The organism is Streptomyces violascens (genome assembly GCF_014649955.1).
Classification (GTDB): domain Bacteria; phylum Actinomycetota; class Actinomycetes; order Streptomycetales; family Streptomycetaceae; genus Streptomyces; species Streptomyces violascens.
Map to the genome: position 1 here is coordinate 511,954 of NZ_BMUA01000001.1, position 54,355 is coordinate 566,308.

The 54,355-nt window shown below is 70.5% G+C and carries 57 protein-coding genes, 2 pseudogenes and 1 riboswitch (1 of these 60 cut by a window edge); of the genes and pseudogenes, 31 read left to right on the forward strand and 28 right to left on the reverse strand.

Annotated elements, in window-relative coordinates:
- Positions 1 to 463, reverse strand: the 5' portion of a protein-coding gene (gene scpA, locus IE206_RS02335) for a methylmalonyl-CoA mutase (RefSeq protein ID WP_189960094.1). 1,709 nt of this gene lie to the left of the window's left edge; the window shows 463 of its 2,172 coding nt (coding positions 1–463); the start codon lies at positions 461 to 463; its stop codon lies off the left edge, out of view.
- Positions 463 to 2,277, reverse strand: a complete 1,815-nt coding sequence (locus IE206_RS02340) for a methylmalonyl-CoA mutase subunit beta (RefSeq protein ID WP_189960096.1) — start codon at positions 2,275 to 2,277, stop codon at positions 463 to 465. The genes scpA and IE206_RS02340 overlap by 1 nt, the downstream gene beginning before the upstream one ends.
- A gap of 317 nt (positions 2,278 to 2,594) precedes the next feature.
- Between IE206_RS02340 and IE206_RS02345 the strand changes: the two genes are divergently transcribed.
- The 3 genes from IE206_RS02345 to IE206_RS02355 all read left to right on the forward strand — a co-directional run bounded on the left by IE206_RS02345 (position 2,595) and on the right by IE206_RS02355 (position 4,640).
- On the forward strand, positions 2,595 to 2,771 hold the full coding sequence (locus IE206_RS02345) for a hypothetical protein (RefSeq protein ID WP_189960098.1): 177 nt from the start codon (positions 2,595 to 2,597) through the stop codon (positions 2,769 to 2,771).
- A 211-nt stretch (positions 2,772 to 2,982) separates the two neighbouring features.
- A complete protein-coding gene (locus IE206_RS02350) occupies positions 2,983 to 3,192 on the forward strand; it encodes a hypothetical protein (protein WP_189960100.1) in 210 nt (69 codons plus the stop codon).
- A gap of 281 nt (positions 3,193 to 3,473) precedes the next feature.
- On the forward strand, positions 3,474 to 4,640 hold the full coding sequence (locus IE206_RS02355; RefSeq protein WP_189960102.1) for a glycerophosphodiester phosphodiesterase: 1,167 nt from the start codon (positions 3,474 to 3,476) through the stop codon (positions 4,638 to 4,640).
- A 144-nt stretch (positions 4,641 to 4,784) separates the two neighbouring features.
- Here IE206_RS02355 and IE206_RS02360 read toward each other — a convergent pair whose 3' ends face one another.
- Positions 4,785 to 5,138, reverse strand: coding sequence for a VOC family protein (locus tag IE206_RS02360; RefSeq protein ID WP_189960104.1), 354 nt, complete (start codon positions 5,136 to 5,138; stop codon positions 4,785 to 4,787).
- A gap of 107 nt (positions 5,139 to 5,245) precedes the next feature.
- A complete protein-coding gene (locus tag IE206_RS02365; RefSeq protein WP_189960106.1) occupies positions 5,246 to 5,926 on the reverse strand; it encodes a hypothetical protein in 681 nt (226 codons plus the stop codon).
- Between the two features lie 218 nt (positions 5,927 to 6,144).
- On the opposite strand from IE206_RS02365, the gene IE206_RS02370 reads away from it, so the two are divergent.
- A complete protein-coding gene (locus tag IE206_RS02370; protein ID WP_189960750.1) occupies positions 6,145 to 7,320 on the forward strand; it encodes an MFS transporter in 1,176 nt (391 codons plus the stop codon).
- A 61-nt stretch (positions 7,321 to 7,381) separates the two neighbouring features.
- On the opposite strand, the gene IE206_RS02375 is transcribed toward IE206_RS02370, so the two are convergent.
- Entirely contained in the window at positions 7,382 to 8,959 is a 1,578-nt protein-coding gene (locus tag IE206_RS02375; protein WP_226598657.1) for a nitrilase-related carbon-nitrogen hydrolase, read from the reverse strand.
- Positions 8,960 to 9,107: 148 nt separating this feature from the next.
- Between IE206_RS02375 and IE206_RS02380 the strand changes: the two genes are divergently transcribed.
- Positions 9,108 to 10,319, forward strand: coding sequence for a sensor histidine kinase (locus tag IE206_RS02380; protein ID WP_226598659.1), 1,212 nt, complete (start codon positions 9,108 to 9,110; stop codon positions 10,317 to 10,319).
- Positions 10,316 to 11,005 (forward strand): response regulator, encoded by a 690-nt coding sequence (locus tag IE206_RS02385; RefSeq protein ID WP_189960109.1) that lies wholly within the window; start codon positions 10,316 to 10,318, stop codon positions 11,003 to 11,005. The genes IE206_RS02380 and IE206_RS02385 overlap by 4 nt, the downstream gene beginning before the upstream one ends.
- Positions 11,006 to 11,211: 206 nt before the next feature.
- Here IE206_RS02385 and IE206_RS02390 read toward each other — a convergent pair whose 3' ends face one another.
- From IE206_RS02390 to IE206_RS02420, 7 genes are all read right to left on the reverse strand, one after another.
- Complete coding sequence (locus tag IE206_RS02390; RefSeq protein WP_189960111.1) at positions 11,212 to 13,260, reverse strand: HelD family protein; 2,049 nt, start codon at positions 13,258 to 13,260, stop codon at positions 11,212 to 11,214.
- A gap of 140 nt (positions 13,261 to 13,400) precedes the next feature.
- A complete protein-coding gene (locus tag IE206_RS02395) occupies positions 13,401 to 14,030 on the reverse strand; it encodes a TetR/AcrR family transcriptional regulator (protein ID WP_226598660.1) in 630 nt (209 codons plus the stop codon).
- A 580-nt stretch (positions 14,031 to 14,610) separates the two neighbouring features.
- Positions 14,611 to 14,964, reverse strand: a complete 354-nt coding sequence (locus IE206_RS02400; protein WP_189960114.1) for a hypothetical protein — start codon at positions 14,962 to 14,964, stop codon at positions 14,611 to 14,613.
- 136 nt (positions 14,965 to 15,100) lie between these two features.
- Positions 15,101 to 16,669 (reverse strand): oleate hydratase, encoded by a 1,569-nt coding sequence (locus IE206_RS02405; RefSeq protein WP_189960116.1) that lies wholly within the window; start codon positions 16,667 to 16,669, stop codon positions 15,101 to 15,103.
- A gap of 337 nt (positions 16,670 to 17,006) precedes the next feature.
- Positions 17,007 to 17,867, reverse strand: coding sequence for a bifunctional 5,10-methylenetetrahydrofolate dehydrogenase/5,10-methenyltetrahydrofolate cyclohydrolase (locus IE206_RS02410; RefSeq protein WP_189960118.1), 861 nt, complete (start codon positions 17,865 to 17,867; stop codon positions 17,007 to 17,009).
- A 25-nt stretch (positions 17,868 to 17,892) separates the two neighbouring features.
- Positions 17,893 to 17,979, reverse strand: a riboswitch (ZMP/ZTP riboswitch).
- Positions 17,980 to 18,011: 32 nt separating this feature from the next.
- Positions 18,012 to 18,386, reverse strand: a complete 375-nt coding sequence (locus IE206_RS02415; protein ID WP_189960120.1) for a toxin Doc — start codon at positions 18,384 to 18,386, stop codon at positions 18,012 to 18,014.
- Positions 18,386 to 18,625: a type II TA system antitoxin, ParD family gene (locus tag IE206_RS02420; RefSeq protein ID WP_189960122.1), complete on the reverse strand. Its 240-nt coding sequence runs from the start codon at positions 18,623 to 18,625 to the stop codon at positions 18,386 to 18,388. The genes IE206_RS02415 and IE206_RS02420 overlap by 1 nt, the downstream gene beginning before the upstream one ends.
- Before the next feature lie 231 nt (positions 18,626 to 18,856).
- Here IE206_RS02420 and IE206_RS02425 point away from each other — a divergent pair, with 231 nt between their 5' ends.
- Positions 18,857 to 19,363, forward strand: coding sequence for a carboxymuconolactone decarboxylase family protein (locus IE206_RS02425; protein ID WP_189960124.1), 507 nt, complete (start codon positions 18,857 to 18,859; stop codon positions 19,361 to 19,363).
- Between the two features lie 7 nt (positions 19,364 to 19,370).
- On the opposite strand, the gene IE206_RS02430 is transcribed toward IE206_RS02425, so the two are convergent.
- The gene (locus IE206_RS02430; protein ID WP_189960753.1) at positions 19,371 to 20,024 is read right to left on the reverse strand and encodes a M15 family metallopeptidase; all 654 of its coding nucleotides are present in this window, start codon (positions 20,022 to 20,024) and stop codon (positions 19,371 to 19,373) included.
- Between the two features lie 109 nt (positions 20,025 to 20,133).
- On the opposite strand from IE206_RS02430, the gene IE206_RS02435 reads away from it, so the two are divergent.
- A complete protein-coding gene (locus IE206_RS02435) occupies positions 20,134 to 20,676 on the forward strand; it encodes a GNAT family N-acetyltransferase (RefSeq protein WP_189960126.1) in 543 nt (180 codons plus the stop codon).
- Between the two features lie 10 nt (positions 20,677 to 20,686).
- On the opposite strand, the gene IE206_RS02440 is transcribed toward IE206_RS02435, so the two are convergent.
- Positions 20,687 to 20,953: a TetR-like C-terminal domain-containing protein gene (locus IE206_RS02440; protein WP_226598824.1), complete on the reverse strand. Its 267-nt coding sequence runs from the start codon at positions 20,951 to 20,953 to the stop codon at positions 20,687 to 20,689.
- Between the two features lie 23 nt (positions 20,954 to 20,976).
- Between IE206_RS02440 and IE206_RS02445 the strand changes: the two are divergent.
- A pseudogene (locus IE206_RS02445) lies at positions 20,977 to 21,468 on the forward strand (SDR family oxidoreductase); the annotation flags it as partial.
- Between the two features lie 31 nt (positions 21,469 to 21,499).
- Here IE206_RS02445 and IE206_RS02450 read toward each other — a convergent pair.
- Entirely contained in the window at positions 21,500 to 21,847 is a 348-nt protein-coding gene (locus tag IE206_RS02450) for a VOC family protein (RefSeq protein WP_189960128.1), read from the reverse strand.
- Between the two features lie 210 nt (positions 21,848 to 22,057).
- Between IE206_RS02450 and IE206_RS02455 the strand changes: the two genes are divergently transcribed.
- The 6 genes from IE206_RS02455 (at position 22,058) to IE206_RS02480 (ending at position 27,905) form a co-directional block, all read left to right on the forward strand.
- Positions 22,058 to 22,714, forward strand: a complete 657-nt coding sequence (locus tag IE206_RS02455) for a maleylpyruvate isomerase N-terminal domain-containing protein (protein ID WP_189960130.1) — start codon at positions 22,058 to 22,060, stop codon at positions 22,712 to 22,714.
- A 429-nt stretch (positions 22,715 to 23,143) separates the two neighbouring features.
- Positions 23,144 to 24,037 (forward strand): HalD/BesD family halogenase, encoded by an 894-nt coding sequence (locus IE206_RS02460; protein WP_189960132.1) that lies wholly within the window; start codon positions 23,144 to 23,146, stop codon positions 24,035 to 24,037.
- Positions 23,977 to 25,350: an APC family permease gene (locus IE206_RS02465; protein WP_189960134.1), complete on the forward strand. Its 1,374-nt coding sequence runs from the start codon at positions 23,977 to 23,979 to the stop codon at positions 25,348 to 25,350. The genes IE206_RS02460 and IE206_RS02465 overlap by 61 nt, the downstream gene beginning before the upstream one ends.
- Before the next feature lie 4 nt (positions 25,351 to 25,354).
- Entirely contained in the window at positions 25,355 to 26,362 is a 1,008-nt protein-coding gene (locus tag IE206_RS02470) for an ornithine carbamoyltransferase (RefSeq protein WP_264197738.1), read from the forward strand.
- A complete protein-coding gene (locus IE206_RS02475) occupies positions 26,359 to 27,123 on the forward strand; it encodes an SDR family NAD(P)-dependent oxidoreductase (RefSeq protein ID WP_189960138.1) in 765 nt (254 codons plus the stop codon). The genes IE206_RS02470 and IE206_RS02475 overlap by 4 nt, the downstream gene beginning before the upstream one ends.
- 134 nt (positions 27,124 to 27,257) lie before the next feature.
- On the forward strand, positions 27,258 to 27,905 hold the full coding sequence (locus IE206_RS02480) for a DUF1707 SHOCT-like domain-containing protein (RefSeq protein ID WP_189960140.1): 648 nt from the start codon (positions 27,258 to 27,260) through the stop codon (positions 27,903 to 27,905).
- A gap of 61 nt (positions 27,906 to 27,966) precedes the next feature.
- On the opposite strand, the gene IE206_RS02485 is transcribed toward IE206_RS02480, so the two are convergent.
- Positions 27,967 to 28,818, reverse strand: a complete 852-nt coding sequence (locus IE206_RS02485; protein ID WP_189960142.1) for an arylamine N-acetyltransferase family protein — start codon at positions 28,816 to 28,818, stop codon at positions 27,967 to 27,969.
- A 212-nt stretch (positions 28,819 to 29,030) separates the two neighbouring features.
- Here IE206_RS02485 and IE206_RS02490 point away from each other — a divergent pair, with 212 nt between their 5' ends.
- From IE206_RS02490 to IE206_RS02500, 3 genes are all read left to right on the forward strand, one after another.
- Complete coding sequence (locus IE206_RS02490; protein WP_189960144.1) at positions 29,031 to 29,687, forward strand: hypothetical protein; 657 nt, start codon at positions 29,031 to 29,033, stop codon at positions 29,685 to 29,687.
- Between the two features lie 298 nt (positions 29,688 to 29,985).
- Positions 29,986 to 31,317, forward strand: a complete 1,332-nt coding sequence (locus tag IE206_RS02495) for an efflux RND transporter periplasmic adaptor subunit (RefSeq protein WP_189960146.1) — start codon at positions 29,986 to 29,988, stop codon at positions 31,315 to 31,317.
- A 95-nt stretch (positions 31,318 to 31,412) separates the two neighbouring features.
- Entirely contained in the window at positions 31,413 to 31,703 is a 291-nt protein-coding gene (locus IE206_RS02500; RefSeq protein WP_189960148.1) for a hypothetical protein, read from the forward strand.
- A gap of 8 nt (positions 31,704 to 31,711) precedes the next feature.
- Here the strand turns inward: IE206_RS02500 and nadE are convergent, their stop codons facing one another.
- Together nadE and IE206_RS02510 are read right to left on the reverse strand one after the other, a co-directional pair.
- Entirely contained in the window at positions 31,712 to 32,542 is an 831-nt protein-coding gene (gene nadE, locus IE206_RS02505; RefSeq protein ID WP_308433903.1) for an NAD(+) synthase, read from the reverse strand.
- Between the two features lie 105 nt (positions 32,543 to 32,647).
- Positions 32,648 to 33,217, reverse strand: a complete 570-nt coding sequence (locus tag IE206_RS02510; protein ID WP_189960150.1) for a PadR family transcriptional regulator — start codon at positions 33,215 to 33,217, stop codon at positions 32,648 to 32,650.
- Between the two features lie 106 nt (positions 33,218 to 33,323).
- Between IE206_RS02510 and IE206_RS02515 the strand changes: the two genes are divergently transcribed.
- On the forward strand, positions 33,324 to 33,755 hold the full coding sequence (locus tag IE206_RS02515; protein WP_189960756.1) for a nuclear transport factor 2 family protein: 432 nt from the start codon (positions 33,324 to 33,326) through the stop codon (positions 33,753 to 33,755).
- Positions 33,756 to 33,782: 27 nt separating this feature from the next.
- On the opposite strand, the gene IE206_RS02520 is transcribed toward IE206_RS02515, so the two are convergent.
- A complete protein-coding gene (locus tag IE206_RS02520) occupies positions 33,783 to 35,006 on the reverse strand; it encodes a cutinase family protein (RefSeq protein WP_189960152.1) in 1,224 nt (407 codons plus the stop codon).
- 288 nt (positions 35,007 to 35,294) lie between these two features.
- Positions 35,295 to 36,125, reverse strand: coding sequence for a helix-turn-helix transcriptional regulator (locus IE206_RS02525; protein ID WP_189960154.1), 831 nt, complete (start codon positions 36,123 to 36,125; stop codon positions 35,295 to 35,297).
- A gap of 102 nt (positions 36,126 to 36,227) precedes the next feature.
- Between IE206_RS02525 and IE206_RS02530 the strand changes: the two genes are divergently transcribed.
- From IE206_RS02530 to IE206_RS02540, 3 genes are all read left to right on the forward strand, one after another.
- The gene (locus IE206_RS02530; protein WP_189960156.1) at positions 36,228 to 36,935 is read left to right on the forward strand and encodes an SDR family NAD(P)-dependent oxidoreductase; all 708 of its coding nucleotides are present in this window, start codon (positions 36,228 to 36,230) and stop codon (positions 36,933 to 36,935) included.
- 104 nt (positions 36,936 to 37,039) lie between these two features.
- On the forward strand, positions 37,040 to 37,630 hold the full coding sequence (locus IE206_RS02535) for a (2Fe-2S)-binding protein (RefSeq protein WP_189960158.1): 591 nt from the start codon (positions 37,040 to 37,042) through the stop codon (positions 37,628 to 37,630).
- Positions 37,627 to 38,622, forward strand: coding sequence for an FAD binding domain-containing protein (locus IE206_RS02540; protein ID WP_189960161.1), 996 nt, complete (start codon positions 37,627 to 37,629; stop codon positions 38,620 to 38,622). Before IE206_RS02535 ends, IE206_RS02540 begins: the two co-directional genes overlap by 4 nt.
- A 5-nt stretch (positions 38,623 to 38,627) precedes the next feature.
- On the opposite strand, the gene IE206_RS02545 is transcribed toward IE206_RS02540, so the two are convergent.
- From IE206_RS02545 to IE206_RS02560, 4 genes are all read right to left on the reverse strand, one after another.
- A complete protein-coding gene (locus IE206_RS02545; RefSeq protein WP_189960163.1) occupies positions 38,628 to 39,179 on the reverse strand; it encodes a hypothetical protein in 552 nt (183 codons plus the stop codon).
- 29 nt (positions 39,180 to 39,208) lie between these two features.
- Complete coding sequence (locus IE206_RS02550) at positions 39,209 to 39,772, reverse strand: cysteine hydrolase family protein (protein ID WP_189960165.1); 564 nt, start codon at positions 39,770 to 39,772, stop codon at positions 39,209 to 39,211.
- A gap of 69 nt (positions 39,773 to 39,841) precedes the next feature.
- Positions 39,842 to 40,216 carry a hypothetical protein gene (locus IE206_RS02555; protein ID WP_226598661.1) on the reverse strand — a complete coding sequence of 125 codons (375 nt, stop codon included), beginning with the start codon at positions 40,214 to 40,216 and terminating at the stop codon, positions 39,842 to 39,844.
- Between the two features lie 99 nt (positions 40,217 to 40,315).
- The gene (locus IE206_RS02560) at positions 40,316 to 40,834 is read right to left on the reverse strand and encodes a DUF6817 domain-containing protein (RefSeq protein WP_189960757.1); all 519 of its coding nucleotides are present in this window, start codon (positions 40,832 to 40,834) and stop codon (positions 40,316 to 40,318) included.
- 164 nt (positions 40,835 to 40,998) lie between these two features.
- Here IE206_RS02560 and IE206_RS02565 point away from each other — a divergent pair, with 164 nt between their 5' ends.
- Complete coding sequence (locus IE206_RS02565) at positions 40,999 to 41,724, forward strand: dienelactone hydrolase family protein (protein WP_189960167.1); 726 nt, start codon at positions 40,999 to 41,001, stop codon at positions 41,722 to 41,724.
- Between the two features lie 177 nt (positions 41,725 to 41,901).
- Positions 41,902 to 42,714 carry a class I SAM-dependent methyltransferase gene (locus IE206_RS02570; protein WP_189960170.1) on the forward strand — a complete coding sequence of 271 codons (813 nt, stop codon included), beginning with the start codon at positions 41,902 to 41,904 and terminating at the stop codon, positions 42,712 to 42,714.
- Here IE206_RS02570 and IE206_RS42320 read toward each other — a convergent pair.
- Positions 42,707 to 43,033 (reverse strand): annotated as a pseudogene (locus tag IE206_RS42320) (DUF2201 family putative metallopeptidase); the annotation flags it as partial. The gene IE206_RS02570 and the pseudogene IE206_RS42320 sit on opposite strands and share 8 nt — an antisense overlap.
- Before the next feature lie 546 nt (positions 43,034 to 43,579).
- On the opposite strand from IE206_RS42320, the gene IE206_RS02575 reads away from it, so the two are divergent.
- From IE206_RS02575 to IE206_RS02600, 6 genes are all read left to right on the forward strand, one after another.
- Entirely contained in the window at positions 43,580 to 45,127 is a 1,548-nt protein-coding gene (locus tag IE206_RS02575) for an MFS transporter (protein WP_189960172.1), read from the forward strand.
- A 219-nt stretch (positions 45,128 to 45,346) separates the two neighbouring features.
- Complete coding sequence (locus IE206_RS02580; RefSeq protein ID WP_189960181.1) at positions 45,347 to 46,705, forward strand: cytochrome P450; 1,359 nt, start codon at positions 45,347 to 45,349, stop codon at positions 46,703 to 46,705.
- Positions 46,706 to 46,918: 213 nt separating this feature from the next.
- Positions 46,919 to 48,337 carry an FtsW/RodA/SpoVE family cell cycle protein gene (locus IE206_RS02585; RefSeq protein WP_189960758.1) on the forward strand — a complete coding sequence of 473 codons (1,419 nt, stop codon included), beginning with the start codon at positions 46,919 to 46,921 and terminating at the stop codon, positions 48,335 to 48,337.
- Between the two features lie 91 nt (positions 48,338 to 48,428).
- Positions 48,429 to 49,088 carry a hypothetical protein gene (locus IE206_RS02590; protein WP_189960183.1) on the forward strand — a complete coding sequence of 220 codons (660 nt, stop codon included), beginning with the start codon at positions 48,429 to 48,431 and terminating at the stop codon, positions 49,086 to 49,088.
- A gap of 262 nt (positions 49,089 to 49,350) precedes the next feature.
- Complete coding sequence (locus IE206_RS02595; protein WP_189960185.1) at positions 49,351 to 49,740, forward strand: nuclear transport factor 2 family protein; 390 nt, start codon at positions 49,351 to 49,353, stop codon at positions 49,738 to 49,740.
- A 90-nt stretch (positions 49,741 to 49,830) separates the two neighbouring features.
- The gene (locus IE206_RS02600; protein ID WP_189960187.1) at positions 49,831 to 50,232 is read left to right on the forward strand and encodes a hypothetical protein; all 402 of its coding nucleotides are present in this window, start codon (positions 49,831 to 49,833) and stop codon (positions 50,230 to 50,232) included.
- A gap of 55 nt (positions 50,233 to 50,287) precedes the next feature.
- Here the strand turns inward: IE206_RS02600 and IE206_RS02605 are convergent, their stop codons facing one another.
- From IE206_RS02605 to IE206_RS02615, 3 genes are all read right to left on the reverse strand, one after another.
- Entirely contained in the window at positions 50,288 to 51,277 is a 990-nt protein-coding gene (locus tag IE206_RS02605; RefSeq protein ID WP_189960188.1) for an alpha/beta hydrolase, read from the reverse strand.
- A gap of 197 nt (positions 51,278 to 51,474) precedes the next feature.
- The gene (locus IE206_RS02610) at positions 51,475 to 52,950 is read right to left on the reverse strand and encodes a condensation domain-containing protein (RefSeq protein ID WP_189960191.1); all 1,476 of its coding nucleotides are present in this window, start codon (positions 52,948 to 52,950) and stop codon (positions 51,475 to 51,477) included.
- A gap of 345 nt (positions 52,951 to 53,295) precedes the next feature.
- Entirely contained in the window at positions 53,296 to 53,667 is a 372-nt protein-coding gene (locus tag IE206_RS02615) for a hypothetical protein (protein ID WP_189960193.1), read from the reverse strand.
- 171 nt (positions 53,668 to 53,838) lie between these two features.
- On the opposite strand from IE206_RS02615, the gene IE206_RS02620 reads away from it, so the two are divergent.
- The gene (locus IE206_RS02620; protein ID WP_189960759.1) at positions 53,839 to 54,336 is read left to right on the forward strand and encodes an NUDIX hydrolase; all 498 of its coding nucleotides are present in this window, start codon (positions 53,839 to 53,841) and stop codon (positions 54,334 to 54,336) included.
- Positions 54,337 to 54,355: the final 19 nt, after the last annotated feature.

The window sequence follows — 54,355 nt, forward strand, 5'->3', positions numbered from 1 at the left end:
TGCCGTCGAAGAGCTGCCGCATGTCATAGATCGAGTCGATGGCCACGCCGGCCATGCCGACGTCACCGGTCACCCTCGGGTGGTCGCTGTCGTAGCCGCGGTGGGTGGGCAGGTCGAAGGCGACGGACAGGCCCTTCTGCCCGGCCGCGAGGTTGCGCCGGTAGAAGGCGTTGGACTCCTCGGCCGTGGAGAACCCGGCGTACTGCCGGATCGTCCAGGGCTGGTTGACGTACATCGTCGGGTAGGGCCCGCGCAGGTAGGGCGCGATGCCCGGGTACGTGCCGAGGAAGTCGAGGCCTTCCAGGTCGTGCCCGGTGTAGAGCGGCTTGACCGCGATGCCCTCGGGGGTCTCCCAGAGCGGCTCGCTGCCGGCCGCCTGGGTGAGGGCCGCACGCCATGCGTCGGCGGAGCCTTCGGCGCGGGGCGCCCCGAGGTCGACCCCGGAGAAGTCGGGGATTCCCATCAGGACACTCCCATGCGGTCGAGGGTGGTGGAGAGCAGGGCGACGGCGTCGCAGCCCGCGAAGACGTACGCGTCCACATCGCTGTACTGCCCGGGACGACCGGCGAGGAACACCTGTGTGGCGCCTGCCGACTTGAGGGTGCCGGCGGCGGCCGCCGCCTGTTCCTCGTACAGCGCGTCACTGGAGCAGAGACAGGACTCGGTGGCGCCGGACGCGCGGAACGCCTCGGCGGTGGCGTCCCCGGTGACCGGTTCGATGCCGCCCGCCTGGAACAGGTTGGCGGCGAAGGTCGCCCGCGCGGTGTGGGCGGCGGCCGGTCCCAGGGTGGCCAGGAAGATGCGCGGCCGCGAGCCGGTGGCCGCGAGGTGCGCGTCGGAGCGGGCGCGCAGGGCCTCGAACGCCTCGTCGCGCCGCACCCGGGGCAGCCCTCCGGACGGCGCCGGGGCCGCGGGCGCCCGCTCGACCGGGGGCTCGGCGAGGTTGGGGAACTCGCTGACGCCGGTGATGGGTTCGCGGCGCTTGGCGAGCTGGGCGGAGCGTACGGCCCAGGTGTTCGCCAGGTCCTCGCCGATGAAGCCGGAGCGCAGGGCGGACGCCTGGCCCCCCGCGCGCTCGATCCGTCGGAAGAACTCCCAGCCCGCGTGGGCGAGTTCATCGGTGAGCCGCTCGACGTACCAGGAGCCACCCGCAGGGTCGATCACCCGGGCCAGATGCGACTCCTCGACCAGGATCGACGAAGTGTTGCGGGCGATGCGGCGCGCGAACGCGTCGGGCAGCCCCAGCGCGTGGTCGAAGGGCAGCACGGTGACGGCGTCCGCGCCGCCGACCCCGGCGGCCAGCGTGGCGACCGTGGTGCGCAGCATGTTCACCCACGGGTCGCGGCGCGACATCATCACGGGCGAGGTGACGGCGTGCTGGATCTGCGCCGCCGGGGCGCCGCAGACCTCGGTGACGCGCGCCCAGAGCCTGCGGGCGGCCCGCAGCTTGGCGATCGTCAGGAACTGGTCGGCGGTGGCCGCGTACCGGAACTCCAGCTGGGCGGCGGCCTGTTCGGCCGTGAGCCCCGCCTCGGTCAGCTCCCGCAGGTAGGCGACACCGGTCGCGAGCGAGCAGCCCAGCTCCTGCGCGGCAGAGCCGCCGGCTTCGTGGTACGGCAGGGCGTCCACGGTCAGGGCGCGCAGCCCCGGGTACGCGTCGGCACACTGCCGCGCGAGCCCGGCCACGGGTGCGAAGCCGAACGCCTCTCCGGTACGCGCCTCGTGGCCCAGCGGATCGGCCCCGAGGTTGCCCCGTGCCGCCTCCCTGGCGACCCCGCGCTCCTCGTACAGGCGGAGCAACTCCCGTGCGGCGGGCTCGACTTGAGACCCCGCGTCCAGGGCGACGGCCGCGAGATCGAGGTACACACCTTCCAGGACCTGGGGCAGGCGCTCCACCGGGAACCCGCCGTCGCCGGCGACGAGCCACAGCGAGGTGACCCCGTTCTCCAGGTCGGCGAGCACCGCACCGTCCGCGACCGCGGTGTGCCGCTGCCGCACGTCCCAGCCGCCGGTGGTGCTCCCCTCGACGCGGCCACCGCGTACGAAAGGTGCAAAACCGGGGAAACCGGGATCGGGCACGGAGTCGTCCGCCGTGTAGAGGGGACGCGTACCGAGCCCGTCCTCCAACGCGGTGGACAGGGCGTCTTCGGCTGCCGCACCCGAGAGTTCCTTGCCCGACTTGCGCAGTACGCCTTCCACAAGGCGCTGCCACTGCTCATGTGTCGCATCAGGAAACTCGGCTGCCAGCGAAAGCCCGTCGTCAGGCAGGACCGTCATGCTCGAATGCTAGGCCAGTCCCACAAAGGAGCAGCAGTGCACAGGGCTGTGACCTTGCACTCTCCCGATCACCCTTGATCCCTGGACTGTTTCCCCGCTAGGGGAGTACGCAGGTGTCGGCCGGTGCCGGGTGGCGCGGTGGCGTCCGTGGTGGGAGCCGGCCCGCGCTGTGCCGCGCCGGAATGCCGCGGGAGGCGTTCCCCCGAGGCTGGGCCATACCGGGGAACCTGATGGCGACCGCGCGTGGGGTGGGCGGGAGCGGGCACTGTCCGGGCAGCGCCACATCCGTGCGCCCCTCACACTGGAGACATCACATCGTGCGATCCATCAGACGAACCGTCACCGTCGCTGTTCTGACAGCCGTAGTACTGTGCACCACCTCGCTGACGTCGGCCTTCGCCGAGGACGCGGGCCCCGCCGGCGGACTCGGCCCCCTGGCCACCGGTGCCGACTTCCTGACGAAGACCCTCGTGTCGGTCGCCGGCCTACGTTAGCCACGAGCGCCTCCTCACGGCCTCGCAGCATGAAGTCCGGTCGCGTGCCGGGGCGTTGACCCCCAGCAGTGCGACTTCATGCGTGATGTACCCACCGCCCGGGCCCGGGCGCCGCTTCGTTGCGGTGCCCGGGCCCGGGCGCACGATTGCGGTTGGGTTGCGGTCCGCGTTCACGTCGTTGCCCGGACGGGGCAGGGGGCGTTGACGGATCGTGGACCACCTGTCTGAGTCGAAGCCCGTCCATGCCGGGCTGCCGGACGTGTACTGGCTGAAGAGTTCGCGGCGCGAGCAGGGGAACCACTGCCCGAACGGGCCCGAGCGGCCGACGGACCTCCGGCTGGAGATACTGCACTCCGTCATGACCGGGTTCGCCGCCGGCACGGTCGTGGTCGCGACGGTGGTGTCGGTCTGCGGCAAATGAGCCCGGCTGCCGACCCGCACTTGCCCGATGCACGGGGCGTCGCGCCCTACTCCGTTCATTCATACGGGGGTTGGAGCAACCGAGCCGACATCGATCAGCCCCCGATCTCCCACGACACCCCCTGCGCCTCCTGGGGGTCACCGTCCGTGTTTACGATCAAGGTGCTTCCGCGAGGCGTGCGAAGTGGCTTCACGGAGCAGGTTGATGCACTGGAAAACCCCGAAATGCCCTGATATGAATCGGTCGGTTCGGGGCCCCCACACAGAGCAAGGAGCACGGGCATGGACAAGCGGTATGAGCCGGGGCGGCGGACGGTACTGGGAGCTGCGGCCCTGGGAGCCGGGGCCGCGGTACTGGCCGGAGCGGGACAGGCGAACGCGGCCGCCACGGGGCCGGCGGAGCGGTCGACGCCCGCCGAGCCGCCCGTGAAGCTGCCCGTGCCGTTCGTCATCGCCCACCGTGGCGCCAGCGGCTACCGCCCGGAGCACACCTTCGGCTCCTACCAACTCGCCCTCGACATGGGAGCGGACGTCATCGAGGCCGGTGACCTCGTCCCCACCAAGGACGGGCACCTGGTCTGCCGGCACGAGCCCGACATCTCCGCCACCACCGACGTCGCGGACCACCACGAGTTCGCCGGCCGCAAGACCACCAAGACCGTGGACGGCACGAAGATCACCGGCTGGTTCACCGAGGACTTCACGCTCGCCGAGCTGAAGACCCTGCGCGCCAAGGAGCGCATCCCCGCGGTCCGCCAGCACAACACCCTGTACAACGGGCGCTGGGAGGTGCCCACCTTCGAAGAGGTCCTCCAGTGGGCCGAGCGCGAGGGGCGCCGCCGCGGCCGCCCCGTCTGGATCTACCCCGAGACCAAGCACCCCACCTACTTCCGCAAGCTGGGCCTGGGCGTCGAGGAGCCGCTCGCCAAGCTGCTGCGCCGCTACGGCCGGCACACCGCGCACGCTCCGATCATCCTGCAGTCCTTCGAGCCCAGCAGCCTCAGGCGGCTCAGCGAACTGGGGGTGCAGTGCGCCAAGACCGTCCTGCTCGACGAGCCGTCCGTCAGGCCCGCGGACTTCGTCGAGTCCGGCGACCCGCGCACCACCGCCGACCTCCTCACGCCCGAGGGTCTCCGGTGGATCGCCGGCTTCGCCCAGGGCATCGGCCCCTGGCTGCCGCAGATCATCGCGCAGGACGACCAGGGCAAACTCGGCAAGCCCACCACGCTCGTCCGCGACGCGCACGCCGCGGGACTGTTCCTCACCCCGTACACCGTGCGGAACGAGAACAGCTTCCTGCCGCTCGACTTCCGGGTCGGCAACAACCCCGGCGACTACGGCAACTCACTGGCGTACTTCAAGGCACTCTTCGCGACCGGCATCGACGGCCTGTTCTCGGACGACCCGGACACCGCGCTTCTGGCCGCCGAGGAATTCCGCCGCCACTGACCGTCCCCCGCGCCCCGGCCCGGCACCGGGCTCCCTCCCACTCCGCGTACTCACGCGAGTGGGAATGTCTCAGGGGGCTCGGCGCCGGCCCGTTCCGCTTGCCCGGCCACCGGGCCTCGACGCGGTGTACGCCAGTGCCGGTCCTCAGGAATGGCTGAGTACGTTGACGACCCGGCCGTTCGGGTCCCGGACGAAGAAGCGGCGCACGCCCCACTCCTCGTCCGTGAGAGGGTGGACGATCTCGGCGCCGCGCTCCACCATCGCCCGGTACACCGCGTCGACGTCCTCGACCTCGATGCTCACGTCCGGCGTGACCGGGGCCGTCTGGTCCTTGGTCATCAGACTCAGCTGCACGGCGGGATCGTCCGTGGAGGCAAGCGTGACGATCCAGCCGTGGTTCATCACTTCCTCGAACCCGAGCACACCGTAGAAGTCGGAACTCTCGGCAAGGGCCTGGCCCTCGGACCGGAAGTTGGGAACGATCCGGCGAACGTACATGAGCCACTCCGTGGGACGCAGGAACGTACGGAACCCCCACGCTACCCAAACCTCGGTGGCTCCCTCACCTTCCCCACGGCCGAGTAGCCGACGCCGCGGACAGCAACTCAGGCCATCCGAACGCCATTTGATGCTGCGCCAGAAGAACTGCCTTCCCCGGCCAGGCCCGTCAGATGGAGCGCTCGCAGCATGGCCGGGAGATCCCAGTGGTCGTATGCGGAAGCGGTGACCAAGGACTCCAGCGCTTCCGGGGTCAGCTCATACCGTTCGGCTCGGTTCAAGACGGTGCCCGGCTCGTCTCCCTCGCCCTCGCCGAGGTCGAGGGCTTGCACGACGTCGTTCCGGTCGGCGAACCGGCTCATCCCGCAGTCCAGGCCGTCGTCGTCGAGGTCGTCCGGGTACGGGGCACGCGACCAGGCGCCGTTCTCGTACCAGTAGACACAGCCGAGTTCATATCCTTCGAGCAGGTCGCGGAGCTTGTCGTGGGGGAGCCAGTCGGGTGCGCCGGCGAGCATGTCGATGGCGGGCTTGTGCCACTTGACGGCGCTCGACTCGTCTTCGCCATAGAGCACGAACCGGCCCTCGCCCATCCTGGCCAGCGTCCACCACGTACACCCGCAGTCGTCGAGGTGGAGACCGCCGGTGTCGATCCAGCAGCCCGTGCGGTGCACCGACGGCGTCTCCTCGCCCTCGGTCGTCGCCTCCAGTACCGCGAGCAGGCCCCATCGTGCCCAGAGGGTCTCGGGCCGCGGCAGGTCGCCGGGCATGCCCGGACGCCGAATCGTCATGTCGTACCCCCGTGGGAAGGTGTCGTCGCCAAGTGCGCGATCGAGCCTAGCGGGCTTGCGGGCCAGGTCAGGCAGGGCGTCAGCCGATCTGAACCGGTGGCTCGGCCGTGCACGGAGGCAACCCGTTCGGCGCAACCCGGCGCGCTCCCGATTCCCCGGGCACCTTGACTGAGGGCGTGGACACTGTTGCGAAGCCCTCTGTCGCCGCGCACAGCGAAATGAAGCCGCCTGCCGCCGCGTACCGCAATCTGGCGATGGCGACGGTCGGGTTCACCCTGACGTTCTGGGCGTGGGATCTGATCGCGCCCCTGGCCGGTGATTACAAGGACCGGCTGCACCTCAGTTCGCTGCAGCAGTCGCTGCTCGTGGCCGTCCCGGTGCTCGTCGGTTCGCTCGGCCGGGTTCCGGTGGGTGCGCTGACCGACCGCTACGGCGCGAAGCTGATGTTCCCGTTGATGTCCGCGCTGACCATCGTGCCGGTCCTCCTGCTGATCCCGGCGCGCGACAGCTACGGCCTGATGCTCGTGGTCGGCTTTCTCCTCGGCCTGGGCGGCACGACCTTCGCGATCGGCATTCCCCTGGTCAACTCCTGGTTCCCGCCCAGCAAACGGGGCTTCGCACTCGGCGTGTTCGGCATGGGCATGGGCGGCGTGGCCCTGTCCGGGTACCTCACGCCCCGGATCGCCAAGCACGGCTATCACGTTCCCTTCCTGGTCGTCGCGATCGCCCTCGCCGCGTACGCCGTGCTTGCGGCGCTGCTGATCACGGACCGGCCGGACCGGCCCGTGCCCACGGCCTCACTCGTCTCGCGGCTCGGGCAGGCGGGTCGGCTGCGCGTGACGTGGGAGCTGTCCGCGCTGTACGCGATCGGGTTCGGCGGGATCGTCGCGTTCGGCGTGTACCTGCCCACGTATCTCAAGACCTGGTACGCACTGTCGCCCACGGACGCGGGCTCCAAGGCGGCAGGGTTCGCCCTGGCCACGGTCGTCTTCCGGCCCATCGGCGGCTGGCTGTCGGACCGCATCCACCCCGCGCTGGTCACGGCCGCCGCGCTCGGCTTCGTGGCGCTGCTGGCGATCGTGCAGGCCTTCGACCCCACGCTGTACCCCGGCGGCACCATCGCCCTGCTGTGCATGGGCGCCGGGCTGGGTACGGCCAGCGGCAGCGTCTTCGCCCTGGTCTCCCAGGTGACACCACAGCCCCAAGTGGGCAGCGTGACCGGCATTGTCGGAGCGATGGGAGGCCTCGGCGGCTTCGTCCCGCCCCTGGTCATGGGCGCGATCTACAGCGCGAAGGACTCGTACTCGATCGGCTTCATGCTCCTGTCCGACCTGGCCCTGGCCGGCTGCGTGTACGCGTACGCCCGCATGAGGACGAGCCGGCCTGTCGATTGAGGGCGCCCCTCCCTGCGGGCCGGCCCAGCTTCGGTTCGGCCCCCGCCACCCATCGCATCCCTCAGCCGTCAGTCGTACGACGCCGGGATCGCACCACCGCCACGGCCGTCAGCGCGGCCACGCCGGTCAGGCAGAGCCAGGCGAAGGTGTCTCCGATCCGGTCGAGGATCGTGGTGACGCCGCGCGTGGGCACGTAGGCCACCATCGTCTGCTGAGCCGTCGTGAAGTAGTCGGTGGTGGCGAGGACATGGCCCTTGTTGTCGTAGGCGGTCGAAACCCCCTGCGCGTCCTGCCGCACCAGCGCGTAGCCACCCTCGATGGCCCGCAGGCTCGCCTTCGCGGTGTGCGGTCCGCCGTACTCCCTCCAGTCGGCCGAGGGGACCAGCATGATGTCGGCCCGCGTACGCATCATCGCGGGGAAGTCGGCGTCGTAGCAGATGACGTTGGCGATGCGGCCGTACGGAGTGTCGGCGACGGGCACGCGGCCGTCGCCCGGCGTGTACTTCTCCGAGCCGGGGATGGGGTGCGCCTTCTGGTAGGTCCACAGCACCGTGCCGTGGGGGTCGATGAGCAGCGCCTCGTCGCGTCCGAAGGCGGGAGCGGTCGTGCTGTAGACGCGGACGCCGATCTCCAGGTAGATCCCGGACCGGCGGGCCTGCTCCTGTGCGGCCGCTATGGCGGCGGGCGCGTGGGACTCCTGGGTCCGCACGGCCTCCTCCGGCCAGATCACGATCTTCGCTCCGGCGGCGGCTTCGCGCCGGGTGGCTTCGAGCAGGTCGTTCTCGACGGCGGTCATCGCGGGCTCCACCTCCGAGGCGGGCGCGGCGGCGATGTCGGCCGGCCCGCCGTCGATCCGCGCGAGCGCGGTGCGGAGGGCTTCGGTGACGGTCCGGCTGGGGCTCACCCCGGCGATCCGCACGGTCGGACCCGCCGACGGAGCGAAGGCGAGCCGGGCTCCGCCGGCGAGCACAACAGTCAGCAGCACCGTCGAGTACACCACGGCGCCGCGCCACGCGGGCCGCTCCCAGATCCGGTTGGCGGTACTCGCGAAGTAGCCGATCAGGAACCCGATCCCCCACGGCCCGGTGACCGAGACGACCTGCAGAAGCGGGAGGTCGCCGTACTGCGTGACGGCCAGGCAGCCGTACGCCGTGCCGAGCGGGGTCACCAGGGTGATCAGGAACTCGGTGGCGGCGAACGCCGCGGGGAAGGCGAGGGCCGCCACCGCCGGGCGCAGCCGGCCGGCCAGCAGTCTGTCGGCCAGGAACGGCAGCGTCTGCAGCGCGGCGAGTGCGATCGCGCCCACGACGGCGACGGGGTTGAGGCCGAGCTGCGACTCCTGGATCCAGAAGACGGCGGCAGCGATGTGTGCCAGCCAGATCCACAGCGTTGCGGACCACACTCGGCTCAGGCGGGCGAAGCGGAGCAGGAGCACGGGGAAGATCCATGCCGCGGCCGCGATGTCCCACCGCCCGCCCACCGCGAACAGCATCGTGCCCGTGCCGAGCACCAGCAGCCCGTATCGGAGGAGTGTGGCCGAACCCCCTTGTTTTCCAGAGGAGTTGGTCATGGGCGTTGCGTTGTGCGGAGGCTGCGCCGTCGGGGCGGCGAGGGGATCGGCCGGGGGGAGGTTCGTCATGGCGAAAACGCTAGGCGGGCCTCTCCCCCTGGCACGTCCGTCTCCACGGCGATCTCCCGCGCACCCACGCAACTATCGATGCGCGACCGGGGGACGATCCGCCGGGCAACACGTTCGTCTAGCCTGACGGACCGAGATGGTCATCACCGTGAAAGCCGCGCCACGAGCCGCGCGGCGATGGATAGCCGACCGGCCACGTCTGACGGACGTCGCGCTGGGCGGCGGTCTGACGTTGTTCGACGTGGCCACCGTGCTGGACCGCACACCGGCGCCGGCCGGCTGGGGGGTGGCTCTGTGGGGAGCGCAGACCGTTCCGCTGCTGTGGAGGCGGACGCGTCCGCTTGCCGTCCTGGCGGCGATGACCTGCCTGTACGTGGCGTTTCAGGTGCTCAGTCCGGTTCAGGGCCGCATACCCGGCCCGTTCCTGCTCATGATCGGCGTGTATGCCGCGGCCCGCTACGCTCCGGTCCCGGCAAGCCTGCCGGGAACGCTGCTGTGCCTGGCGTCCACCACCGCGGCCGATGCGCTCACCGGGCACTGGGAAGTCCCTCGCCCGGGATCACTGGAGCCGATCAGCACGACGACCTTCGTGTTCTTCTTCGGCCTCGCCTGGCTTCTGGGCTGCAGCAGGCGCAGGATCGGCGCCGACGCGGAACGCCTGCGTGAGCTCAATGGGCGCCTCAGGGCCGAGCAGGAACTCAACGCCCGGCAGGCGGTGGTCACCGAGCGCGCCCGCATCGCCCGGGACCTGCACGATGTGGTGGCCCACCACGTCAGTGCCATCGCCGTCCAGGCACGCGCCGCCGAGGACGTCATGACACCCGGCTCCGTCCCCGCCGAGGCGGTGCACTGCGCCGGTCTCATCGCGCGGACCGCCGATACCGCGCTCATCGAGATGCGGCGCGTCCTGGGGCTGCTGTCGTTCCGTGAACGGGAGCTCGCTCCCGAACCGTCCCTCGACCATCTCGAACCGCTCATCGACGCGGCGACGGCGGCAGGCTGCCGAGTGACATACGTGTCGGACGTCCCGACAGGGGCCGGGCTCCCTGCGGGTCTGCGGATCTCGGCCTACCGGATCGTCCAGGAGGCGCTGACGAACGTCGTCAAACACGCCGGCCCCGTCGGGGTGCGGGTCACGGTGGGCGGTGACGACTCCCGTCTCACGATCGAGGTCGCGAACGAGCCGGCGCCACCGGGACACTCACCTGTGCGCGGGACCGGACGCGGGCTCATCGGCATGAGGGAACGTGTCGCGGCCTTCGACGGCGTGCTGGAGGCCGGGCCGCGCGAGGACGGCGGCTGGCGGCTGTACGCGGTTCTCCTCGCGAAGGCGCCCCAGCCGGCGGAGGCGGGCGCATGACCGTCCGCGTGCTGCTCGTCGACGACCAGGAGATGGTCCGCACCGGCCTCCGGCTGGTCATCGACCGCCGAGAGGACCTGTCGGTCGTCGGCGAGGCGGCCGACGGGGAGCAGGCCGTCGCCCGCGCCGTCGAGCTCCGGCCCGATGTCGTATTGATGGACGTCCGCATGCCCGGCACGACCGGCGTGGAGGCCACGCGGCGCATCACCACGTGCTGGCCCGGACCGGGCCCGGCACCGCGTGTCCTTGTGCTGACCACGTTCGACCTGGACGAGTACGTGCATGCCGCGCTGCGGGCGGGGGCCGTCGGGTTCCTTCTGAAGAACAGCCCTCCCGACCTGCTCGCCCAGGCCATCCGCTCAACTGCCAACGGGGAGGCGGTACTTGCTCCCAGCGTCACGCGCCGCCTGATCGACACCGTCACCGCCCTGCCGGCCGCGCTGCTGCCCAACGCCCCGGTCCCCGTCCCCGCGCTGCGCGAGGGCGAGCCGGCGGATCTACTGACCGAGCGCGAGCTCCAAGTTCTCGTACTGGTCGCCCGGGGCCTGTCCAACGCCCGGATCGCCGCGGCCCTCGACCTCACCGAGGGGAACGTGAAGAGCCGCGTCAACCGCATCCTCACCCGGCTCGGCCTGGAGAACCGGGTTCAGGCCGCGGTGCTCGCCCACCGGGAAGGCCTCGTCTGATCCGACCGACCGGCGTCGATTTTCATGGACTTGGGAGCCCAGCGAGCACGCCGAACACCCTCACCATCAGCTGACAGCCCGGCGGTGGACCTGCCGCGAGCCCCCCTCCGGGGCGGGCTCCGCCGCACCGAGGACACCCGATCCCCCGAACCGGCCGCGTCGCCCCGGCACCCGGCACCCGGCACGCGGCACCCGGCATGCCGAACTCACCCCACTCGCTCCAGCTCCCGCGGCAGCGGCCTGCTGTGGACGATCTCCAAGCCCGAGACGGCCCGCGTCAGGACCACGTACAACCGGTGCAGGCCGCGCTCCTCGGCAGCCGCGATCTCGGCCGGCTCGACGGCCACGACGTGGTCGTATTCGAGGCCCTTGGCGAGGGTGGCGGGCAGCAGCGTGACCCGGGCCGCGGCCGCCGCGTCCAGGCCGGCCGCCTCCAGGGCCGCGCCCAATGCGGGCACATCGCGGTCGCCCGCGATCACGCCCACCGAGCCCTCCCGGTCCAGCGCCGCCCGCACCGCATCGACCGCCGCTTCAGCCAGCTCCTGCGGCGTCGCAGCGCTGCGGTACCTCAACTCGCCGTCCCTGCGCAGGGATTGACCGGACGGTACGTCCACGTCGAGCGCGGGGAGCAGCCGGTTGGCCAGCTCCACGATCGCGGCCGGCACCCGGAACCCCGTCGTCAGCGGCACCACCTCGGCGCCCGGCTTGCCCAGATGGGCGAGCTGCGCGGACCAGCCGCGGGCCGCCCACGGGGTGGTGCCCTGAGCCAGGTCGCCGAGCACCGTCAGCGAGCCGAACACCGCGCGCCGGGCGATCGCCCGGCACTGCATCGGGGACAGGTCCTGAGCCTCGTCGACGACGATGTGCCCGTACCCCTCGGGGTGCTCGATCAGGCCCGCCACCTCGTCGAGCAGCACCAGATCGGCCGCCGACCACTTCGCGGACTTCCACGAGCGGGGCCGCTTCCCCCACAGGAGTGCCTTCTGTTCCTCCGGATCGAGAGTGCCGTCGGCCGCCGCGGCCAGCGCGTCGGGGTCCGTGAACAGCTCGGCAAGCACCTCTTCCGGCTTCGCCTTCGGCCACACCGTGTCGACGAACTCGGTCACCGGGCGCGCCCTGGCGATCTTCTGGAGCCAGGTGTTGTTCATGGGCCCGGCCCGCCGTTCCGCCTGGAGCTGGATCGCCCGGACCGCCCGGCTGCGCACCCGCTCCCGCCCGACGGCGTACGGCGGTGCCTCGGCCCGTACCGCCGCGACGATCGCCGCGAGCTCACTCCGGGAGACCCGCCAGGTGTACGAACCCTCCCGCAGCGCAAGGGAGTTGACGGGTTGCGCAATGCGCCCGTACAAGGCGTGTCGCACAACCTCGGCCATCCGCACGTCGTGCTTGACGACCGCCGCCTCCGGTTCGTCGACGGCCCGCACCTCGCGGCCGCGCGTTCCGCGCACGACCTCCTCGTCGACGGTCGACTGACGGATGTCGTACTCGCCGAGCGCGGGGAGGACCTCGCGGACGTACGAGAGGAAGGTGCGGTTGGGGCCGAGCACCAGCAGGCCGCGGCGCTGGATGCGCTGCGGGTAGGTGTAGAGGAGGTACGCCGCCCGGTGCAGGCCGACGGCGGTCTTGCCGGTGCCCGGGGCGCCCTGTACGCAGACGGATTCGGCCAGTTCGGAGCGTACGAGGTCGTCCTGCTCGGGCTGGATGGTCGCCGCGATGTCCCGCATGGGACCCACGCGGGGGCGCTCGATCTCCCCGGCGAGGATGGCGCTGGCGCCCCGCACCTCCCCCGCCACCAGGCGCTCGTCCTCAAGCCCGGTCAGGTCCTCGGCGCCGCCGGAGCTCCCCTGCGCCCAGCCGAACCGCCGGCGGACCGCGACACCTTGGGGGTCACGTGCGCTGGCCTGGTAGAAGCGGCGCGAGACGGGCGCCCGCCAGTCGACGACGAGGGGCGGGGCGGAGGGGTGCTCACTGATGCGGCGGCGGCCGATGTGATAGCTCTGGCCGGCGTGGTCACCGCCGGCCGCCGCGTCGAAGTCGAGCCGCCCGAAGAACAGCGGCCCTTCCGGCATCTCCCTCAACTCCTTGGCCCAGCTGCGGAGTTGATAGCCGAGCACTTCGGCGTCGGCACCGGAGGCGAATGCGTTCTCGCCGATGACGACGCGATGCCCTGCGCCCTCGGCCATGGCGGTCAGGGCCGCTCGGCAGCTGTCGTGGTAGGTCCGCTCGTGGTCGAGTTCCCGGTCGAGTGCCTTCATGTCGACCAGGATAACGCAACCAGGTTACATTTTTTACTCGGTAACGAATGGGGGTGGGGAGGCGCCGCGACATGGGCAGCGGGAGGGCGATCCGAGGGGCGGGAGGGGCCTGGGGCGCCAGGAGGTGCCCGGGGGGCGAGTCACGCCTCCCCGTATTCGGCTCCCAGCCCTTCCGCCAGCTGCGCGAACGCCCGGTCCGCCGCCCGTACCGCCTCCGGGTACAGCGCCCGCTCGCTCTCCCCCGCCACGATCCGGCGCCAGTTCTCCTCCGCGAGGATCCGCCGTACGGCGATGATCTGGCCGGCTGCGATCCGCGCGCCGAGCCCTCCGCCGAGCTCGGCGGCCAGCGCCTGTTCCGACCTCTCCTGGTACCCGTACAGCCGGGCCACCAGGCTCGGCGTGCCGTACAGCAGGCCGTAGTAGGCGCGCACGTGGGGGTTGTCGCACAGCCCCGTCACCGGGTCGCGGCGCTCCAGTCCCTCGCGGAAGTGGGCGCGCAGGGCGGGCAGCGGCGCGGTCCCCTCGGCCCGGCCTGCCGCGACGACACGAGCCGCCTCGTCCTCGTGGTCGGCGAACCGGTGCAGTACGAGGTCCTCCTTGGCGGGGAAGTACCGGAACAGGGTCGGCTTGGAGATCCCGGCGGCCGCGGCGACCTCGGCGACGGAGACCTTGTCGAAGCCGCGCTCCAGGAACAGCGCGATGGCCGTTTCCGAGACCGCCTCGTACGTCTGCTGCCTCTTGCGTTCGCGCAAACCCATCTCGCTACCCATGGCACGAGCGTACGTGGCCCGGTCCGGGGGTCGCCTCCCTGCTGGAGGGCCGGCTCAACGGGCGGGCGGGGTGCGCTGGGGCTCCGCCCCAGACCCCGGGATGCCCCGCCCCGCCCCTTCCCGAAACCCGCCGGGGGGATGTCGTTCGGGTGCGGCTCGGCAGTCGTGACCTGGGGCTCCGCCCCAGACCCCGTTCGCGCCCGAAAGGCGCTCGTCCTCAAACGCCGGACGGGCTGGAGTCGGGCGCGACTCCGTCGCAGCCGGATGGCCCGGGTGAACCCAAGGTCCGTGACCGCCGGACGGGCAGAAGGTGGGCCGACGTCCGTCAACGCCGGACGGGTAGGAGGAAGCCGGCGTCTGTCCTCACCCGGCAGGCTGGAGGAGGCTGATGTCTGTCATCCCCCGACGGGCCGGAGGAGGCGAACGCTCGTGATAGCCGGACGGGCCGGAGGAGGCCGACGTTCGTGGCAGCCCGACGGGCCGGGCCTGCCGTCAGGGGCACTCTGGCAAGGACGACCCCGTTGGGGCCGCGGAGAATTGCGCGACCAGCCACCCACGGCCCGCGGGCCACCCGGCGTGCTCATCGGAACTCACGGACCACCTGAATCCTGCCTACGATATGGGCGTTGAACTCCTCGAGCTCCTCAGCCGGTACCCACAGCTCAAGGATCGTCCGCCCGCCCACCTGCTGTACGGGATACCGGCGCAGGAACTCCGAATCGACCTCGAAGCGGGTCACGAAGCCCGCGCCGTCGTGAGTGACGTTCCAGTCCCGCGCGATCTTCACCGCGTAGTCCTCGTTGAGGACCGGATAGAAGATGGGCTGCTCCGGCAGCCGGGGCGGCCAGCCTCGCCAGTCCAGCTCGCGGACCAGGTCCAGCTCCTTGGGCCCGGTCGGGCGCCACAAAGTCGTCGTAGCTTGCCGGCTGGTCATAGGAGCTGCTTTCTCGACACGGCAGACCTCGGATGTGGCCGCCCGGGTGACCAGACGGTACCGGCAGTCCAGCCGCAGCGACACGGAGTTTCCGTTCCCGCCTACGGACCGACCGCCGCCGGCCTCAGCCTCCCCCTCAACGCCGGTGCAGCGTTTCGAGCGCCTCGACCAGGACCCTGGGATTGTGCTGCCCCTTGTAGACGGGCGGCGGCTGCTTGTTCAGGTTCAGGAGACCCGCCACCGCGGTCCAGGCCGTGCGTACCGAGTACTCGACCGTGAACACCACGTCGTCGGGGACCTCGGCGAACTGGCCGATGAAGGCCAGGTTGGTGGACTTCTCGGGTACGACTTCGGGGCGGTCGCCCCGGCTGCGTACGAGGAACTGGCTGGTGATGTACGGCATCAGGGCCGGGATGACGATCGAGTTGGCAAGGATCTGCGGGCCCTGCTCGAAGCGCAGGTGCTGGAGCACCTCGTCCAGGATCTCGGCGCCGGTGCACTGCGCCATCGCCTTCTTGACGAAGTCGCCCTCCCTGTCGGGGAACAGGGCGTAGCCCCACCAGACGAAGGTGTCGTCGGGCTGCTCGCGGAAGTGCGGCTGGTGGTTGAGAACGATGGTCAGCAGCCAGCTGGAGTCCTTGAACGTGATCAGACCACCCTTGCCCGCCTCGCTGCCGCTGAACTCCTCCATCAGTTTGAAGAAGGTGGGGTCCTTGGTGGTGACGGTGAAGGACTCCCAAGTCGAGTCCGTGACAGACGTGTTGAACGTTGACGGGGTGCCCAGTCGGCCGGGGCGTTTGGCGGCGAGGGTTTCCCACAGCTTCCAGGATCCGCTGGAGCCGGAGGTGTCCAGGACGGGGACGCTGTCGGTGGAACCCAGCGTGGAGTTCGCCGTCATCGAGCCGTTGGTGACCATGACCAGGTCGTCCGGGCCCAGGGCGATGTCCTCGCTCTTCCCGCCCCTGGTCCAGGTGAGACCGGTCGCGGTGAGCGCGTCGCCTTCGGCAAGGCGCACATCGGTCACCCGGGTGCCGAGTTGGAGGGTCACACCCTGGTCGGTCAGCCACTTCAGCAGGGGCCGGACGATCGAGTCGAACTGGTTGAACCGGGTCCGGTAGATGCCCGACATGCTGTCGAACGTCTTGAAGAGATGCACGAAGCGGTTCAGGTAGCGGCGGAACTCGATGGCACTGTGCCACGGTTCGAAGGCGAAGGTGGTGCACCACATCCACCAGAAGCCGGTGGTGAAGAACTCGGGGCCGAAGCAGTCGGTGATGCGCTTGCCGTCGAGGTGGCTCTCGGGGGTGGCCACGCACTTGACCAACTCCAGGCGGTCACGCTCGGAGAAGCCCATGGAGTGCGAGGCCACCACCTTGCCCGCCGCGTCGACCAGCCGGGCGTGGTCGTCCCACGCGAAGTCGTCGTGGAAGGCGAACGTGTCCTGCGTGACCGACTTCGACGGGTCGTCCAGGGAGGGGATCGAGCTCAGGAGGTCGTAGGTGCAGTCGAAGTGGATCTCGAACATGCGGCCGCCACGCATCGTGTAGCCGGTCTCGGGCGAACCCGCCGCGTCCAGGCTCCCTCCCTCCCGGTCCTGCTCCTCCAGAAGGACGATGTCCGATCCGGCGAACCCGCCGTCCCGCATCAAGAACGCCGCCGCCGACAGCGCCGCGATTCCGCTCCCCACCAGGTACGCCTTCGCCACGATCCGCTCTCCTTCGTCAGCTCTCCGAGCCCCCGGACCCGGGCGGCGCCGGGTTCCCGACGATAGGTGATATGCACGGAATGCGCCTTGTTGCGCAATCTGGCCTATTTACGACTGCATTCCCACGCGCCGAAGTCGACGAGTCCTGACGCATCAGGGCGCAGCGCATCCTGGTGCCGGACAAGTCACCGCACCGAAGGCCCGCCCCCGCCCGCCCGGAGCAACCGCACACCGCGGGTCGCCCGCCGTTCCCCGCATCACCCACCAGCAGCCGCCGGCGTAGGCGCTCAGGGCGGGCTCCCCCTTCGACGAGCCGGCCCCAGGCCACACTCGACGATCAGTTCACGCCGAGCTGCCGCCCCGCCGCCTCCACCGTTTGAGCGAGGAGCACGGCGATGGTCATCGGCCCCACCCCGCCCGGTACCGGGGTGATCAAGGCGGCTCGGTCTCGCGCGGAGGCGTGATCCACGTCGCCGACGTTGCCCGGGTGGTAGCCCGCGTCGACCACCACCGCGCCCGGCTTGATGTCCGCACCGGTGATGAAGTGCGGCCGGCCCACCGCGGCCACCAGGATGTCGGCCTGCCGGACGATGTCGGACAGGCCGGATGTGTGTGAGTGGCAGTACGTGACCGTGGCGTTCCGCCCGAGGAGGAGCATGCCGGCGGGCTTGCCCAGGATGGGGCTGCGGCCCACCACGACCGCGTGCTTGCCGGCCGGTTCCACGCCGTACTCGTCGAGCAGCCGCATGATTCCTCCCGGCGTGCACGACACGAAGCCCGGCAGGCCGAAGCTCATCGCCGCGAAGGAGTGCGTGGTCACGCCGTCGACGTCCTTGTCCGGGGCGATGGCCTCGAAGGCAGCGCGCTCGTCGATGTGGCGGCCGACGGGGTGCTGCAGCAGAATGCCGTGCACTGCGGGGTCGTCCGAGAGCTCGGTGATCTTCTCGGTCAGGGCACTGGTGCTGATCGAGGCGGGCAAGGCCACATGCCGCGACCTGATGCCCGCCTTCTCGCACCGGGCGCGCTTCATCCGTACATAGGTCACCGAGGCCGGGTCTTCGCCCACCAGCACGGTGGCCAGGCAGGGGGCCGTACCCGTACGGCCACGAATGTCCGCGGCGGTCGCGGCACTGGTGTCGATGATGCGGCGGGCCAGGCCCGTGCCGTCCATCGGTCGTGATGTCCGTGTCTGATTCATGTACCGGTCACTCCTGAGCCTCGCAGTGAGTTGCCCAGGCGCGCGGCATCGGCAGAAGTGCCGGGCCGCTCCCCGGTGGTACTCCACCCAAGCGCCAGTCACGGCCCAACTCCAGCCTAGCGGATGGGAGTTCACAGGGCCCCGTCAGATGCGCCAGGCCCGGATGCGCTCCGCGGCCTGGTACACGCTCACCTTCCCCGCCTGGATGTCCCGTACGAGGTCGACCATCGCACCGTACGGCGGGTCGATGCCCTCGCCCGACGCGTACATGTAGGCGGCCGTCACCTGGCACGCGTAGAGGCTGTTGCGGTGCGGCAGCGGTTGCAGCCGTACCAGGGTGTGCAGCAACGCCGCGGCCCGCCAGGAGGGTTCGGGGTCGGCGGTGGCCGGGCGGGGGATGCGGGTCTTGTGGCGGGCTACCGCGGCGACCAGGGCCGAGTAGTCGGCGACGCTCACGTCTTCCGGGACAGCCTGCTCCTGGACGTCGAGGAGCCACGGGACGTCGATGTAGAGGACCATCAGGCGGCATCCATCCCCTCGCTGTGCGAGCCTGGCGGCGCCTCGTCGGGAAAGGCCTCGTCGAATTCGGCGCGCTGCCGCTCTCCCCAGGAGAGCGCGTACCGGACGAACTGCAGGCGCTGCTGTTCGCGCAGGGGCAGGTCGTGGACGTACTGCTTGAGCGATTTCCCGTCGGCGGCCGCGGCGGCCCGGACCGCTTCCAGTTCCTCGTCGGTGAAGGTGATGTTCAAGGACGGCATACCTCGATGGTACCTAGTTGGTACCTGCTCGGCTACGGGGCCGGGCTGAGTACCTGTTCTCCCAGGTCAGAGCCCCGCGCGGGCTAGGCGCGGGAGCATATTGCCGCCCGCCGGTCCGCCCCCGTCCGCCCCTCGGTCACATTTCTCCGCCGCGATCCGTCAGAGCAGTGACAGCAAGCAGCGCACGACATCGATGCGCGACAGCAATGCGAAAGACTTGAGGAGATGGTCATGGAGACTCGCTCGATCACCGCGGAAGTACCGATGGTTCCCCGTATGTCCGAGGACCCCGCACAGCTCGTCCCGGAGCTGGCTCAGGTATCGGCGGCGCTGTTCAAGGTCACCGGCAACGGCTCGGTGCCGCGCGCCACCATCAGCCTGATCCAGCTGCGTGCGGGGCAGATCGTCGGCAGCACCTACCTGACCGTGCTGCACACCGGGTTCCTGCGCAAGGCCGGGGAGCCGGAGGAGCGGATCACGTCGGTGGCGTCCTGGCAGGACTCGCCCTACTTCACCGGTGAGGAACGTGCCGCACTGGCCCTCGTGGAGGCCGCCCTCCAGCCGGCCGCACACGGCGAACGCGTCCCGGACGAGCTCTACGCGCAGGCGGCCGAGCACTACGAGCCCAAGGCGCTGGCCACCTTGATGTTCGCCATCGGGCAGGTCAACTTCTTCATCGCCGTGGCCCTCATCGCCAAGCCGGTGCCCGGACGGTCCTTCACCGACCCCTGGAACTGACCGCCCCTCAGCGCAACTCCCGAGGCCCGTACGGGGCGAACGGCTCCCCCGACGCCAGCGCCCAGTAGCGGTCTCCGAACGACCAGTGCCACCACTCGGTGGGGTAGTTCACCAGGCCCGCGGCCGTCAGGGCGGATCCCAGGATCCCCCGGCGCTCGCGGGCCTCGGCACCGATGGCGCCGGCCTCGGTGTAGCAGGCGCCCGCGCTCTCCTCCGGGGACGCGTTCATCCGGGTGCCCAGGTCGAGCTCGCGTCCCTCCGCATCGGCGAGGGTCAGATCGACTGCCGCACCCGCACTGTGCGGCGCGATCCCGGGCGGGGACACGTACCGGCTCGCCGCCGCGTGGACCTGCTCGGCGGGCCACTCCGGGTGCAGCGCCCGCAGTTCTTCCACGTACTCCTCGAAGTACGTCCGCTGCAGCGAGAGCGGGCGGTACCCCTCGACGAAGAGCAGGCGCAGGCCTCCGGGGAGCAACTCCTGTGCGTGCAGCAGGCGTTCATGGACCCCCTTCCGCAGGTGCGCGAACGCGCTCTCGGCGTCCTGGAGGCGTACGTCGACCATGAGGGCGCCGCCGCGGCGGACGTCCACCAGCGGCTCACCGCACTCCTGCAGCGGGACGGCCGCGACCCGCGGATCCGACATCAGGACGACCTGGCTCATCGAGTCGCTCATGCGGAGATCATCTCCCGGAGCCCGATCTCCCCGGAGCCGGCAGCGGGTGACCGATCCCGCGTGCGGGCCCGCAGGGGGCCGTTGAGATACTCCGGCCATGGAGACGAGTACGGGGGCGGGCGGCAGATCGCCCGGTCAGGCGCTGCGTGGGGCCGGGGCGGGCCGGTCGGCGCAATGGGCGCTGCGTGCTGCGGTACCGGCGGATGTCGAGCCCATCGTGGAGCTGCGGGCCGTGGTGATGCGGCCGGACCTGGAGCGGCTCGGCCGGTTCGACGAGCATCGGGTCCGGCAGCGGTTCCGGGACGCGTTCGTCCCGGAGCACATGTCGATCGTCCTGGCCGACGGCGCCTTCGCGGGCTGTGTCGCGCTGCGCCCGGCCGAGGACTGCCAGTGGCTGGAGCACTTCTTTCTCTCTCCGGACCTTCAGGGCCGGGGGCTCGGATCGGCCGTCCTGCGCACCGTGCTGAACCGGGCCGACGCCGATGGCGTGGACGTCCGCCTGAACGTCCTGCGGGGCAGCGCCGCGCGGCGCCTGTACGAGCGGCACGGGTTCACCGTGGAGACCGAGGATCCCGTCGACGTGTTCATGGTGCGACGGCCGGGTGCGGAGTCCGGCGCCTCGGGAAGGATGTCCGGCTGAGACCGGATGCTCAGTTCGGGCGGGGCCTGAGCAGACCGTCCACCAGCGCGTCCACCAGGCCGCGGGGGATGCTCGCCCCCGTCAGGGCGCGGTAGACGATCGGGCCGACCAGGGCGTCCATCGTGGCGTCGGGACCGAGCTCGGGGGAGATCTCCCCCGCCTCGATCGCCCGCGCCAGCATGTCGCGTTCCAGTGTGCGGCGTGGACCGAGATAGCGCTTGTGGAGGCTCTTGGCCGTGTCGGGATCGTGCTGCGCCTGCGCGATGAGCGCGAGCAGGACCTTGCCGGCGGGGTCGCGCGGAGCGCCTGGAAGGCCGTCCGGACGGCGACCGGCTCGATCTGCTCTTCGTCAACGCCGCGATCGACCGGGGCGACCTGCCCATCGACGAGGTCCCGACCGAGACGTTCACCGAGGTGATGGTCACCAACGCGCTGAGCCCATTGCGCACGCTAGAGGCCCTGTGCGGACTCGTCGCACCCGGCGGAACCGTCGCGGTCATGTCCTCCGAGCGGGGCAGCATCTCGCTCAATACGGAGGACGGCCACGAGCTCTACAAGGCGAGCAAGGCCGCGCTCAACCAGCTGATGCGCAGTTACGCCACCCGTCATGCCGACGACGGACACACCAAGCCGCTCATCGACCCGGGCCACAACCGGACCCGACTCGGCGGGCCCGACGCTCCGTTGAACCCCAAGGAGAGCATCCCTGCCGTCGTCGACGTCCTCGAAGCGCAGACCGGCGCGCCCGGCCTGCGGTTCTTGGACCGCCATGGCGAGACGGTCCCGTGGTAGGACTCCAGGCCGAATACGGCAGGAACTCCCGCTAGCTCACCGGATTCTCGATCAGCGTGACGCGGTTGCCGTCGGGGTCGCGAACGGCGGCGAACCGCACGTTCTGGGAGCCCGGCTGGATCTTCCCGGCCGTGATGCCCCACTCGGCAAGGTCCGCGATCGCCTTGTCGAGGTCGTCGACCACGAGGTTGAGCAGTGTCGACCCGGCGTGCTCCGGCGACCGGAGCACCGACACCCAGCCGGACGGCGCGATGTGCCAGTCGGCGAGCCCGGGCATCGGCCTCTTGTCGGGCGGCCTCCCGAGCAGCCGCTCGTACCAGGCCATGGAGACTTCCATCTCGGTCACCGGGGCCACGGCGAGGACGTGGGTGAATGACATGGGGCATCCTTCCGCAGGGCCGCGCGGGCCGCATGCCCTGGCTCCCCGGCACGACCCGCTGCGGGAGGAGATCGCCCGGGAGACCAGCTGACCGAGCAGCGCTGACGGCGGCGGCCGCGGCATGTGCGCGGGCCACATGAGCGAGCCCCCTCCCGCGCGCACCGCCCCATACGCTTGTCCGGTCTTCCCACACCGCACTACCTTGCCGGTGTGGATCTCTTCTCACACTCCTGGGCGGCCTTGCGCGCCGCGGTCGCCGGGCTCCGGGACCAGGACTTCGGGCAGCCGTCCGGCTGTGGCGGCTGGCTCGTGCGGGACCTCGTGTGCCACCTCGTCATCGATGCCCAGGACGTCCTGATCACCCTCGTCACCCCCGCCGACGGCGAACCGACCGTCGACGCGGTGACCTACTGGAGCGTCGGAGAGCAGACGCCGACCGGCGACGACCCGCTCGACGCGCTGATCGTCCGGCTGGCTGCCGCCTACCAGGAACCGGGGCTGCTCAAGTTCCATCTGGACGACGTCGGCTCCGCCGCCGGACGTGCCGCCGAACTCGCCGACCCCGGCGCCCGGGTCGGCACCCAGGACCAGGTCCTCACCGTGGGCGACTACCTCAGCGCATACGTCCTGGAATGGACGCTGCACCACCTGGACCTGATCGCTCATCTCCCGGACGCCGCGGGGCCGCCCGCCGAAGGACTGACCCGATCCCGCACGATGCTGGAGGCGATCGCCGGCGCTCCGTTCCCCGCCTCGCTCACCGACACGGACGCGCTGCTGATCGGCACCGGCCGCCGAGCCCCCACCGATGACGAGAAGTCCGAACTAGGCCGCCTGGCCGAGAAGTTGCCGTTCGTACTCGGCTGACGCCACGGGCGAGTGACGGCGCGCGGTACCGGCAACACGCTCACACTGCGCCAAGTACGCGGCATTGGTCCCGGCCAGGACCTTCTCCTGCGGATGCGCTGAATGCGCGGCCTCGCCGCCGTGCAGGGCGAAAGGTGCAGGGTAGGCGCCTGCCGGGCATTTCGTGGCCCAATTTCCCAGTCCCGCCCGGAATTTCGCGACAGACGGGGTGCGAATGTCAACGGTGCGGGGCCGCAATCCGTTCGGCCGAGCCGACGACCGAGGGGATCTGAGCCATCCCCGCATGGCGTGAATACCCTCTGCCGCCCGCAGACTCCATGTACGGCCCTGTTCACTGGTAAAGGACCAAAGGCCCCGGAAGCATGCGAGCCTTCGGGCCGGAACCTGATGGCGCCTGCGCCGGGGGAAGATCGGGGAGCGGACATTGCCATGATCGAAGAAAGTGCAGCACGCGCCGACAGCGTGGTCGACGCGCTGGAACAGCACCTTGTACACGAGGTGCCCCCACTCCGTCTGCAACGGGCCCGGCGTGAATTCCTCACCCAGGGTTTCGTGAAGACCGGATTCCTCGCTCCGTACGACGTCAAGAAGCTCGTCGCGGAGGAGACGGAATCACTGATCGGCCGCCATGCCGTGCGGCGGGACGGCGAGTTCGCCGAGACCGGCGGAACGCCGCGCCGGATGCACAACGTACGCCGTGCGGAGATCGCCGAGTACGGCCGGATCCTTCCGCTGCTCTATTCCTCCCCCGGACTCAGGGAAGCCCTGGCCGTCGTGGCGGGAGAGGACGTTCTTGAATGCCCTTATCCTCCCGAGCAATTCGTCATTACCGAGCTCACCCAGAGCGGCGACACCCACGGCTGGCATTGGGACGACTACAGTTTCGCCCTCGTGTGGGTGATCGACTGCCCGCCGGTGGAACGGGGCGGGTTCGTGCAGTGCGTACCGCGTACGGAGTGGGACAAGGAAAACCCCCAGTTGCACCGGCACTTCGTTTCGCGGCCCATTCACTCCGTCGAACTCCGGCCCGGCGATCTCTATTTCCTGCGCTCCGACACCACCCTGCACCGGGTGTATCCGGTGACCGGGGGCAGGCGCCTCATCGTGAACATGGGATATGCCGCGCGTCGTGATCTGGCCAAGCCCCTGTCCCACGAGACCATGGACGCGCTGTGGGCGGACCCGGCGGATTCCGGGCCCGCGGCTTGCGGCCCGGCGGCTCGGGACACAGCCTCCCGCGGAGCGGAACAGGAGAGTTCCCAGTGGCGGCCAACGTCCTGCGGCGGCACATCTCAGTCCCCGGGCTCGTCGTCCACTACCTGACTTCCGTACTCGGTGTCGGCCTCCTGGTCATTCCGGTGCTCGCCTGGACCACGGCGGGCCCGCTGTCGCTCCTTGCCTGGGGCATTCTGATCGTCTACAGCTACCCGTTCGCGCTCGTCTTCGCCAAGCTGTCGACGCTGCACCCGACGAGCAAGGGCGTCGCGCACTTCGTCGAGGTGGCCTTCGGCAGACGAGCCGGCCGGGTCGCCGCGCTCTACCTCCTGATGACACTGCTTCTGGCCAACCCGGTACTGGGTCTGATCGCCGGCCGCTATCTCCTGGCCGCGCTGGCCCCGGGCGCCTCCAACCGGGCCTCGCTCGCGGCCGGGGCGGCGGTCATCCTCGGCTGCATCGCGCTGAACCTGCTCGGCGTCGAAGTCAGCGGGCGCGTGCAGCTCGCCGTGCTCGTGGTCGTCACCGGGGTGCTGTGCGCCATCATCGTCCTGGCACTCCCCCAGGGGAATCCGGCCCAGCTCCACCCGGTCGCCCCGCAGGGCTGGGGTGTGCTCGGCGACTGCCTGCTGATCTGTTTCTTCGGCTTCATCGGATGGGAGAACGCCGCCCCCATCGCGGAAGAGGTCCGCGACCCCGGGCGCACCTTCCCCCGCGGCATCCTGTGCGCCGTCTGCGTCGTGGGGGTCCTCTACTTCGCCATGGCGTTGACGGTGGCGCTCACCATGCCCTCGGACCAGAACATGGTGGAGGGACTCACCGGATTCACCCGCCTGTTGAGGATCGCTACGGGCGCCGACCACACCACCATCGGCTACCTGGTGGCGGCCGTGCTGCTCGTGCTCACCACCAACGCATGGTGCCTGGGAACGTCCAGGGTCGTCTTCGCGCTGGCCCGCGAAGGGATCATCCCCCGCGGCCTGAGCCGGATCTCGCCCCGCACGGGCACGCCGTCGCGGGCCGTGCTCGCCCTGGTCCCGGGCTACAGCCTCACCCTCGGCCTCCTTGAGGCGACCGACTCCAACGAGTCCGTCCTCATCAAGGCGTCCTCGGCCGCCTACCTCCTGGTCTTCCTCCTCGCCTTCCTGTCCGCGATCCGTCTCGTACGGACCGGGCCGATGCGCTGGACGAACTACCTGGTCACCGCCGTGACCGTACTGATGCTGCCCTTCATGGGCGTCAGCATCGGCTACGTGGCGGCCATGTTCACCGCGGCGGCGCTCGCCGAGTGGTGGCTGGCCCGGCGCGAACGGACCCGGCTGCGACACGCGGCGACCGCGCTCACGCGTCCCCCGTCGCCCGAACTCCCCACCACCGCACCGCACCACCACCATCCGGAGCACGACCGACGAGAGAGGTGACGCCTTGCTCGGCCGCCACATACTCGGAATGACCGACTTCTCCGCCGACGAGCTGCACACGCTGCTCGACCTCGCCGCACGCATGAAGCGCGGCGAGGACACCCACCCCTATCTCACCGGCACGGACCTGGGGCTCCTCTTCCACGTGCCGTCCACCCGGACCCGGGTCTCCTTCCAGGTGGCCGCCGCCCAACTCGGCGGACGCAGCTACACCTACGGCCCTCAAGAGCTGCGCCTCGCCAACAACGAGACGATCGAGGACACGGCCGGAGTCCTCAGCCGCTACCTGAGCGCCCTGGTGGTCCGCTGGTACGACATGGCCGACTACGGAGCGGGGCACCGCCGGCTGCACACCATGGCCGAGCACTCCTCCATCCCGGTCATCAACGCCCTGGACGACGAGGAGCACCCCTGCCAGGTCCTCGCCGATCTGCTGACCCTGCGCGAACGGTTCGGCGACGGCCTTCCGCAGCGGCGGATCGTCTACACCTGGGCGTACTCATCCCGCCAGAAGACGCCGGGCGTTCTGCACTCCTCACTCCTTGCCGGGGCCCTGCTCGGCCACCACGTCACGTTCGCGCACCCGCCCGGCTTCGACCTCGACGAGCGGTACGTCAAGGAGGCGCACGCCCTCGCGGCCTCGTCCGGGGCGCGGCTCGACTTCTGCGACGACATCGAGGAGGCGGTGCGGGGCGCCGACGCGGTGTACGTGCAGAGCTGGAAGTCCCTTCAGTTGACCGGACAGCACGAGTGGCAGGCGCGGACCCGGCTCGCCGACCGGTGGCGGGTGACCGAGCCGCTCATGGCGCTTGCCGCGCCGGGCGCGCCGTTCCTGGACTGCATGCCGAGCAACCGCGGCGAGGAGATGGACGCCGAGGTCAAGGACGGGCCCCGCTCGCTGATCTTCGACCAGGCCGAGAACCGGCTGCACGCCCAGAAGGCGCTGCTCGCGATGGTGCTCGGCTCTTCAGGGCACACTGCCGGCGCATCCGGCGTGGGGGGCGCGCGATGAACGGGCCCGAGGCGGACCGGGTGGTGCTCGTCACCGGGGCCGCCGGCGGGATCGGCTCCGCCGTGTGCCGACGGCTCGCCGACCATCGCACCGCGCTGGCCGTGGCGGACCGGGACGTCGAATCCGCCCGGGAGATCGCCCTGGAGGTGCGGTCGGCGGGCGGCCGGGCCGAGCCGTTCGGCTGCGACCTGTCCCGGCCCGAGGAGGTCGAGGCCCTGGTCGCCTCCGTCGTGGAGCGCTTCGGCGCCCTGCACGGACTGTGTACGGTCGCGGGCAGCATCCGGCGGGGCGACATCACGGAGCTGACCCCGGCCGACTGGCGGGCCACCTTCGAGGACAATCTGGACTCGGTGTTCCTGACCTGCCGCACCGCGGTTCCCCAGCTGGCGAAGGCGGGCGGGGGCTCGATCGTCACCATCGCCTCGGGCTGGGGGCTGCGGGCGGGTCGGCGCGCCGCCGCCTACTGTGCGGCGAAGGCGGGTGTGGTCATGCTGACGCAGGCCATGGCCCTGGACCACGCGTCGGCAGGCATCCGTGCCAACTGTGTGGCGCCCGGCGACGTACGGACCTCCATGCTCGAACGCGAGGCACATCAACTCGGCCGCCCGGTGGCCGAGTTCTACGAGGAGGCGGCCGACCGTCCGCTGGGGCGGGTCGGTGAGCCGCGGGAGATCGCGGACGCCGTGAGCTTCCTGCTCGGCGAGGAGTCGTCCTTCGTGACCGGCGCGGTCCTGACGGTGGACGGCGGGGGCACGCTGTAGCCGTCCGCCTGTGCGCACGAGCGGGCGGCGGCCTCGCCGGCACCTGTCCCCGGGCTTGGCCGCCGCCCTAACGCGATATAACGTAAGTTCATTCGCAGGCGTCGAGGCGCCGCCCACGAGATCGGGATGGGGACATGTCGGGACAGACGCCGCCCACTGGTCAGCCGCACGACCCCGGCGCGCCACCGCCCACCAGGGCTTCGCACGCCGACCGGGACCGGACCGTGGACCTGCTGCGCATCGCGGCCGGGGACGGACTCCTCGACGCGACCGAACTGGACCAGCGCCTGGAAGTCGCCCTGACCGCGCGCACCCTCGACGAGCTGGCCGGACTCACGGCCGATCTGCCGTCGACGGCGGCTTCCGGCAGTGCCGCGGTGGAGGTGAAGGATGTCGTCCGGATCGACCAGCAGGCCGGTTCGGTCCGTCGCGAGGGCCGATGGGTGGTGCCCCGGCGGATCGAGCTGAGGCCGTCCTGGTGCGATGTGACGCTCGACTTCACCGAGGCCGTGATCACCCAGGACACCCTGCGCATCGACATGAACATGCGCGGCGGAACGCTCCTTCTGGTGACCGGGCCGGGCATCGTGGTGAACACCGAGTCCCTGTCGATGAGCTTCTGCCACGGCAGGACCCCCGGGACCGTGGATCCCGGGGCCGATCACACCCTGCGAGTGGAGCTGACCGGCCGCTTCGCCTACGGCCGGATCAAGGTCCGGACTCCACGGCGGACCTTCGGCCAGTGGCTGCTCCGCAAACCGGCGCGGCAAAGCGGTCGTTGAAGCACAGCACCCGAGGGCGGCGCGGTCGCCGCCCTCGGACCCGGCCCCGCTTCGTGAGAGTTCAGGTCAGCTTGGGCAGCAGGAGCTCGATGTCCTCGGCCGACAGCTCGATGCCGAAGATGTCGGTGAGGACCTTGGGCACCTCGTTCGGCTCCAGCTCCCGGGTCTCCGGCGGGCCCGGCACCCCCGGCCTGACCGTGGTCAGTTGACGGTTGTCCAGGAGGTGCACCCGGTCGGGGTGCAGGCGCTGCAGGAAGACACGGTCACTGAAGGCCGAGTGGGGGCTGGAGGCGCCGAAGTGGTTGGCGACCATGAGGTCGACGGGGTACTGCCGGTGCAGGGTGAACGTGTGCCGGACCATCCATCCGTCGCTGGTCGTCTCGACCCCCTCGCGCCCGCCCGCGGGCTGGTAGAGCGCCCACCCCTCTTCGCCCGGCGAGACCTCCTGGCGCCGCAGCCGGTACTCCCACACCCCGTCCGACACATCCGTCGCGTCGGTCAGCTCGATGAGTTCGAGCGGGCTGGTTCCGAACCCGACGTCGCTCAGCCAGCGCTTGCCGTCCAGCTCGACGATCGCCATGGCGTGCGACTCGGGTCTGATCTTCCCCGAACCCATCTCCACTCGGCCCAGGACGACGAAGAACTCGAAGCCGAGGCGTTCCAGGGCCGCCGCGTACAGGGTGACGTGCTCGAAGCAGGTGCCGCCGCGCGGGTTGCCGATCATCTTGGCCTGGACGGAGGGGACATCGAGCGGGCGGCTCTTGCGGAGCACGGCCTCCAGGTTCTCCCAGCGTACGGAGAGCACATGGGCCCGGTGCAGCGCGCGCAGCGTCGCCAGGGTGGGGGTGCGGTCCCCTTCGTGGCCGAGGTGTGCCAGATAGGCATCGAGATCGAGGGCGTCGCCGTTCCACATGGGAAGCGTCTCCTTGTGTGTCGTCACGTCAATGGGCCGGTCACGTATGCCATTTCAAGCGATCTTCCTCGCGGAGCTATTCCGTCCCGGCCCCCGGTCCTTGGTCCTGGTCCTGTGGCCCTGGGCACCCTGGACGCATCACACGGGCCGGGCCTGATGCGGTCACAGGAGCGTATGCGAGACTTCCGGCCACTTCGTGAAGGGGCGGGGCTATGGGCGGCGGAAACAGGAGTGGCGGGAAGAGAGCCGGCCGCGAGCAGCCGGCCGCGGCGATCCGCGGGCTCGGCCCGCGCGGCATGGCCGTGGCGTGGGCCCTGATCATCGTCGTGGCCCTGGTGAGCACGCTCGGCCCGGCGCTGCTCGATTTCGGTGTGGGGGTCGTTTTCGGCCTCATCGTTCTGATCACGCTCTACGCGTGGGTGCTGCGCCGGATCGTCTTCGGCAGCCGGGCGATACCGCGCTGGGCCAGGGTGACCTACTGGGTCGGCGGCGCCCTGATGGTGGTCGGCGGGGCGCACGCCCCGGACGCCTTCCTGGCCCTCGCCGGTGAGCAGGGCACGGCCACCATCGCGTACGCCTCCACGGAGACGGGCTCGCACGGCATGAAGTACAAGCAGTGCTGGGTCGGTCTGCCGGACGGCAACACCGAGCGGCTCCCCCGCACCGGGCCCTGCCCGGCCCCCAACGGTGCGCACCGCACGGTCGTCTACGCGCCGGGCGGCGTCGTCGCCCCGGTCCTCGCGGCCAAGAGCGACCTGATGTGGTGGTGGGCGGCGGGGTTCCAGCTCGCGGGCGTGGGCCTGCTGGCCACCACCGCCGTGCTGACCGTCCGCGATCCCGTCCTGGAGCGGCGGCCGTGGCGTCGTTGACGGAGCGAGCCGGCCACACCAGGGAGGGGAAGCCCGGCGCGACCGGGGCTCGCACGTTCAGCGTGCACCTCAATTCCCTTGCTGCCAAGGGGTGTTGACGACAATGCGTAGCTGAATTCCTTCGATTTGGGAGCCCAGTAAGGCACTCTGAAAGGTGAGGCGTATGTGACCACACTCCGTGACCGGCCCGATGTGCCCGAGCGGCCAGCCACCCATGATCGTTTATCAAACCGCCTGGTCCGGAAGCTTGGCCGAGGGGTCATGGCGCAGGAGCGGAGCGGTTGACAGGCTCCGGGACATGAAGGTCCTTCCGCGGCTGCATAAAGCCGTCCTGTTGAATTCGGCGCTCGGTGTAGTGCTCGTCGCGGCCGTGGGCGGCGCTTACGCGGTGGTGGTGAGCTCCGACAGTTCCTCGGCCAAGCACACGGACACCCGGACGGCCGCCGTCTCCACGGGCAAAGTGCAGGCCACCGTCACCGGGGCCGGCCTGCTGACCTCGCCGAGCGATGCCGGGGTCAACTTCACCACCGGTGGGCAGCTGACCAAGGTCGAGGTCAAGCCGGGTGACAAGGTCACCAAGGGCCAGGAGCTCGCGAAGGTCGACGACACCGCGGCGCGCCAGGCGCTCGCCCAGGCGAAGACGTCGCTGGTGGCCGCCAAGGCGAACCTCGCCAAGGTGCAGGAGGGACAGCCGTCGAGCCCGTCGGCCAGTAGCGGCCCCAACCCGTCGGGGGGTCCGAGCCACTCCGCGTCGCCGCCCCCCAGCTCTTCGCCCTCCCCCAGCGGGAAGCCCTCACCGTCCCCGAGCGCTTCGGCTTCCACTTCCCCCGGGCCGATCGGCGGGCTCGGCGATCTGTCGGTCCACAACGTCTCCTACGCGGTCCCGATCGCGAACCCCTCCGTGGACCCCAACCTGCTCGTCCAGGCCCAGGCGCAGGTGTCCCAGGCGCAGACCGCGCTCGACACCGCCCAGCGCACGCTCGACGGGACTGTGCTGACCGCTCCGGTCGACGGCACGGTCGCCTCGGTGGGCGCCACGGTCGGACAGACGGTGATCGGCACGACGTACACCTCGGGGGCGGGCGCCGTTCCGGGTACTCCGCCGGCTCCCGGCACCCCGGGCGGCGCCGCGGCGGGCGGCACGCCGGCCGCGCCGAGCGGTTTCATCGTCCTCACCAACCCCACCGGGATGCAGGTGAAGGCCAACGTCTCGGAGGCCGACGCGCTCCGGCTGAAGCCCGGCCAGGCGGCGACGGTCACCCTGACCGCCCAGTCCACCACCGTGCTCAACGCGAGGGTCCTGTCGGTCAGCACGCTCGCCGTGAACGGTGGCACCGGCGCCGCCGCCCAGTACCCGGTGACGCTCGACATCATGGGCCCCACCAAGGACCTCCACACCGGGCAGGGGGTCAGCGTCCAGATCGTCGCGGGCGAGGCGTCCGACGCCCTGTTCGTGCCGACGGCGGCCTTGAGCGGGACCGGCAACCAGCGCACGGTCACCGTGATCGCAGCGGACGGTACCGCGCATTCCGCGCAGGTGACGGTGGGCGTCGAGAGCGACACCAACACCCAGATCACCAGCGGTCTGACGCAGGGTCAGAAGGTGCGGATCACCACCGTCGCGCCGTAGGGCCAGGGCAAGTCGACGAGCGGGCCGCGCAAGGCCCGCTCGCGGCGTTTGCCTCACGATCGCACCCACATCAGGAACAAGGGAGTACCCAAGACATGGTCCGAGACGGTGACGCGTTCACCAAGACCGGCGGCCAGGACCCCGAGCCGGTGACAGCCGCCTCGCCCGCCCTCACCGCGGTGCAGCCCGCGGCCGGGGAAGAGAGCGCGGCGGCTCCCTCGACGGGCACCGCCGTGCAGCCGACTCAGGCTCCGGACGAGGTGAAGGAGCGCCCCGCCGTGCCGTGGCGTGAACTGCCCTGGCTGACCCTGCTCCTGGCCGTCGGCATCGTGGCGGCGCTGGCCTTCATCGCCGGCGTACTGGTGGAGCAGCACCACCTTCAGTAGGACACCGGTCAGGGGGCGATCGGCAGCCGGCGCTTGTGGTCGGTGAGGCGGTAGCGGTCGACGATCGTCTCGAAGGCCCGCTCGTCGACCGGCTTGCCCTCCAGGAAGTCGTCGATGTCGTCGTACGTGACGCCGAGCGCGTCCTCGTCGGCCTTGCCCGGGTCGAGGGTTTCCAGGTCGGCGGTCGGGGTCTTCCACACCAGTTCGGCAGGTGCGCCCAGGGCGTCCGCGACGGCGCGCACCCGGCGCTTGGTCAGGCCGGTCAGCGGGACCAGGTCGGCGGCGCCGTCGCCGAACTTGGTGAAGAAGCCGGAGACCGCCTCGGCGGCGTGGTCGGTGCCGACGACCAGGCCGCCGTGCGCACCGGCCACCGCGTACTGGGCGATCATGCGCTGGCGGGCCTTGATGTTGCCGTGCACGAAGTCCTGGTGGGCCTCGTCGCGGAAGCCGACACCGGCGGTCAGCGACGCCTGGAGCGCGGCGTCGCTGGCCGGCTTGATGTCCACGGTCAGGACGTGGTCGGCCTGGATGAAGGAGAGCGCGACCTGGGCGTCGTGCTCGTCGGCCTGGACGCCGTAGGGCAGCCGCATCGCGTAGAAGCGGGCCTCGTGCCCGGCGGCCCTGGCCCGCTCGACGGCGAGCTGGCACAGCCGGCCCGCCGTGGTGGAGTCGACACCTCCGCTGATGCCGAGGACGAGGGAGCGCAGACCGGTGGCGGTCAGCCGTTCGGCGAGGAAGGCCACCCGGCGCTCGATCTCCCGCTCGGCGTCGAAGGTCTCGGCGACCTCCAGCTCCCGGGCGATCTCCTGCTGCAGGGCGATGGACGCCGGCTCGCTCACGTCTGCTCCTTGTTCCGGTTCATCATGCTCATGAAGTGCTGCGGCACCCACCCTAACCAAGCCGCGCTCCGGCAGGTCGGGCGCGGTTGTCGGCCGCGTACGTACTCACCGCTCGGCCCTGATCGCCAGCCGCTCCTTCAGGACGGCCGCGATCCGCCTGCACCAGTCGCGGTGCTCCCCCTCGAAGGCCAGACCGCGCAGGCACGTCAGATACGGGCCGATGCGCTCGCCGTCCAGCAGGAACTCCTCCTCGTCCGCATCGCCCCTCAGCTGCCGCAGCAGCGCGCCGAGCAGTTCGATCTTGGCGTCGGCGGCCGAGGCCCGCTCTTCGAGCTGTTCGATCACCGATGCGGTGCCGATGCGGTCGGCGGTCTGGACCTTGACGAGCAGGTCGTCTCGGATGAACGACGGCTTCGAGGCGGCTGCCGCGAAGTTCTCCAGCTCGGCGCGGCCGGCGGCGGTGACCCGGAAGAGGCGCTTGTTGGGCCGGGTCTCCTGGACCACCTGGCGCCCCGCGACGAGCCCGTCCTTCTCCAGTTTGGCGAGCTCGGCGTACAGCTGCTGGGGAAGGGCGTGCCAGAAGTTCGCGACGCCGATGTCGAACGCCTTGGCCAGCTGGTAGCCGCTGTACTCGCCGTCCAGCAGCGCCGCGAGGACGGCATGTCGCAAGGCCATCGGAGCGCCCCTTCCCTTTCCTCGTCCGTCGCTGCATCATACTCAACAATCTGATTAGTCAGATTGTTGAGTATCGAGAGAGGGCATGGAGATACCAATCATGGACATGCAGACCGCCGAACGCTTCCGCGCGGCCGTGGAGAAGCGCGATCTCACGGTGCTGGACGACCTGTTCACCGAGGACGTCCGGCTCTACAGCCCGGTGAAGTTCGTCCCCTTCGAGGGCAAGGCGATGGTGCTCGGGCTCTTCGGGGTCCTGATGCGCACCTTCGAGGACCTGCGCTACATCGGGCACTTCGAGGGCACGGCGGAGACCAGCGCCGACGGCGAAGAGGCCCCGTCGGTGGTCCTGCCGTTCCGGGCCACCGTGGACGGCAAGCAGGTCCACGGCATCGACCTGCTCCAGTTCGACGAGGAGGGCCGCATCAAGGAGTTCACCGTGATGGTCCGCCCTCAGTCCGCCGTGCACACCCTGGGCCAGGCGGTACTGGCCGGCCTGGTCGCCGACGGCCTCGTACCGGCGCCCGCCGGGCAATAGGCGCCGGTACCGCCTTCCGCGAGAAGGTCACGGGCACTCGGGTACCCCCGGCATCCATGCCGGGCCCTTCAGGAAGATGTTGCTGATCCAGCCCTGCTGCTGCGGAAGGTAGGACCAGGCGTCGTTGGTGATCCCGCCGTAGGTCACCGACTCCGCGTGCTTCTGGCACTTCACGTACACGGTGGTCGGCGCCGGGATCACGGTGACGATGCGGGCCGAAGTCGACGGTGTGGCACGCACGTTGACATTGGTGGCCCACACCTGCTCCGGTGTGTCCGGCGGCGGGTGCACCACGTTGCGCTGGGCCACCGCCGCGGTGACCGCCCGCTGGGCGGTGCGGGCCGCCACGCGATCGGCGTTGGCCTTGTCGCCGGGGCTCTGCGTGTTCCCGTTGTCCCGGTACATCACGTGCGGGGCGTTGTCGCCGATCGCGCTGTCGGCGAAGTCCTGCAGCCAGCGGTTCTTCCACTCGTCGGAGCCCGGCACCGCCTGTTCGTTGCAGACCAGGTCGTCGGTGCGGCACACGTCGAAGTAGCGTCCGTCGCCGATGAACCCGGCGAACACCCCCGGAACGTCGAGGCGTTGCATGAGCCCGCCGCGCGAGACGGACGCGGTGCCGTCCGTGTAGTCGGGGTTCAGGGTGACCATCTGGCCGTCCTGTTCCATGCCGATCTGGGCATTGCTGCGGGAGGCGTCGCCGACGTTGACGACGGCGCCGATCTCGTCGGAGTTGCGCTGGTTGCCCTGGATCGCGCCCTGCGCGATGGCGTTCTTGATGACCTGCGCGCCCTGCGAGTAGCCGAGCAGGATCAGTGTCGGCCGGTTCGGGCACGAGGCGTAGAAGCCGACCTCCTGGACGAGCCTGTCCCGGCCCTTGCCCATCGAGGTCCAGTAGTCGTCGGGGCCCCAGTTGCCGGGCAGCCAGGACGGCCAGTCCACGGCGGACGCCGGGTAGTACAGGTCGCGTACGGTGATGTCACTGGCGGGAACGCCGGCACCGGACAGCGCGTCCTCGAGTGCCCGGATGTAGGTGTCGTTGACGCCCACGGTGCCGTACGGGTGGCCGTCGTCCGTGGACTCCGAGGTTCCGTACGCCGAGAGGATCACCCAGGGTCTGTTGCAGTCGGCCGGTGCCTGGGGCGGGTTGGGGCCCGGGTACTCGGCGTGCGCCGCCGTGGCGTTGCCGAGGTTCAGGGCCAGCACGAAGGCGGACAGGACGGCGAGGGTGAGCACCCAGACCTGCCGTCTCATCCCTCTGCCCTCTGCGGTCACGGGCGCGGTCGTCATCCGGGTCCCCCTCCGTCCTGCGCAGCCGAGGGTCCCCACTGATCCCCCGCAGCATCGGTGAACTCACAGTGCAACGCCGCCGGTTGAGCCCCGCAAGGCCCTGACCGTACGATCCGGCCACGGCTGAACCTGTACGTACGCAGAAAGGTGTACAGAGGCCTCCCCGGCCGCCTGCGCGGATCGCGCCATGGTGATCGCCCTCGCTGCCGGGAACGTCGACGCGAACTCGCCGACGGGCCGCTCGGGTGGCGCCTACCCGACGAGCGTCTGGGTGCCCAGGACCGCGAGGAGTTCGAGGCGTTCGGCGTCCTGGCTGCCGGGTTCGGCCGTGTAGATCATGATGCGCAGGTCGCTTCCCGCGACGAAGAGCACGTCGCAGTCCAGGGTCACGGGGCCCACCTGGGGGTGGTCGATGGTCTTGCGGGACGCCTCGTGGTGGCCCACCGTCCCGGCGTCCCACAACTCGGTGAAGCGGTCACTGGTGGCGCGCAGGTCGGCGACCAGCTGCCGCAGCCGCTGGTCGGCGGGATAGCGCCGGACCGCCGCGCGCAGGTCGGCGACGACCGCGCTCTCCAGGGCGATCCGGGACTGTGTGGTGTGCCGGACGCGGCCGTGCGAGCCCGTGAAGGCGCGCCACGCGCCGTTGCGGTCGCGCCCGTGCCGCTCCCCCATCAGCGCCGTGTACAGCGGGTTGGCGAGCAGCAGCGTCCATGACGCGTCGGAGACCGCGACGGGCGTGCCGCTGAGGCGGTCGAGCATGCGGTGCACGCTCGGCGTGATGTAGGCGGGCACGGTGCCCTGGCCCGGCGGCACGAGTCCGGCGGCGTGGAAGAGGTGCTCGCGTTCGGCGGCGGACAGCCGCAGCGCCCGGCCGAGTGCCTCGACGACCTGCTCCGACGGGTTGGCCGCGCGGCCCTGTTCGAGCCGGGTCACGTAGTCGACGGAGATCCCGACGAGCATCGCCAGCTCCTCGCGGCGCAGCCCGGCGGCGCGCCGGTGACCGCCCGAGGGCAGCCCCGCCGCCTCCGGCGAGACCCGGTCGCGAAAGTGCCGCACCATCCGTCCGAACTCCGTGCTCGCCATGCCCCCACTGTGCACCGCCCGGCCGGGGATCGTCCTGGTACTGACAGTCCCAGGAAAAGGGGACGCCTGGCCGGCGCCGGGCCCGGCCCGCAGCCTGGAGCCATGACCACCACACTGATCACCGGAGCGAACAAGGGTCTCGGCTTCGAGACCGCCCGGCGGCTCGTCGCCGCGGGACACACCGTCTACATCGGCAGCCGGGACGAGGAGCGCGGCCGGCTCGCCGCCGAACGCCTCGGCGCGCGGACCGTCCGGCTCGACGTCACCGACGAGGCGTCCGTGCGAGCCGCGGCCGAAACCGTCGAGGCCGACGGCGGTCTCGACGTACTGGTCAACAACGCGGGCATCGAGGTCCGGGGCGCGGGCAACACCGTGGTGGGTGCGGCGGACGTGACCGCCGACCACATGCGGGAGCTCTTCGAGACGAACGTCTTCGGCACGGTCCGCGTCACCCACGCCTTCCTCCCGCTCCTTCGGCGCTCCGCCGCGCCCGTCATCGTCAACGTCAGCAGCGGCCTGGCCTCGCTGACCCGACTGTCCGACGCGTCGTCACCGGCGTACGGCTATCCGGGCGTCGCCTATCCGGCGTCCAAGACCGCGGTCAACATGATCACCGTCCAGTACGCGAAGGCGTTCCCGGCCATGCGGATCAACGCGGTGGAACCCGGGTTCACCAGGACCGACCTGAACGGCAACACGGGTGTCCAGACCGTCGAGCAGGGCGCCGACATCATCGTCCGCATGGCTCTGACGGGCCCCGACGGTCCGACCGGCGGCTACTTCGACGCCCAGGGCCCGCTCCCCTGGTAGACCACCCGTGCGCCGGTCGTCGAGATGCCGGGGGAGGTGAGCTGTACGAGGGTGGGTACGCGGTCAGGCTGCTGGCCGCCTCCGGACCGAGGAGCCCGTGAACCATGGAAGCACTGCACGGCAGAAGTGACGGCGGCCAGGGGCCCGGCGCCCAGGCCGCCCGACCTGGCGCGACCGACTCACGTGTGACGCTGCGGGTCAACGACGCCACGCACACGGTCGAGCTGGAGCACTGCGCCACCCTCCAGGAGGTTCTGCGCGACAGTCTGGGTCTGACCGGCTCGAAGAAGAGGTGTGACGACGGCCGGTGCGGGGCGTGCACGGTGCTGCTCGACGGGCGCCGGGTCGTCAGCTGTCTGCTCCTTGCCGTCGCACAGGAAGGCCGCGAGGTCGTCACCGTGGAGGGACTCGCGGGCACGCCGGGCGCCCACGACAGCCTCCATCCCCTGCGGCGCCCTTCCGCCGACCGGGACGCGTACCAGTGCGGCTACTGCGCGCCGGACCAGAACGGTTCACCCGGAGGGACGCAGAACGGGGCGGCGGGGCAGCCCATGGTCGTCACCGACATGGAACTGCCGGAGAACGTGCCCGTACTGCTGACCCCCGCCGAGGTCCTGGAGCAGCTGAGCGGCAATCTGTGCCGCTGCGGTGCCTACCCGAGCACGGCCGGAGCCGGACAGGACGTGATCGCGTGAAGCCGCTCTCCTATGTCTGCGCCCGTACCGTGGCCGAGGCGGCCGCCTTCCACGGAGGGCGTCCGGAGGCCCGCTATCTGGGCGGTGGCACCAACCTCATCGACCTGATGAGGATGGGCGTCGAGCGGCCCGACATCCTGGTTGACATCACCCGGCTGCCGTTCGACCGGATCGAGGAGCGGACGGACGGTTCGGTGCGGGTCGGAGCAACCGCGCGCAACAGCGATCTCGCCACCCATCCGGCCGTCCTCGATCGGTACCCCGTGCTGTCGCAGGCGCTGCTCAGCGGCGCTTCGGGTCAGCTGCGCAACATGGCGACCACAGCCGGAAATCTCCTCCAGCGCACGCGGTGCGGCTACTTCCGGGATCTGTCGAGGCCCTGCAACAAGAGGGTGCCGGGGAGCGGGTGCGCCGCGCTGGACGGCGTCAACCGCGATCACGCCGTCTTCGGCCACTCACCGCACTGTGTGGCGACCCACCCGTCCGACCTGGCCGTGGCGCTCACGTCGCTCGACGCACTGGTCGAGCTGGTGGGTCCAGCCGGGGTACGGACCGTGCCGGTGACCGAGTTCTACCGGCTGCCGCAGGACCGGCCCGAGCAGGACACCGTGATGCGGCCCGGCGAACTCATCACGAACGTGCTGCTGCCGCCCGTGCCCACGGGTGCCGACTCCCGCTACCGCAAGGCACGGGACCGGGCGTCGGACACCTACATGCTGGCCTCCGTCGCGGCCATGGTGCACGTGGAGCACGGCGTGGTGAAGCACATCGCCGTCGCCCTCGGCGGCCTGGCCCACCGCCCGTGGCGCGCCCGCCGCACGGAGGCCGCGCTGCTCGGCACCAAGCCCACCACGGAGACCGTCGAGCAGGCGGTGGAGGAGGAGTTGACCACCGCGGTGCCGTTGCGGCACAACGCGTACAAGGTGGAACTCGCCCGGGCGATGGCCCGGGAGGTGCTGGGTTCGCTGACCGTCGGCCACCGCAAGCCCTGAGTCCCTTACGCCGCCCGTGCCCTGCGCCCCTCCACTTCGGCGTCGGTCATCGGCGCGATGATGCGGTCCACGTCGCCGACGCGCAGTCTGTCCGGTGTGCTGTACTCGCCATGGGTGGCGACGACCGCGACAGCCACCTTCGAGTCGGGCTGCCAGAACGTCCGGTAGTAGGGCGCGTTCGCCGGGTCCGGGACTTCCACCAGAGCCACGCCACGCCGCTCGAGCAGCCGCCTCAGCTTGTCGAACCGGAGCCGGGGTGTGAACCGCCCGTACCGGTCACGGAGCGTCTCGCCCGCGAGGGTGCGGTTCCGGTGGGCGAGCCGGTGCACCTGCAAGGTGAAGTGGTGCCCCTTCCACGGGTCACCACCGCGAGCACGGTCCCAGAAGAACTCCACCAAGCCGTAGTCGCGCCACATGCTGTGCTTGTCGAAGCTGTTCTCGCCGAATCGCGACCCCAGGACCTCGGCGACCCGGTCGGGAGAGTCTGTGGGCCGCAGCCCGAGCACGGTGCCGGTGGTGACGACGTCCATGTAGAACGCCAGGGAGTACGGGGTCAACTGGTCTTCCTTGATGAGGAGTTGAGGCGCTACTGGGGTGCGATCGCCTTGACCCACTCCTCCACGGTGACCACATCCGCCCACTGGGGGAACAGCTTCCCGATGAGGAACCGGTGCACCTCGGGGTCGAGGTCGAGGCAGGCGTCGGGCAGCACGGTGAGGTGGAGGTCCAGGTCGTTGGCATGGCACACGGTGTGCAGAACGACCCCGCTGGTGGCGATGCCGGCGAGCACGAGGCTGTCGATGCCGCGCACCCTCAGGACGAGGTCGAGGTCACTGCCCGAGAAGGCACTCCCCCGCCTCTTGGTCACCACGATGTCGCCCTGCTGGGGCGCGATGTCGGGGTGGATCTCCGTGCCCGGCTCGCCCAGGGTGAAGAGTCCGGCCCGCACGACAGAGGTGAGCACCCTGTTGCGCGGACTGACCTCGGGATCGCCCGGCCGCAGCCCCATCACCACGTAGATGACGGGGATGCCGGCCGCGTGCGCACCGTCGATGGCCCTGCGAAGGCGCGGCAGGTATCCGGAACCGTCGTCGGCCAGGTCCACGACGTCACGCTGGACATCCATCACGAGCAGAGCGCTGTTTCCCATGACTGCATCCCCTTCCCTCGCCACTGCACCGGAATCAAGATCAGGTCACCCAGTAAATCAGGCGGGGTTCTACCGACAGGCGGAACCCCGCAGCACTCCCCCTGTGCTCAGTGCCCGCCTCTGGGGCTGGTCGCAGCCGAAGTGGTCGGGGTAGCCGCCGAAGGCGTCCGCCTCGGTGGTGCGGCTGCTCATCGTGCCCTCCGGACACATCGGTGAGGCGTCGGTGAGGAAGCCGACCCCGGCAGGGCCGTCCTGGTACGACCGCACCTTGGCGGTGGCGTAACCGAGGTGAGTGAGCGCGCTACGGGTACTCGCGGGGCCGAAGTCGCCCCGCTTGCGCAGCGGTTCGAGTACGTGCCTGATGCGCGTGACGGCCGCGAGCCCGTCACACCGTTGCCGGCCGTGCAGGGAAGATGGGGAGCAGGAAGCCGTGGTTCTCGGCATAGTGGTCGCGCGCGCCCCGGCCCTCCACCATCGATCAGCACCGCACCCAACGCCCGCCGGCCGACGGAACAGCAGGGTTCTCGGCCAACCCTCGATCCATCAGCCGTCGGTCGCACCCACCACATCGCGGCAGTGCGCCCACGCCGGCTCCGAGAGCAACGGGCGCCAGGGGGTGAACAGGGCGCGCAGGTCCTGGCCCCGGCCGGAGTGGAACCCCGGGCTCACCACGGCGATGTCCAACTCGTTGGCGACGGTGAGTTCGGCGAAGTCGCGACGTGCGTCGAGATCCGGGCACATGTGTACGCCGGTGTACCGGTCGACGAACACACCCTTGTCGTCGGCCAGTCCCGGATAGGACGCCTTGCGGTCGCAGGAGGCGTAGAAGTACACGAGTGCCTCGGCCTCCGCGCCGATCGCGTCGGCCAGTTCGGCCCGGCGGTCCAGGTCGAGGAGCGCCACTCGGAACCCATCGGTCCCGTAGAACGCATGACACAGCCCGGCCGACACCAGTGCCGGGCGTGCGCCCCACGAGGCCAGAAGCTCGCCGGTCCGCCGCAGGTGCGCCAGCAAGGTGCCACCCGGGTGTCCGATCTCCTCGGCCCCGGCCGCGGCCAGCATCTCCAACGCCTTGGCAGTCACCTCGATACACCTGCCCGCGTTCCCCGTCGAGGAATCCCCCGAAACGGCCGTATCGGGGCGGCCGTTCAAAGGCACACCGGCGCTGTTCCGCCGGCGGTGAACACCGGCCCGGCCGGGCTCGACGATCACTACCGTCGAGTCACATGACGACGATTGCCACGCGCACGGTCGAGTACCCGGCCGACGGTCTGACGATGATCGGGCACCTCGCACTCCCGGCCGGTGCCGGCCGTCGGCCCGCGGTCCTGGTCGGGCCCGAGGGGCCGGGGCTCAGCGACGTCGAGCGCCGCCGGGCCGATGCGCTCGCCGAGCTGGGATACGTGGCGCTGGCCTTCGACTTCCACGGCGGGCGCTATCTGGACGACATCGAGGAGATGCTGGGCCGCTGCATGCCGCTGCTCGCCGACGCCGACCGGATGCGCGGCATCGGCCACGCGGCGCTGGACGCGCTGCGCGCCGAACCGCGGACCGACCCCGGCCGGATCGCCGCCATCGGCTACGGCACCGGGGGCGCGATCGCACTGGAACTGGGGCGCGACGGCGTCGACCTGCGCGCGATCGGGACGGTCAACGCGCTCACCACCGGCCGGCCGGGCGAGGCGGCGCGCATCCGCTGCCCGGTGTGGGCCGGGGTCGGATCGGAGGACCCGATCATGCCGCCCGCACAACGGGAGGCGTTCACCGCCGAGATGCAGGCCGCGGGCGTCGACTGGCGCCTCGTGGTCTACGGCGGCGCCTTGCACGCCTTCCACCACCCGCCGGTCGACCAGGCCGTGCGCCCCGGGGTCGGCCACCACCCGGAGCACGCGCGGCGGGCCTGGCGCGACGTCGTCGGCCTGCTCGCCGAGTGCCTGCCCGTGACGGAGTGATCCGGCTGGCAACCGCGATGCGACTGCTCGGTGTTACACGACAGGTGGCGCCAGCTGTACGAGAACGCGGCCAACGCATACCCATAAGTGGCTCGCCCCGACAGACAAACCCATCCCGTGCGTAGGGTGCCGGAATGCGCCTGATGGGGGTGCGGCTTCGAAGAGAGGGAACAACCGGTGGAGTCGACGGCTTTCGATGCGAGCGAGCGGCGGATCTGGGCGGGGCGGGCCAAGGCGTACGCGGGCAGCTTCGGCAAGCTGTGTGCGCATCCGGTCCCCCGGCTGCTCGACGCGGCCCGGGTGCGGGACGGGGTGCGGGTCCTTGATGTGGGGACAGGGACAGGCGCGGTCGCCGCGGCCGCCTGCGCGCGGGGCGCGCGGGTGACGGGGGTCGACGCCGAGATCAGCATGGTGGAGCTGGCCGCACAGGCCGTGCCCTCGGCCGGGATACACCTGGCCGTACTGCCTCAACTCCCTTTCTCCGACGGCCTGTTCGACGCCGTGACCGGCAACTTTGTCCTCAACCATGTGGGTCGGCCGAGGGCCGCGCTGGCCGAACTCCGTCGTGTCGTACGCCCGGGCGGGTGGATCGCGGTGACCATCTGGTCCGTACCCACCGCGGCCGGACAGGCCCTGCTCGGCCGGGCCGTCGAGGCCGCGGGCGCGGTCCGGCCGTCCCACATCCCGGCGCTCGCTGCCGAGGACGACTTCCCCCGCACCGAGGCCGGACTGGCCGAACTCCTCACATCGGCAGGCCTGAAAGATGTGGTGTGTGAGTCGATGCAGTGGGACCACCACACAGAAGCCGAGGAATGGTGGGGTGGGGCCGCCGAGGGTGTGGGCGCCATCGGGCAGACGGTGGTGAGCCAGCCGGACCACACCCTCGGTGAGATCAAGCGCCACTTCGACCTCCTCAGCGCCGAATTCGCCGGGCCCTCGGGGCGCCTGGCCCTCCCGCACGCCGCCCTCCTCGCCCACGCCCGCCGCTGACGAAGGCCGAGCGGGCATCGGGGCGCGGCTGCGCCCGCAGTGCCCTGGCGAAACCCTCGCGCAGACCCGTACCGCCGCCCACCAGCGGCATTCCCTCGCCGCGGCACAGCGGGTGCACGATGTGGACTGCGGCGCCGCACGAAAGCACACCGACCAGGTCGCGGCGGCCGCCCACGGTTCGGGAGATCGCGGCGACGTCCAGGAGTGCGCTGCCGTACGTGCAGTCCTCGCCCGCGCCCGCCCCGGAGACCGCCGAGCAGACCGCCGCACCCAGCAACTCCCGCCACGGCTGCGGCGGGTGGAATGCCCCCTGCGCCCAGCCCCCCACGGAACGACGGGCGGTCGCAGTCTCGATCATCGGGGGCGGCACGGCGAACTCGCGCACGCGCGGCCAGAAGGAAAGGCGGGGCCCCATTCGCGAGGTGACTGAGCATCAGCACTCACCTCGCGCGGACGGGTCCCCCCCCCATCTGTCAGCAGAGGGAGTCGTCATCGCGGCGAGCACAACCCTCGTCCTCGCGATCTGTCAGCGGCGTTTTCGACGCGCAGCCGCGCGGCGCACATGAGCACCATCACGATCCGTCACCGTACGGAGCCCGCTGTGTAGGCGCCCGCCACATGTGTCGCCGACACACGTACCCGACCGGAACCGGAACCAAAGAGGCCACACCCGCAGCGGCGCCGCACGGGGCGCGCCGAGGCCCTGGTCCTGCGCGGTATCGGCCGGGGCCCCCACCCGGCCCCGACCCAGCGGCGAGGTCGGCCATGGGACGGCCTTGATCGACTGGTCACGCCCGGTACCGGGACATAAGGTCGATTAGTGGACGTCAGCGTCCACGCCCCTCGCACGAGGGCAAGGTCCGCCATGACGAGTTCGCAGCCGATACCCACGACCGAGACCGCAGCCCCGGGCAAGAGAGGCGGCGGCAAGGGGATCGCGCTCCTGGTCATCGCCTCGTGCCAGTTGATGGTGGTGCTCGACGTCACCATCGTGAACATCGCGCTTCCACACATCCAGAACGCGTTGCACTTCTCGACCACGGGCCTGGCCTGGGTGGTCAGCGCCTACACCCTCACCTTCGGCGGGCTGCTCCTGCTCGGCGGGCGCACCGGTGACATCGTCGGCAGGCGCAGGGTCTTCATGTGCGGCGTGCTGCTCTTCGCGATCGCCTCCCTGCTCGGCGGACTGTCGCAGAACTCCGGCCAGCTGCTCGCGGCGCGGGCGATCCAGGGGGTCGGTGGCGCCGTCGCCTCGCCGACCGCCCTCGCGCTGATCACCACCACGTTCACCGAAGGCCTCGAACGCAACAGGGCGTTCGGTGTCTTCGCGGCGGTCTCCGCGGGCGGCGGCGCGATCGGTCTGCTCGCGGGCGGCATCCTCGTCGAATGGCTCAACTGGCGCTGGGTCCTGTTCGTCAACGTGCCGATCGCCGTGCTGATCCTGCTGGCCACCCCGCGGCACATCAAGGAGTCCGAGCGCCATTCCGGCCACTTCGACCTGGCAGGAGCGCTGACCTCCACGCTCGGTATGGTCGCGCTGGTCTACGGGTTCATCCGGGCTGCCCAGGAAGGGTGGCGCGACCCGTTCACGCTGGGGTCGTTCGGCGCCGCGGTGGTGCTCCTGTTCACCTTCGTCATGGTGGAGCGGCGCTCGCAGCAGCCGATCACCCCGCTGCACATGTTCGCCGACCGCAACCGCGCGGGCACGTACGGCATCATGCTGAGCCTGGCCGCCGCGATCTTCGGCATGTTCTTCTTCCTCACCCTGTTCGTGCAGGACGTGCTCGGCTTCACCCCGCTCCGGGCCGGTCTCGCCTTCCTTCCGGTCAGCGCGATCATCGCCGTGGGTGCGGGCCTGGCGTCCCAACTGCTGCCGAAATACGGGCCCAAGCCCTTCATGGTGACGGGCGCGATCCTGGCCGCGGCCGGGTTGTCGTGGCTCACGCAGACGGACATCCACTCCACCTATCTGGGGAGCATCCTGGGCCCGATCCTCGTCTTCGGCCTGGGCATGGGCCTCAACTTCGTCTCTCTGACGCTCATGGCCGTCTCCGGTGTCCCGCCGCACGAGGCGGGCGCCGCCTCCGGCATGCTCAACGCCACACAGCAGGTGGGCGGTTCACTGGGCCTGTCCATCCTGGTCACGGTGTTCGGCACGGCGAGCCGCAACGAGGCGACCGACCAGGTTCCGAAATTCCTGAGCCAGGCCGATCCGGCGCAGCGCCTGATGTTCCGGCGCACCGGCCAGCTGCCGCGCCCGTGGAGCGACCAGGTGCTCACGTCCGGGGTGTCCACGGCCTTCATCGTGGCCGCGATCTTCGCGGTGATGGCCGCGCTGATCGCCCTCCTGTGCATTCAGGTACGCCCCTCGGACCTCGAACGCCTCCAGGGCCCCAGGCCGACCGGCCCCTGAGACACCCCCGCCTCCGCCCCCGACTCGCCCGGAAGGAACGGCACTTCGCAACACGAAGCACATGTGGCACAGCCGCACGACACGGCGCCGGGATGCGGAACGGCGCCGCCTGCGTGCTGCTTCGCGCCGGGTTCCGCGCCGCGCGGGTGGGAAGGATATTCGGGATCCGGGGACGATCCGATCCCCGTGTCGGCGGATTCCTTCCGGAGGTGCCCCACCGTGAGCACGACGATTCCCTCGCGTACGGGAAAGGCCCCGGGCGGATGGCCGTTGCTGGGCCACGCCTGGCAACTCCATTCACGTCCACTGGAGTTCCTGTCCTCGCTCCCCGCGCACGGAGACCTCGTACGCATCGGGATGGGCCCCTGGCCGGCGTACGTCGTCTGCGAACCGGACGCGGCCCACCGGATGCTCACCGACTCCCGCACGTTCGACAAGGGCGGCCCGTTCTTCGACAAGGCGCGCGTGCTCTTCGGCAGCAGTCTGCCCATGGCGGGCTGGCAGGAGCACCGCTGGCAGCGCCGCCAGATGCAGCCCGCCTTCCAGAGCGACCGGATCGAGAAGTACGCCGTGGTCATGGGCGAGGAGGTCGACCGCATGACGTCTCGCTGGCGGCCCGGCCAACGCCTGGACGTCACCGACACGCTGACCACCCTGACCCTGCGCATCGTCACCCGCAGCGTGCTCGGCGCCGAAGCGCAGGACGAGGCCGTCGCCGAGGTACAGGAGAGCCTGCACACCGTGATCGACGGCATCTACCAGCGGGTGATGCTGCCGCTCGGCCCGCTCTACCGGCTGCCCACCCCCGCCAACCGCCGCTACCGCCGCGCCTGCGAGCGACTGCACCGCGCCATCGACGGCATCATCGCCGAGCGTCGGGCATCCCCGGGCGGCGACGACCTGGTCTCCATGCTGCTGGCCGCGCGCAACGACGACACCGGCGAGCCGATGACCGACGTGGACATCCGCGATCAGCTCATGGTCATGATCGGTGCCGGGTTCGAAACCACCGCCAACAGCCTGGCGTTCGCCCTGTGGCTGCTCAGCCAGCACCCGGAGGCCGAGGCGCAGGTACACGCCGAGGTCGACCGGACCCTGGCCGGCCGTACGGCCACCACGAAGGATCTCGACGGCCTGACCTACACCCGGCGCGTCATCAACGAGGTCCTGCGCATGTATCCGGCGGGCTGGTTCTTCACCCGCGTCACCACCACCGACACCACCCTCGCCGGTCGCCGCCTGCCCAAGGGCACGGCCCTCCTCTACAGCGCCTACCTCCTCCAGCACCGCCCCGAGCTGTTCCCCGACCCCGACCGCTTCGACCCCGACCGCTGGATCGGCCAGAACACCGACAGCCTGCCCCGGGGCACGTTCGTCTCGTTCGGCGGCGGGAACCGCAAGTGCATCGGCGACCAGTTCGCCCTCATCGAGATGACTCTGGCCCTGGCCACCGTCTGCACCCGCTGGAGCCTGCATCCCGACCCCGGCAGCACCATGACCGTCCAGGTCCGCGGCACCCTCGGTCCCGGCAGCCTGATCATGACCTGCCGGCCCCGGAGCAAGCCCGAGGAAGGCTGACTCCGCCGACCCACCGGCCGGCCCGGCCGCGAACCGGAATCGGAACCGCCTCCCGCCTCGCGCCGTCCTCCAGCGCGTGATCGTCGCGAGCGGCGGCGGCGCGAGGATCCCGGGCCTGCGGCTCTCCGGGTGGAGGTGGTGCGCGTGCGGGGACTGACCAACGCGGCCCGGTCACGGTCCGGCGCGTCCCAGGAGGACGCTTTCGGGCACACGATGTCGTTCGCGGCGCTGGCCCAGGCGCCGGACAGACGGCGTATCGAAGCATGGCTGCTGGCCTTCGTCGTCGTGATCACCCTGGGCGGCTACGCCTGCACCGGTCTGTCCATGCAGGGTCAGCTGCCTGCGGGATTCACCGGGTTCGCCGTCGCCGTGTTCCTGCTCGCGCTGGTCCCGCACCTGGCCGTACGGCGCTGGGCGGCGCGTGCCGATCCACTGCTCCTGCCGCTCGCCCTGCTGCTCACGGGCCTCGGCCTGGTCCTGCTGCATCGCCTGGACATCACGTACGTGGCCGAGCCCCGTCTGAAGATCGCCCCGGTGGGCAACGGACAGCTGGTGTGGACGGTCATCGGCGTGGCGGTCTGCGTCGGCCTGCTGATCGTCCTGCGCGATCACCGCCGGCTCCAGCGCTACCTCTACCTGATGATGGCCGTCGCCCTGGTGCTCCTGATGGCTCCCGCGTTCTCCAGCGCCGACCAGTTCGGCGCCAAGCGCTGGATCATGATGGGGCCGCTGTCCGTGCAGCCCGGCGAATTCGTGAAAATCATGATCGCGGTGTTCTTCGCGGGCTACCTCACCGTCAGCCGCGACGCGCTGGCCCTGTCCGGCCGCCGTCTCCTCGGCATGCGGCTGCCACCCGGCCGCCGGCTCGGGCCGATCGTGGCGATCTGGGTGCTCAGCCTCCTGGTGCTGATCTTCGAGCGCGACCTCGGTACCTCCCTGATCTTCTTCGGCCTCTTCGTGATCATGCTGTACATGGCTACCGAGCGGACCAGTTGGGTGGTGTGCGGTCTGCTGATGGCGGTGGTCGGCGCGGCGGTGGTCGGTTCCCTAGAGCCGCACGTGCACGGCCGGGTCGAAGCCTGGCTGAACCCGATGGAAGCCTTCACGCCGGAGGGCGTCAAGGCGGGCCTCTCCAACCAGTTGGGGCAGGCCCTGTTCAGCTTCGGCAGCGGCGGCATCACCGGGACGGGCCTGGGCCAGGGGCATCCGGAGCTCGTCGGCTTCGCCGGGAACAGCGACTTCATCCTCACCACCGTCGGCGAAGAGCTGGGCCTGGCCGGGGTGATGGCGGTCCTGCTCCTGTATGGGCTGCTCGCCCAGCGCGCCCTCCACACCGGGCTGCTGGCCCGCGATCCGTTCGGCAAGCTGCTCGCCACCGGCATGGCCGGCGCCCTGGTGCTCCAGGTGTTCGTGGTGACGGGCGGTGTCATGGGGCTGATCCCCCTCACCGGAAAGGCGCTGCCGTTCCTCGCGAAGGGCGGCTCCTCGATGGTGGCCAACTGGCTGATGGTGGCCCTGTTGATCCGCATCAGCGACAGCGCGCAGCGCCGTCACGAACCGGCTTCCAGCAGCAACGCCGCGTCCGGACGCTCTCATTCCGGTGCGCGTGGAGCGGTTGCGGGGGTGGGATGAGCTGCCCCTCGAACGGCCGGAACCATGAGGTGTCCATGACGCGTCCACGTCTGTGATCACGTCATCCGCCAGTCCCAGGAGGGGAAATACCATGGTCGACCCGGGCAGCACGCTCCCGCCCAACCAGCGCCGCAGGAATGGGGGATGTCTCCCCGCCCTGGTGGTTCTCGTGGTGATCCTGGGCCTCGGGTTCGGCGCGTCCAAGCTCTTCGGGGACGACCACAAAAAGTCCTCGTCGTCCTCGTCGTCCTCGTCCGGCTCCCACGACAGCGGTGAGTGGAAGGTGGGTGACTGTGGCGGCCCCGACCCCGATGACAAGCCGAACGGCTACAAGGCGTTCGGCTGCGGCGATGCGGGCGCGACCTTCAAGGCCCTCGACATCCAGCCGGCCAGCTTCATGCCGGACTCCATCCAGTGCCCGGCCGGTACGGATCTGATCATCCAGGTGAGCGTCAGTTACGGCTCTTCCAAGAGCAAGGGCGGCGGCATCCCCTCCAAGACGGTGTGCGGACGCAACATCTCCGCCGACCACCCCGGGGACGCGGGCGCCGGCGGCGGCCAGCTCGTCAAGGGTGACTGCGTCACGTCCACGGCGAAGGAAGTCCCCTGTGCCTCCGGGGGTTCGGACACGTACAAGGTGCTCGACCTCACGAAGGAGACCGCACAGTGCCCGACGGGCACTACCGAGCCGATGCGGTTGACCATGGCGATCGGCCGCCCCTACGACGTGATCTGCACCGCGAAGCAGTGACCGTCCGGTGACTGCGTTCTGGGGAACCAGGACCGCCCGCGCGGACGAGGCGGCCGTCTCGGCCCGCTCGTCTGCGCGGCGATCGCCCTGGCCGTCCCCTGCCTCTGCCTCTGCCTGCGGTGAGGCATCCCGGTAGCGAGCGCACCAGCCTCCGGGGGCACGGCCGCAGGTCGGACCCTCTATCGTCGAGGCGAAACAATGCCCGCGGCTGCCGGACGATCACCTGGGTCCGGCGGCCCAAGACCCAGGAGTGTGCGACGACATGGCGAGCAACAGAGCAGACGTGACGGTGGCCGAACGATTCCTTGGCGCTTTCGGCGCGCACGACTGGGAAGCCATGCGCACGGTCCTGGCCCCCGACCTGGCCTGGAGCATGCCCGGCACGGGTACCATCTCCGGCACGATCCACGGCGTCGACGCGGCCGTCAACCGGCTCCAGGAGATCGTCGGCCGGGGCCTCGACACCGAGCTGCTCCACATCCTGACCGGCGAGAACGGCGTCACCCTGTCCCTGCACAACACGGCGGAGACGCCCGACGGCCGCAAGCTCGACGAGTACCTGGCGACCGTACTCACCATCCGCGGCGGCAGGGTCGCCGCGATCGACAGCTACCTGTCCGACGTGGACGGCATGAGCGCCTTCTTCAACTAGACCGTACGCGAACCAGAGAGTACGCACACATCGACTTGGCGCGGACGTCCTCGGGGAATCATGAACGTCAGCACTGAACCACCGGGCCTCATGAGGAAGTTGAATGCCGGGCACGTGGTGGCGATCGGGTGGGTGCTGTGTGCCGCCGCCCTCGCCGAACGTGTCCCGGGGTTCACCTCCGGGCACCGGTACCTCCTGTGTCATGCCTCATCCACCCTCGACCATCTGACGCTCACGGCCCTCGCACTGGTGGTGGCAGCGGCGGTGGCTGCTCTGGTCGGGGCGATCATGATGCAGTCGAAGGAGTCCCACCGGCCCGCGCTTCCCGTTGTGTGGCTCGTCGTCGTGGTCGCCCTCCTCGTCGCCGCGGACGGGGTCGACGCCCATGGGGAGGCGCTGGCCACGCAGTTGTCGGCCACACCGTTCACGGAAGGTGCGTGCGACTACACCCCGCAGGACTACGTCGCCACACCGGGCTGGTTCTTCTGGTAGGCCGCCACCACATGGTCTTGGGCCACACCATTTGAAGTCCGTCTATGTGTCGGCGTCAGGCGCCCAGCGCGGCCAGCAGCATCGGCAGCGAGCGGTGCAACTCCCTCTGCCAGTACGGCCATTCATGGATGCCGGGTCCGTAGAAGTCGGTGACGGCCGGGCTGCCGAGGGCGCGCAGCCGGTCGGCGAGGGCCCGGTTCTGCTGCTCGAAGTAGGCCTCGTTCGAGTCCTTGGTCCCCGGCGGATCGTACGGTCCGCCGGGCTTGCCGTTCCCGCACGACAGGAAGATGGGCAGCCCGCGCAGTGAGTTCGCCCGGAGCGTGGGGTCGTGCTCGGCCCACACTGCCCGCTGGCGTACCGGATCACCCCAGATCGCGTACGGGTCGACGCCCAGCTGCCGGTCGAGGTTCAGGAACCAGTCGGGACCGAATCCGCCGGGCACCTGGAGCAGCGGGTGCACGGTGCCGCTGTACGACGCGACGGCCCGGAAGAACCCCGGGTGGCGGGCGGCGTACAACAGGGCGCCCAAGCCCCCCATCGACAGGCCCGCGGCCACGCGCCGGCTGCCCGCGCCGTAGCCGCGTTCGAGGATCTGCCTGACCTCGGTGAGGTGGAAGGTCTCCCAGCGGGGCGCACCGCCCTTGCCGTAGTTCCACCAGTTGCTGTACCAGCCCGCGGCGCCGGCTTCCGGCATCACGACCAACACCCGCTGGAGTTCGGGGACTTGGACCACATCGGTGTACTTCGTCCAGTCGGCGTAGCCCCCGCAGCAGCCGTGCAGCAGCCACAGCGCCGGCCAGCCGTGTCTCCCGGGCGACCAGCCGTCCGGGGTGAGCAGCCGCACGTGGGCGGTCGCGCCCAGGGCCGGGGAGTCGATGGTGAGATCCAGTTGGCGGGGCCCGACGCGCTGCTCGGCGACGACCCGCGCTCCGTCGTCGGCACGTACGGACCGTTCCTGCGCGGTGCCCGTCCCCACCGTGAAGGCGCTGGCCAGCAGGGCGAGCAGAACCGTGACGACAACTGTGATGACCGGTACGCGACGCATCCCGACCCCTTTGTGAGAGCCCCAGGCTCTCGTGGAAGCACCGAGCCGTCCGGCGACCGACGGCTCCAACGGTTTACCAGCCGCACCCCACCTTGCGCGAGAGGCGCTCCCGGCCCACATGTGGGTTCACCACGTGTGGGCTGAACCAATGGAGCGCCTTGCCGCAGGTGGATGCGCCGTCGAAGCTCTCGCGGGGCTCAGAGCGACAGGCGGGTTGCCTGGCTGCTCAGCCTGGGTGTCGGAAGCGCGTGCTCGCCTCGCGGCCTCGGGGGTGCGGGCCGCGTCGGAGCGTTGCGGGCGACCGAGGTGATGAGTTCACGGAGTTGTTCCACATAGCGATGAATGTTCTTGTGTGCGATCGCCGAGTCCGGGTAGCGGATGGCCAGTTGGAGGCCGCCGTGCAGGCGGGTGAACCACGCACACACCTGGTCGCCGTAGGACACCCGGAGCATGGCGTACGCCTTCTGCTCGTCCCATTGGCGAGCCCCCGGGATGTCCCGGGCGTCGACGAACGACACGATCGAGTAGAGGTCGGGGGACGTGGGCCGGAAGTCCGAGCCGAGCAGTCGGAGCACGCGGGCGATCGGCAGGTGGGCCAGGGACTTGTTGGCCCGCAGCGCGGCATGGACCATCGTCAGCGCGTCGTCGAAGCCCAGCGCCTGCGCGACCGGAATCTCGATCGGCGCACCGCCGACGTACCACCCCACGGAGTCCGCCCACCGCGACTTCGCCCGGGTGTGGAGCGGCACCACGGTGCGGTAGACGGGTTCGCCGCCGATGTCGTGGACGATGAGGCCGGTGGCCGCCAGAATGCCGACCTGCCCGCCGCCGAACGGCCGGCAGTACGCCGAGAAGGCCGCGGCGTCCGCGTCGTCCACGAGCATCTCGTACAGGAGCTTCTGCTCGGGCAGCCTGCCGCCCGGTTCGAGGCCGAGGTCCACCGGGAAGGCGGGCAGCCTGCCGTCGCAGCGACCGATGAACTCCCGCCAGCGCGCGATGATCGCATGGGTGTCGTCGACCTGGTCCGCGCTGGCCCGCTCGATCTCGCAGAAGTCGACATAGCTGCCGGCCGGGGCCGTCTCCTGGCCGCGCCCTTCGGCCCGCGCCGCGTAGAGCTCGTGGACCTCGGAGGGGATGCGCTGGATCGAGTACGCGTCGACGTTGCTGTGGTCGAAAGCCATGTAGACGCTGGTCGACTCGTCCCTGACCACCGCCGTGTACAGGAAGTTCGGCCAGCCCAGCGCGTCCGCCGCCACATCGAAGCGGTCCTGGAGGTGGTGACTCAGCTCTTCTCCGTCGCGGAAGTCACCCACGACCTCCCGCCGGAGTGCCACGACGTCGGGCGCCGCGGTGAACCTGCGCATCTCGTCGCCGACCCAGCGGAAGCCGCTGCGCAGCGTTTCGTGCCGGAGCGTCCAGGCCCGCAGTGCCTCTTCGAGGACGTCGAGGTCGACGGGTCCCGGGATGTCGAACGCGGCCCCCAGCCAGGTCGGCACGAACAGGCCGTCCCGGCGCACCGACCGGGCCGTGCGGATATGTGATTCCTGCACATAGGCGGGAGGCCGGGCGTCATCGGGCTGGCTGGTCGCCACCTCGACCATGTCGGGGTCCAGACTCCACTCGACGAGCCGTCCGGGACGGACTTCGCAGCCGTGAATGTCGGTAATTCGCACGCAGTCTTCCATTCACACGCTGTCGGGGAACACGGGCGGGCAGCAGGCCGAAGGAGCCTGAGGCCCCAGCCGAGCCCACTTGGCCAACTCCCTTATGGGACACCTCAGCTCGACGGAGTTGAGTGGCATCCACGTGTGTACGTCCGCCTCACGGTCCGGGACCAGGTTGTGTACGTCCGCCCCAACACCCGGGGCCAGCGGGCCCGTTCGCAACGCCCCAGGACGGGCAGCGGGGGCCGCGCACCGCAGCTCAGGAAATACGGTCATGCGGTGACCAACGGGCGACGAGCGCCCCCGGGCACGCAGAACCACCCCATCGAGTCGCATGCGCCCACTCGCGCGCCATCACGCCCCGGACGACGACTTGGCCTGCTGCACGGCGCGCTTGACCAGGGAGGCGATGCCCTTCAGTAGTTCCGCCGCCTCCTTCTTGGCATCGGCGGCGTCCGTCGCGGCTTCGTTCTTCGTATCCGCCGCGTCATCCGTCGCGTCCTTCTTCGCGTCCGCGACGAGCTGATCGAGCTCCTTCTTCATCTCCGCCAGCTCGGTCTTTATGTCGTCCTTGGGATCGTCGGCGGGTCGGCGGTCCATCGATTCGCGCGCCGCACCCGGAGTCGACACAACAGGGGCGTGGGCGGCGGCGAAAGCGGGGGCTGCGGAACTCACGGCGAGAACGCCGCACAGGGTGATCGCGGCGACGGTGGTACAACGGCGCATGAAGCGCTCCTCAAACAGGTCGACGGCACAGATGCCCCCCGATGCACTGATCCACTCTTCGACACCCTCCGCCTGAGAGCCAGCCCGGCCCGGCCGAAAGAGTGAGCACCACCGGCCTCCACATGTGGGGGTGCCCCATGCGGCTGGGAGCCGATCATGGAGGATCTACCCATGGGTGAACGGGTGGAGCGTGTGGACGAGCAGGACCGCGTCATCGGCGTGGCCGAGCGGGGCGAGGCCGTACGGCAGGGGTGGCTGTACCGGATGGCCATGGTGCTGTGCCGCGATGAGAGCGGCCGCTATCTGGTGCACCGGCGCCCCGAGAACAGTTCGCGGTTCCCGGGCGAGTACAGCTGGCTGGTGGCCGGAGCCGTGGGCGTGGGCGAGCCCTACGAGGACGCAGCGCGCCGCGAGCTCCGGGAGGAGCTTGGCGTGGAGGCCGAGGTGCGTCCACTGTTCAAGTTCCTGTGCGACGGCGAGCTCAGCCCCTACTGGTTCTCGGTGTACGAGACCGTCGTGGAAGAGGAGGACGTCGCACCGGACGCGTCCGAAGTCGCCTGGCACGGCTGGCTGACCGGCGACGAATTGAGGACGGCGATGACGGACTGGACCTTCGTCTCGGACAGCCGGGACGCCTACGACCGCTATCTCGCCATGGGCATGGGCTAGCCACGGGTTTGGGCCAGGA

Excerpts from the sequence above, each read along its gene's own strand:
- IE206_RS02370 (WP_189960750.1), top strand. The coding sequence starts at position 6,145 with ATGAAGCCGCCTGCCGCCGCGTACCGCAATCTGGCGATGGCGACGGTC.
- IE206_RS02420 (WP_189960122.1), bottom strand. The coding sequence starts at position 18,625 with ATGCCGTCCTTGAACATCACCTTCACCGACGAGGAACTGGAAGCGGTC.
- IE206_RS02355 (WP_189960102.1), top strand. The coding sequence starts at position 3,474 with ATGGACAAGCGGTATGAGCCGGGGCGGCGGACGGTACTGGGAGCTGCG.
- IE206_RS02425 (WP_189960124.1), top strand. The coding sequence starts at position 18,857 with ATGGAGACTCGCTCGATCACCGCGGAAGTACCGATGGTTCCCCGTATG.
- IE206_RS02375 (WP_226598657.1), bottom strand. The coding sequence starts at position 8,959 with ATGACGAACCTCCCCCCGGCCGATCCCCTCGCCGCCCCGACGGCGCAG.
- IE206_RS02615 (WP_189960193.1), bottom strand. The coding sequence starts at position 53,667 with ATGCGCCGTTGTACCACCGTCGCCGCGATCACCCTGTGCGGCGTTCTC.
- IE206_RS02410 (WP_189960118.1), bottom strand. The coding sequence starts at position 17,867 with ATGAATCAGACACGGACATCACGACCGATGGACGGCACGGGCCTGGCC.
- IE206_RS02525 (WP_189960154.1), bottom strand. The coding sequence starts at position 36,125 with ATGGCGAGCACGGAGTTCGGACGGATGGTGCGGCACTTTCGCGACCGG.
- IE206_RS02390 (WP_189960111.1), bottom strand. The coding sequence starts at position 13,260 with ATGAAGGCACTCGACCGGGAACTCGACCACGAGCGGACCTACCACGAC.
- IE206_RS02530 (WP_189960156.1), top strand. The coding sequence starts at position 36,228 with ATGACCACCACACTGATCACCGGAGCGAACAAGGGTCTCGGCTTCGAG.
- IE206_RS02560 (WP_189960757.1), bottom strand. The coding sequence starts at position 40,834 with ATGCTGGCCGCGGCCGGGGCCGAGGAGATCGGACACCCGGGTGGCACC.
- IE206_RS02475 (WP_189960138.1), top strand. The coding sequence starts at position 26,359 with ATGAACGGGCCCGAGGCGGACCGGGTGGTGCTCGTCACCGGGGCCGCC.
- IE206_RS02600 (WP_189960187.1), top strand. The coding sequence starts at position 49,831 with ATGAGGAAGTTGAATGCCGGGCACGTGGTGGCGATCGGGTGGGTGCTG.
- IE206_RS02515 (WP_189960756.1), top strand. The coding sequence starts at position 33,324 with ATGCAGACCGCCGAACGCTTCCGCGCGGCCGTGGAGAAGCGCGATCTC.
- IE206_RS02495 (WP_189960146.1), top strand. The coding sequence starts at position 29,986 with ATGAAGGTCCTTCCGCGGCTGCATAAAGCCGTCCTGTTGAATTCGGCG.
- IE206_RS02585 (WP_189960758.1), top strand. The coding sequence starts at position 46,919 with ATGTCGTTCGCGGCGCTGGCCCAGGCGCCGGACAGACGGCGTATCGAA.
- IE206_RS02565 (WP_189960167.1), top strand. The coding sequence starts at position 40,999 with ATGACGACGATTGCCACGCGCACGGTCGAGTACCCGGCCGACGGTCTG.
- IE206_RS02490 (WP_189960144.1), top strand. The coding sequence starts at position 29,031 with ATGGGCGGCGGAAACAGGAGTGGCGGGAAGAGAGCCGGCCGCGAGCAG.
- IE206_RS02480 (WP_189960140.1), top strand. The coding sequence starts at position 27,258 with ATGTCGGGACAGACGCCGCCCACTGGTCAGCCGCACGACCCCGGCGCG.
- IE206_RS02460 (WP_189960132.1), top strand. The coding sequence starts at position 23,144 with ATGATCGAAGAAAGTGCAGCACGCGCCGACAGCGTGGTCGACGCGCTG.
- IE206_RS02400 (WP_189960114.1), bottom strand. The coding sequence starts at position 14,964 with ATGACCAGCCGGCAAGCTACGACGACTTTGTGGCGCCCGACCGGGCCC.
- IE206_RS02430 (WP_189960753.1), bottom strand. The coding sequence starts at position 20,024 with ATGAGCCAGGTCGTCCTGATGTCGGATCCGCGGGTCGCGGCCGTCCCG.
- IE206_RS02620 (WP_189960759.1), top strand. The coding sequence starts at position 53,839 with ATGGGTGAACGGGTGGAGCGTGTGGACGAGCAGGACCGCGTCATCGGC.
- IE206_RS02605 (WP_189960188.1), bottom strand. The coding sequence starts at position 51,277 with ATGCGTCGCGTACCGGTCATCACAGTTGTCGTCACGGTTCTGCTCGCC.
- IE206_RS02590 (WP_189960183.1), top strand. The coding sequence starts at position 48,429 with ATGGTCGACCCGGGCAGCACGCTCCCGCCCAACCAGCGCCGCAGGAAT.
- IE206_RS02435 (WP_189960126.1), top strand. The coding sequence starts at position 20,134 with ATGGAGACGAGTACGGGGGCGGGCGGCAGATCGCCCGGTCAGGCGCTG.
- IE206_RS02395 (WP_226598660.1), bottom strand. The coding sequence starts at position 14,030 with ATGGGTAGCGAGATGGGTTTGCGCGAACGCAAGAGGCAGCAGACGTAC.
- IE206_RS02365 (WP_189960106.1), bottom strand. The coding sequence starts at position 5,926 with ATGACGATTCGGCGTCCGGGCATGCCCGGCGACCTGCCGCGGCCCGAG.
- IE206_RS02535 (WP_189960158.1), top strand. The coding sequence starts at position 37,040 with ATGGAAGCACTGCACGGCAGAAGTGACGGCGGCCAGGGGCCCGGCGCC.
- IE206_RS02520 (WP_189960152.1), bottom strand. The coding sequence starts at position 35,006 with ATGAGACGGCAGGTCTGGGTGCTCACCCTCGCCGTCCTGTCCGCCTTC.
- IE206_RS02360 (WP_189960104.1), bottom strand. The coding sequence starts at position 5,138 with ATGTACGTTCGCCGGATCGTTCCCAACTTCCGGTCCGAGGGCCAGGCC.
- IE206_RS02575 (WP_189960172.1), top strand. The coding sequence starts at position 43,580 with ATGACGAGTTCGCAGCCGATACCCACGACCGAGACCGCAGCCCCGGGC.
- IE206_RS02510 (WP_189960150.1), bottom strand. The coding sequence starts at position 33,217 with ATGGCCTTGCGACATGCCGTCCTCGCGGCGCTGCTGGACGGCGAGTAC.
- IE206_RS02340 (WP_189960096.1), bottom strand. The coding sequence starts at position 2,277 with ATGACGGTCCTGCCTGACGACGGGCTTTCGCTGGCAGCCGAGTTTCCT.
- IE206_RS02385 (WP_189960109.1), top strand. The coding sequence starts at position 10,316 with ATGACCGTCCGCGTGCTGCTCGTCGACGACCAGGAGATGGTCCGCACC.
- IE206_RS02485 (WP_189960142.1), bottom strand. The coding sequence starts at position 28,818 with ATGTGGAACGGCGACGCCCTCGATCTCGATGCCTATCTGGCACACCTC.
- IE206_RS02450 (WP_189960128.1), bottom strand. The coding sequence starts at position 21,847 with ATGTCATTCACCCACGTCCTCGCCGTGGCCCCGGTGACCGAGATGGAA.
- IE206_RS02555 (WP_226598661.1), bottom strand. The coding sequence starts at position 40,216 with ATGCCGAGAACCACGGCTTCCTGCTCCCCATCTTCCCTGCACGGCCGG.
- IE206_RS02550 (WP_189960165.1), bottom strand. The coding sequence starts at position 39,772 with ATGGGAAACAGCGCTCTGCTCGTGATGGATGTCCAGCGTGACGTCGTG.
- IE206_RS02415 (WP_189960120.1), bottom strand. The coding sequence starts at position 18,386 with ATGGTCCTCTACATCGACGTCCCGTGGCTCCTCGACGTCCAGGAGCAG.
- IE206_RS02595 (WP_189960185.1), top strand. The coding sequence starts at position 49,351 with ATGGCGAGCAACAGAGCAGACGTGACGGTGGCCGAACGATTCCTTGGC.
- IE206_RS02500 (WP_189960148.1), top strand. The coding sequence starts at position 31,413 with ATGGTCCGAGACGGTGACGCGTTCACCAAGACCGGCGGCCAGGACCCC.